The following is a 56,731-nucleotide window of genomic DNA, read 5'->3' as shown; positions in this document are numbered from 1 at the left end:
CCTCCGAGGAGCGCTTGCAGCCATTTTCATGTTGAGACAGAACTAAGGAGAGAAGCAGTATGAGTATGAACAAAGCTTTAACGATTGCCGGTTCGGATACAAGCGGGGGCGCTGGGATTCAAGCCGATTTGAAGACCTTCCAGGAAAGAGACGTGTACGGCATGACCGTACTGACGACGATCGTAACGATGGACCCGGCCAACAACTGGCACCACGGTGTTCATCCGGTAGCGCTGCCTACGATTGAAGCGCAGCTTCAAACCGTGCTCGGCGGCATCGGCGTCGACGCGCTGAAAACCGGCATGCTCGGTTCTGTAGAGATTATCGAGCTGGTTACCGACACCATCAAGAAGCAAGGCTTAAGCCGCATCGTCATCGACCCGGTTATGGTCTGCAAAGGAAATGACGAAGCGCTTCATCCTGAAACTACCGTTGCGCTGCGTGAGCTGCTGGTTCCGGTTGCGGATGTGGTCACACCGAACCTGTTCGAGGCCGCACAGCTGGCGAACCGCGCTCCTATCAAAACATTGGACGATATGAAGGAAGCCGCACAAATTATCCACGATTCCGGCGCCAAATACGTTCTCATCAAAGGCGGGGCGAAGCTCGATCACCCGACGGCTGTCGATCTGCTGTATGATGGAAAAACATTCGAGCTGTACGAGTCCGAAAAAATTGCAACGACCTATACCCATGGAGCAGGATGCACTTATTCCGCGGCAATTACCGCTGAGCTCGCCAAAGGCAGCGACGTGAAGCAAGCCGTCTCCACAGCCAAAGCATTCATTATGAGCGCGATTAAGCATGGCTTCCCGATCAACTCCTTTGTCGGCCCTACCATGCATTCCGCTTACCGGAAATATCAATAATTTTCAGGCGCGGCAATTTTAACAGCCGAAGCCGCAGTACAAAGCCCTGACCGTCGACCTCCCTCTTCTGCAAGCAGAGAGAATCGCTGTCAGGGCTTCTTCATTTTTATGTTATAGAAGACTCATTTTGCCTGAGTCATGTTACTTTGATCAATCGGAAATTGTCCCTTCCAGCTTCCCTTTGTCGTCCCGATTCGATCAATGCTCACATTCAGATACATGAAGGGAGGCAGCTTCGAGCCGCTTGTGACGAAGGCAAGCACACCTTCCGGCCGGTCCTTTTCCGCGATACCCACATCCAGTTCCTTCCCTTGAGTATCCGTTAAGTAAAAAGGCAGTCTATCCGGTTTGCTCGTGCCGATGAAGCTCAGTACGCTAAAGCCTTCGACTCCGGGCTCCTGGTAGGTTGGATTTTCAACTTGAATTCCATTTTTCTTCCCATCATTAAGGACATTCCGTCCTTTGGTATCAAATTCATAGGGAACCAGACTTCCATCCGCCTTTGTAATGCTGTAATGAACGAGAATTTTTTTATCCTTGACCACCATTTCTTTAAAATGAACCGTGATGCCTTGATCGGTTATTTTTTGGTTCATAGTAATGGATAATCCACTAGATACAGCACGTTTTACTTCATCATCGACAAGACCGTTGATATTGGCTTCACTGTTGAAAAAATATGAGGTTCCGCCCAACGAAGCAAATACGCTGGTTGGTATCAAAATGGCTGCCGCAATGCTGAATGCTATCCATTTTTTCTTCATTTTCTTTGTCTCCTTCTTACGGTGAAACTCCCTAAACGATTGTCTGACACGCTCATCGACTTCATCGGGAACCACCGTTTCTTCGATTTGTCGTTCTAACGCCTGCTCAATTTTTTTTGAAAAAGACATGTTGATATTCCTCCCCGTCCAGTTCCGTATCGAACCGTTTCCGTAATTGCTTCAAGGCCAGATGGACTCTCGATTTGGCTGTGCCTGTCGGAATCTGCAGCAGCTCTGCAATTTGCTCATAAGTATAGTCGTAGTAAAAGCGGTAAATCACCACGATCCTAAGCTTGTAAGGCAGTTGATTGATCGTCCCCTGCAGCTCTCTTTGGAATTCGCTTTCGATTAAGGCTTCACCAGGCAGTTCCACTTGCGGCTCTTCACCTAGACGGGAATGCTTCTCTATCAACCGGAATCTTCTCCAAATTTGTCTTCGCCAATGGTTCACTTGCCGGATCACTATGCCATTCAACCAGAAAAGAAATGGGCGCCTGCGATCATAGCTAGGTAACGCCCGCCACAGCTGATAGTAGATCTCATTGACAATATCGTTGACATCCTGTTTATTGCGAACAAGCATGCCGACCGTTCCATAGACCTTTTTTCGGGTCATACCATAGATCACTTCCAGAGCTTCATCATCTCCGGTCATCAATCGGTCTAACCAGTGTTCTAAGTTTTGTTCATTCATTGGAGGCCCCCTGAAATTGTATACACGATGTATTGGCTCCCTAATTAGAAATGGTTCACTAGATTTTTATTTTTTTGCTTTTTCTCTGAGAGAAAACTTCTCCGTAATATAGACAGTACAAGTTGAAACCTTGCAACGGACCGTTCTTGTCTAACGTAACCTCAAAGTGCCTATATGACTTCAAAGTGCGTACTTTTCACCCGATTCTTTATGGTGCACAATGACAAAGTAATCCAAATGGAGAGGGGAACATTAACGATGAAGCTTAATCATAATGCGCAGCATAAAACCGCACTTGTTGTAGGCGCCAATGGCGTCATAGGCAGAAATCTGATCGACCATTTGACGGAGCTCCCGGACTGGGACATCATCGGTTTATCGAGACGCGGAGGTGAATCCTCGGGAAAGGTGCGGTATGTGGCTGTCGATCTGCTTGATGAAGCAGATACTCGTGATAAACTAAGAGATCTGTCCCAAGTTACCCATATCTTTTATGCCGCTTATCAGGACCGTACGACCTGGGCAGAGCTGGTAGCGCCTAACCTGGCTATGCTCGTCAATGTCGTCAATGCAATTGAGCCGATAGCTCCTGGCCTGCAGCATATAAGTCTCATGCAGGGATACAAGGTATATGGCGCTCACCTGGGTCCTTTCAAAACGCCTGCGCGGGAGACTGATGCTTACCATATGCCTCCTGAATTTAACGTGGATCAGCAGCAATTTCTCGAGAAACGCCAGCTCGGACGCAAATGGACTTGGTCGGCAATGCGGCCGTCTGTTGTGAGCGGATTTGCGCTTGGCAATCCCATGAATTTAGCTATGGTCATAGCGGTTTATGCTTCGATGTCCAAGGAGCTGGGGCTGCCATTGCGTTTTCCCGGCAAGCCCGGAGCTTACCACAGCCTGCTCGAGATGACCGATGCCGGGCTATTAGCCCGAGCTACCGTCTGGGCAGCTACCGATGAGCGCTGCGCAAATCAAGCATTCAACATTACGAACGGGGATTTGTTCCGATGGAATGAGATGTGGCCGAAGATCGCCGCCTATTTCGGTATGGAGACCGCGCCTCCCCTGCAGATGTCACTAGAGGTTGTAATGGCGGATAAAGAACCGTTGTGGAATTCCATGATCGAGAAGCACGGCTTGGTGAACAACCTTTATCAGGATGTTTCTTCTTGGCGATTCGGCGATTTCGTGTTTTCCTGGGACTATGATTTCTTTGCTGACGGTACGAAGGCGCGCCGTTTCGGCTTCCACGAATTTATCGATACGGAGTCCATGTTCATAAATATCTTTGACGAATTGCGCCGCCGCAAAGTAATCCCATGACACAACTTCTTGCAAAAAAACCGGTACTGGATTCCAGTCACCGGTTCTGCTCATTTCATTATTCCATCTCTCCTGAGCTTGAAGCGGCTGTCAGAATCGAGCTATTGTCCCCATAGACCCGTTCCAGGTGCACATCCCCCCACCGGCACATGGAATGAAGGATATCCTTCAAGGTCCAGCCATACTCTGTCAATTTATATTCGACTTTGGGAGGCACCTGGTTATAGGAGATCCGTTCAATGACTCCATCCTTCTCCAGCTCGCGCAATTGCGCCGTCAGAACCTTTTGGGTAATAGCAGGCATTAAGCTCATGAGCTCGCCGTTACGCTTTTCTCCAAATGTCAGATGGAACAAAATCACCGGCTTCCATTTGCCCCCCATCACTTCCAGTGTCACTTCCACCGATGTATTGTATATTTTCTTAGGCTCCTGCATAGGCCGTATCCCCTCCTCTACCTTCACAATACCGATTTGCTCCCGCAGGTGCAAGCTTAAGATGATCTTGAATCTTTGCTGAAGCAGCGGGCAGCATACCCTGACTCCCCGGCCCGATTAGTCCAATGAAGCGTACCCCGGCCTCCCGCAGGAGGCTTTTGCCGACCGTACCCCAAGTCCGTTGAGAAAGCTGCACAATGAGATAATCATGCCAACGATTTGCATAATAAATGGAAGCATGAACCAAAATATAGAAAATGATCTTTACAAAGGGGCTTTATCCCATATGAGGGGCCAGCGTTTGCTCAATAGACTGTTTAAATTATTTAAATCATCCAAGAATCGGATAAACCCGGCCAGTCTTATTCCGAATGCTGCCGGTCATTCCGGGGAGCAAAAGCTGTCTTTGCATTTGCAGCAAAATGATCAGACGCTGCGCACGATTTATGCCAACTGCTCTGATGTGATTTATCGTTCTTTTTTAATCGCTGGCCGGACAAAAGCCATGTTAGTTTATATTGACGGGTTGGCCGACTCCCAGGGTTTGGAAGACTATGTGATTGCTCCTCTGATGAACGAGACAACGGGAGGCATTACAGGCATCAAACCGTTTGTCGAGAGAAAAATAAGTGTTTCTCAGGCGAACGAATTTAGTACCATTCAAGAGTGCATCGAATATCTTTCCAGCGGTAATCCTGTTCTGCTGTGTGATAACGAAGCAAATGGTTTGGCGCTGGGTCTATCCAAATGGGAAAAGCGCAGCATTGAAGAGCCTGCGGCTGAATCGCTTATCCGCGGCCCCCGTGAAGGCTTTACCGAAACGCTGCGAACAAGCACATCCCAATTACGACGAATTATTAAAAGTCCGCAGCTGAAAATGGAAGCCATGAAAATAGGGAACTACACTCAAACAAATGTTGTTATCGCTTATGTTGCCGGGCTCGTCGACATGACGCTAGTGGAGGAAATCAAAACTCGGCTGAATCGGATCCAGATCGATGGAGTCCTGGAGAGCGGATATATCGAGGAAATGATCGAGGATAACCCCTACTCCCCTTTCCCTCAGCTGTTAAGCACCGAGCGCCCTGATGTGGTGTGCGGATGCCTGCTGGAAGGACGAGCAGCCATTCTGGTGGAGGGAACTCCATTTGTTATGGTCGCTCCTATCACTCTTTTTTCATTATTACAAGCGGCTGAGGATTATTACCAGCGATTCTGGATTGGAACCGCCACCCGCTGGCTGCGTTACTCCTTTACGCTGATCTCCCTTTTGTTTCCGTCGCTTTATGTGGCAGTGCTTACATTCCATCAAGAGATGGTTCCGGGCTCCCTCCTGATCAGTATGGCCAGCTCGCGGGAAGCGGTTCCCTTTCCGGCTCTTGGCGAAGCGTTGCTGATGGAAATTACTTTTGAAGCGCTTCGCGAGGCGGGCATACGGCTGCCCAAACAAGTCGGTGCCGCTGTCAGCATCGTGGGAGCCCTGGTTATCGGGCAATCCGCGGTTCAAGCGGGGCTTGTTTCCGCACCGATGGTTATCGTCGTTGCACTTACAGGCATCTCGTCCTTCATGGTTCCTCGTTACATTATGGGGATCACGATCCGGCTGCTGCGCTTTCCGCTTATATTCCTTGCCGGGACGCTGGGCCTGCTGGGCATTATGATGGGGGTTATTGCCATCGTCATCCATCTATGCAGTCTGCGCTCTTTCGGTATTCCTTACTTATCCGGAGTTTCGAATCCTAATTTGAGCCAGCTAAAGGATGTCCTTATCCGAGCACCTCGGTGGATGCTAAATGAACGTCCTTACTTTACGGGAATGTACGATCAGTACCGTCAGGCTCCCCATCAAAAACCGGGTCCTGAGCGCGGAGACGAAAAATAATGTTGTCTAACTTAGAGCTTATTGCTCGCTGCAGTCATGCTGAGCCTGATTACTATCGGGCTCATTACCTTGTTTTGCGACATCATCAATACAAAGCGTGGTGAATCTCAAGATGGAGCAAGGGAAAATTTCAGCCCTTCAGCTAGCCCTTATCATGTACCCGGGTATACTGGCTACCGGATTTATTTCGCTGCCGGTCATAACGGCAATCTATGCACAGAATGATCTTTGGCTAGCGGTTATCCTCTCAGCGGTTACCGGCTTACTTTCGATCTATTTGTCCATACGCCTGCATGAGCTTTACCCCAAGCAAACCGTAGTTGAATACAGCGTCCGGATCGTCGGCAGCATTCCCGGGAAAATCATCGGTGTGATTTACTTTCTTGTTTTTGTACACTTCGTTGGCGTCGTCAGCAGAGAGTACGCCGAATTTGTTACCGGCAACTTTCTAATTAAAACTCCGAACTTATTGGTACTTTCCTCCATTGTGCTCCTTGCCGCTTTTGCCGCACGTGGAGGAGCGGAAATGATAGCGAGGTGTGCTGTGATTTTTACGCCGATCTTTATCATTCCTTTATTTTTTCTACTGCTTCTGATCCCGGAGCTGGACCCCAAGAATATATTTCCTGTCCTGAGCCATGGCTTCGTCCCTGTCCTCAAAGGATCTGCCACTCCGCAAGCTTGGCTGAGCGAATTTTTTATGATGACGTTTTTTCTCCCGATTCTGAGCAACCCTGACAAAGGAAAGAAAATGGCCCTGCTCACACTGATTTGTATCATCGTAAGCATGACTTATGTTAATCTGATCTCTTTATTTGTTCTCGGGATCGACATTAGCGACAAAGTATATCCCATACTGATCGTTTTCCGTTACATTCGGATTGGCGAAATTTTCGAGAATTTAGAAGTGCTGCTTCTCGCCATGTGGATAGTCGGAAATTTCGTTAAAATTAGCTTATTTTTCTATTCGGCGGCCCTTGCCTTCACATTCACTTTTAAATTGACGGATTATCGGACCGTTATTTTTCCTATTGGTATCCTTTCTGTCATTTTTGGCTTTTGGGATATTCCCAACTTTTCCGGACTCGCCTATTTCTTAAGAGTCCTTGTCCCTTTTTATCTTATAACTATGTTTGTGTTCATCCCTTCGATTTTGCTTATTGTCGCTACGATCCGCAATAAAATCGCGGCCGGTAAAGGAGGCTCAGGTCCGTGAAACCTTTCAAGAAACTCATCTGTGCTTTGCCCTTGATTTTGCTGCTTGAAGGCTGTTGGGACCGGACGGAGCTGAACGACCTGGGGCTGATTACCGCATTTGCGCTTGATAAGGGCAAGAACAACAACGTTCTAGTATCGGTACAAATCGTTATTCCTCAAAACCAGAGCGGGGGTATTGCGTCAGGAGGTGGGGGCGGAGGCGGAGGAGGCGGGGCAATGAAACGGACAACCATCCGCAGGGCTGAAGGAATCGATACTGCCGACGCGTTGTCCAAGCTTCAGCGGGTAATTCCCCGAAAACAATTTTGGGGACAATGCAAAGTATTTATTTTCGGCGAGGATTTGGCGAAATCCGGGATCCAGGAGCAAATGGATTTTCTGTTACGGCACCCGCAGCCGAGGGAAAGAGGCCTAATGTTTGTAAGCAAAGGAAAGGCCGGGGATGCGCTCGAGTTGTTCCCTCCGATAGAACGTTCGTCGGCTGAAGCGATTCGGAAGCTGAGCGACCTTAAAATAGGCATGCAGGTCACGATGGAGCAGCTAAGTATTATGCTGAAGGGGGAATCCAAGGCAGCTGCGCTGCCTCTGCTCTACATTCTTCCAACAACGAAATCGGCAGATCCATACCAAACGATTCCTTATATTTTCGGCACCGCCGTTTTCAAAAAGGATAGAATGATTGGCACTATTTCGGAGGATTTAACAAGAGGCGTGTTATGGATAAATAATGAAATTCGCGAGTACACGGTAACCTTCAAGATGAAAGGAGCTGGCCGGACAGGGAAAGAGGACAGCGGTAATGTATCCCTTAAACCGATTCGGGCCGGCATTAAGCTAATTCCGAATATTCAAGGCAAGCAATGGAGCATGACGATCAAGGTTATTACCGAAGGGGATATCATTCAGAACGGTACCGTTTTGAATCCGATGGACCCCGAGTTATTAGACCAAATGAACCTGGCATATCAAAAAGACGTTACAAAGCGCATCCAACGAGCATTGGATGAAGTACAGCATCATCTAAAAGCAGATGTATTTCATTTTGCCAGAGAATTTCACCGGAAATATCCCAAACAATGGGAGGCGTCAAAAGACCGCTGGGATGACATATTCCCTAAGGTAAAAGTTAAGGTTGAAGTGAACACCAATATAACCAGAACCGGAAATCTCAATGCGCCGGGAGGTTTACCCCTGGAAGAGGTGAAGGAAAAATGAGATGGAGTTTGTTTTGGATCGTAACGATCGCCATATTGTTCATTTTAGGGTTCGAGTGGCGCCAGGTAAAGACAAAGCCGAAAAAAGACCGGCTCATGTTCCTGTCGCTGCTCCTCATCGGATGGCTTCTCTCCATGCTGGACCTGCCCCATACGCCAGGTCCTTCTACCTTTCTTAAATTCGTCTTTTCTCCGTTTAAAGGGATATTGGAGGAGCAATAGATCACCGAACAAATTATATATAATACCAATCAATCCTTGTACGGATCGAATTCATCGGCTCCTGCCATGCAGACGCCAATCGGCTTCAGCACATGCAGTACATCAATCGTTTCTGAGTGCGCATCCAGTACATCCTGCAGCTTTCGATACACGAATGGACTTTCATCTGTCCCTGCGCCGCGCAGCTCGACACCAAAGCTCTTTACAGCTTCCTGCATCTGTGCAGCAGAAATTTGCCCCCCGGTCCGGCTTTTCGTTTTCCAATTCATTTTGCCTGCGGCTTGCGTACGGCTCATAATTCTTCCCGCTCCGTGAACTGTGCTGTAAAAAGACTCCCTGTTCTCCTGCGTGTCTTTGCCGCGAACAATGACAGAGATGTCTCCCATGCTTCCCCCGATAAACCCAAGCTGTCCTGGAGCCGATGGCGTTGCTCCTTTACGTACGACGATCGTATCTTTCCCCTCATGCTGTTCTTTCCAAGCAAAATTATGATGATTGTGGACCTCAAATTCCGCCTCGGCCCCCACAATAGATAATAGTTGATGGATCACATAATCCCGCCCGGCATATGCATACCGCCCTGCCAGCTTCATGGCACGGTAGTACATATCGCCCAGCTCGCTATTCATATCAAGCAGGATTGGTGGTTGGTCCATCGATTCTCCAGGTGCCTTGCCCAGAAATTCACGCCCTGCCGACAGATTCATAAAGCCGCTGGCTGTTTTATGTCCGAAGCCCCGGCTGCCAAAATGATTGCCGATCCACAGTTGGCCAGTCACCGTATCCTCGAACAAATCGACGTAATGATTACCGCTGCCGACCGTCCCCAGCTGTTCCCGTGCTAATGCCTTCAGCTTATCATGCACCTGACGCCCAACCGCGGAATACACGGACCAATCCGGATCATCGAACAGCTCGTGATCGACTCTTTCGTTGTTGATTCGTCCCATGCCAAAAGATATTTTCCGTGCAATCTCATCCATCAGCGATTTCAGCCGAGGACGAATATCGGCAGCCATCAGATTCGTTCTGACCGCTTTGTTACCGCAGCCGATATCATAACCGACGCCGGAAGGCGATATTTGACCGTCATACGCTATGACGCCTCCGATAGGCTGACTATAGCCTTTATGATGATCCGCCATCAATAGCGCCTGAACAACATTTCCATGTTCAGCGCATGTTTTGGCCTGTGCTAATGCTCCCGCCTCTGGAGTCCCCCATACCCTTACTCCATTTATCGTTTGATATGCCATTTTGTTACTCACTCCTTGTATAAAGTAAACATTTCCAAACAACTTACACCATGATCTTTAACTTCATTCTCGCACAGCCTCATCTTCTTGAACATGGCGAATGTATTACGAGGGAATCCATCCTTGTTTAAACGCCGACTTCATTTAAATAATGACAAAGTTGAGGATTAAGTCCTACGAATAAAAAGAACCGTCCAGATATCCGAACGGTCCATTTGACAATATTCAACTCTCAATCTTATACTACCCCTGCTGAGCGGAAGGCTTGTGATTCACCGACATATAAGCCAGAGCACCGGAGCACAATAGCAATATTCCCGTCACCCAGAAAACACTGTGAATCGAGAATACACCGCTTATGGCACCGCCGACCAGCGGTCCCAGCATGCCTCCGAGCTGATTCGCCGTCTGGTTAAGACCAAAGGCCCGACCGCGAAAATCCGCCGGTGTGGACCGGACCACCAGTCCGTTCAGAGCCGGGAACACCGCACAGAAGAAGGCTCCATATATAAACCGCACGATGGAGAAGCCCCAAACGCCGTGAAACAAGAGCTGCGCCAAATTCCCGAGTCCTCCGACAACCAAGCCGATAATCAAAATTTTATGAAAGCCGATTTTATCCGCCAGCTTGCCCCAGCGCGGAGCAAATAGGATACTTGCGATCCCTACAAGAGAGAATACGATTCCCGCAAGGAGCGATGCGTCTTTGGCCGATCCGCCGATCTGCACGATGTACAGCGGCAACACCGGTTCAATAGTCATAACCGAGAATTGCGTAAGCAGTGTCAGAAGCAGCACGGTTACGAACGGCCGGTTGCTAGCCGCGAGCTTCATGGAGGACAATATAGAGGTTCGGTCCTTGCTCGGAACGAATTTCTCCTCCGTTACCCAGAACAGAACAAGCAGCGTGCTCAGCAAAACAAAGACCCCTGCACTTGCAAAGGCGACCCTGCTGTCAAAAATTTTGGAAATGATCCCGCCAAGCAGCGGCCCCATAATGCTTCCGGTAGCGGTAGACGTCGACATCAGGGAGAGCGCATAGCCTACATGCTTCTCCGGCGTATTGGTACCGACCAGAGCGATAGAGCCGGGAATAAAACCGCTCAGCAGCCCTTGCAGCAAACGCAGAATCAGCAGCTGATAAGGGCTTGTCACCAGAGATGTCAGGATGTATATGACAAAAAGGACAAAGCCCGCGCGAATAATCATAGGCTTCCGCCCATATTTATCCCCAAGAGCACCCCAATAGGGTGCCGAAATCGCCCCTGCAAAAAAGGCGGAGCTGAATAACAGCCCCGACCATAATTCAATATGCTGGCTAACGCCGATATGCAGCAGAAACAGCGGCAAAAAAGGAACGACCATCGAAAAGCTTGCTGACGTAATAAAGCATCCTACCCACAGGAGCCATAAATTTCGTTTCCAAGTTACCATAATAGCCTCCGCAGTTGATGACCTTGTTAATCATTTCTTTACAAAGTTCATCGTAACACCCGGATATGCTTCTGTAAACCCGTAAGAGTTTTCCGTGCAGACTCCGTCTAGACTGTAGTTCCCATCTGTGAAATCGCTTCATAGTATAAAGTGATCAAGTTTCTGACGGGTGCAGTCAGACAATGAATGACAAATAATGACTCAAACTTTCATTTTACGACGGTTTCCGATAAAATTAAGATGAACAAACTATACCCACTCGTCAGCAGATAATAGAGTAATCTAGGAAAAGAGGGTGGATTTTTATGCCAAGATTGCTATACGAGTATATTTATGTCAACATGTGGATCTTATTATTTTTGACCTTATTATGGGCGAACGACGGCCATATTTCTTTTATTGAAAGCTGCTTCCTGATTCTGTTTTCCGTTACGGTTATGATGTTTGTGGCAAAAAAGCAATTGCGGACCGAAGGAAGCGCCCGTTTCCGGAAGCCCCCGCTGTAATCCAGACGTTTCCCGGCAGTCCTCGCACCGCGGGGATTTTTTTATTTATACAATTTATGAACTGGTTGCTGAGAAACCTATGGAGACTGCTATTTGCCAATACTAGGCTTCCCAACTGCCTGGACGGTTTTATTTGCACATTTGAACGTCACTGTTCCGGTTGCCCCGACGCTTTGCGTAATTCATTTGCCAGCCGGTGGAAGTCCTCCTTCCCCGCCGCATCATTGGCCGCCTCGTACCCCGCCTTCATGAAGCCAATCAGCTTATTGGCGTCCTCTGGATTCAGCATATAATCAGCCGGTATCGTACTCCACCAGCCTTCTTGTCCATAGGATTCGTTCAAGTCGATTCCAATTCCGTTCACGACGATATCGTTCAAATATTGATAAATGTTGGCGACAGATGATTTTTTGCCCCCGCTCCAGGCGTAGGTTTGCCAAAAGCGCGAACAGGCTCCTGCGGCATAAACCGCCTCGACGACAGCATAGGACCCGTAAACCCCCGTATTATACCCCGGTGTAGCCTCGCTTGCCCCTTTAATATAGGCAATCACCGATGACATCTGGGCTGGCGTTGCATCAAAATCTACGGCAAAATAAATCGTACTTCCAGGCGGCTGGCCCATCTGCGCTGCCAGATCCAATGCAATAGCGCCATCCTTCAAGCCCGCGCTTCTCCCTCCAAGTGCCCGATCCGCCGTCGTCTCAAATACGGAAACGATCTGCAGTCCGGCGTTGCAAATCGATTGAACCTCTTTTACCGATAATGCCTTCCAGCTGCTTGGAACCAGATAGCGAGCCACAAATACATAACCGTCCCTTTTAAAGGCCGCGGCTGTACTGTCCGTCAGCGGTGTAGCGCAATCGAAACCTTTGGCCATAGCGTATCTTCTCCTCTCAAGCTGCATGAGCAGCATATCTCTATAGTACAAAATATGCATAAACCGCCTTATTGTCCTCCTTCGGAAGCCCTAACGCATGGAAAAGGGCACCGCCCGCTCCTTCACACTTGCGGAATTTATGATGCAGGATTCATAATAAAGGTTAGGATCAGGATTCAAACAGAATAAGGAACGAAGAATCTGTGCCAACGGGGGACAAAGGATGTATTCCTACATAGACCAGCATTATAAGGAAGTAGACTTTAGCTACAAAGATTTGCGGGAAGGCGAGCTCCGCAGCTGTACGTTTGATCGCTGCCGATTTAGAAGCTCACAATTAGAGGAAATGTGGAGCTACGGGTGCCAATTTACGGAGTGCGATTTCACCGGCGCCCTGCTTAATGCCTCGGTGCATATAGGCTCCGCTTTTACCAACTGCCGGTTCAAAGGAGCTTCCTTGTTCGTTGCCAAGTTTGAGGAATGCAAGATGGTCGGGTCGGACTTCTCTGAATGCAATCTGGATGGCATTACAATCCTTGGAGGGGATTGGTCTTATACGAATCTGAAGCATTGCAATTTAAGCAAGCAATCCCTTCGAGGCATACGGCTGGTGGAAGCCGATTTGTATGAGAGCAATCTGGAAAAATGCGATCTTCGGGAGGCTGATCTATCTAGAGCCCAGCTGGCCAAGGTACGTCTGCAAGGGGCGGATTTAAGAGGGGCTGTACTGGACGGAGTGAATTTCAAGTCGTTCGATGTCAAGGGAGTCCGCATGGATGCGGGACAGGCCATCGCGTTTTTAAGGTCTTACGGTGCGAAGGTGGAGTAATTGGCTTCGATTAGTTATCATCATCGGCTTAGCCAGCGGCTTCAGCAGCCTTAGAAAAGTATGTTACAAGCATTGCTCCTCTAAGGCGCCTGCAGCAAGTTGGGGGGGAAATAGGCGTGTCGCAGCGGACCGGCTGCTGCATCATTTTGGAGTTGTAGAAACGAATTCAGTTTCTTTCCATGCAAAGGTTTTTCCAAAAACTGCTTATTTCAAATTCAATATCACGGTTTAATCTAGATCTGTTATGACTCTTAGATTATTTCAAACAGTTTCAATCTTCCTCAGTTTGATGGAGGACAAGATATCACCATTCAAGTGTGCATGCAAATCACTGTTAGATCCTAACCAAAGGTCACCATAGCGCTCCATGACCAGCACGTCCCCGCACCGGTAAAATGTATGGGTAGGCCCCTCTTCTTTGGGGCTAATATAGTACCCGTTAAGCCACACATCTTCAATAGGTTTATTTAACAACATTTGTATATTATCTATTTTTCCCTCTATCGTATAAAGATGTTTGCAGCCAAATACAACCTCCTGTAAACAAAAGCTTTTCAGAAAATGATATAAAGAGTCATTTACTACGATATGCCCCTCGGCATTGTCATCCCAAAGCAAGCACTCGTCACAGTAGACAGGCGAATTTTTCTGACCCGCTTCCACTTGGCAAGTCCAGTTGGCTTGATTCTCCTCAAGAAAAGTAACCTTATCCTGGTCCTTCTTTAGACGCTCCACCGAGTAAAGACAATCCTGCTGTTGAAAAATCTCCGGGGAGTTCTCGAGGTGACCGTCCGGTCCATTTTTCCAGCGTCCTGCAAATGCATATAGTTCTTGTAACGCCTTTGGCAGATATGGTGGAATTTCGTCCGCCGGTACACCGTAGGAGCTGTCGTATCTTCCGTACCAGTTGATTAAAAAATATTTTAGATCATCCAGTTGATCTGTATCCTTCAGTAACATTGCAGCCTCCTGTTTCATTGATTCCCATAGGATCAAGCTCCCATTATTAATGCTATTTATTCCATTTTACCAGAACCTTTGGCAAAAATATCCTCCCTTCAAGTATAATAGTTATATATTATTACATTCAAAAGTCGAGGTTAGGCGATTATGCACGTGAGGAAGTTAATCATTGGGATTATATGGATTGGACTAACCGCCATTTACTTTTCCGTATATGGGATTGTAAATATGGTTTTAGATATTAATGAGAATGGGTTTGGCCCGATGAACCTCACGCTCTGCCTGCTCCCTTTTGTCGTTGGCCTGCTCATCACCTATATGCTTACTTATCTACTTGAGATTAGGCCTTGGCTTAAACCGCTGTGGATCTTTCTCTCTATCATTTTGGCAGTTCCTGCCTCTTTGTCATTAATCAAACTATATGACCAGCAGATGAATATTGTCGATCCACATCAACACAAAACACTTGAGGAAAATTTCCGTGCATACTCTCTTACCGCTCAAAGCAAAGGGGAGGCCGCTCCTTTATATGTACGAGAATTGACCGATTTTGAATGGGATAAGTTGTATCTGTTCGGTCCCTATACCACGCATACCCAAATCAACGAACGCCTCGGATACGAGTGGACAAAAAATTCATTACGTTTATCTGACGAGAGCAGCAGTCTTCTTGTCTTTGTTCATGATGGAAAAGTGGTGCAATACCTGGATATATCCCTATGGATTCAAGGGGATCCTAACGCGACTTTTACCCCTGAGGGTGCAGTCCTGCGGTCTTCCAAACTGTTCACTAACGATAACCGGAGCAATCAAACAAACTTGCAATTAATTGAAACCTAGTTTGTAACGTTATAATTAAATCGAAAAAAAGAAGGGCCGCAAAGCCCTTCCTCGTTAGTCCTTTCATGGAATGATATGGACTAGGTAGATAATATCATCAAGGTCAATGTTCCCATCCTGATTGACATCCGCATGTTGGACAGCCTCCCATCCGGGACTGCTTGAGCTCCGTTCATACGCTCCTCCGACGATGCCCAGATCGCCGACATTGACGAGCCCGTTTCGTAATCATCGTTGACGATTGTCGTCGTTATAAAATCTCCGTCCGCGGCAAACGAAGGATTCATCAACGCCAAGGAGCTAAACTGCAATACGTTCAAAGCTATCGCAGCACTTAACACTACGCTTAATAATCGCTTAGCTTTCATCCTCTACCCCCATAAAGTATTAATGATTTCAGAGCGATGCTGTCTTACCTGCTGTTGCTGCAAGCATGTCCTTCCGCTTCGATGGACTTTTTTAGCGGACACCCGCTCACCTCCCTGGCGCATGATTCATGCCAACGTCACTTTCCAACTAAATGCTACTACATCCCGAATAATCATTAGGTTACATATATGGAATATTTATCATGAAATGGGGGATTTAACGGAGATGCTGAACAAATGATTATCTTTTGCCCGGATTAGGAATGAAGCACAAAAAAAGAGACCCGGCCAACGGGGCCAGGTCTTGAAGTGTTTATATTAAAAAGGGGGTCTTGGTTATTATATTACACAAGAAACATGTTAAAACGATAACAGAAATATTTCAGTTATGTAACAAATAAGAAAACGCTTACCATCATATTTTATCTCCAAATGAGAAAAGCTATCAAAACGATGAAAAAACTTCTCAAATCATTGATAATAGGTCTCAAATCAACGATAAACGCTCTCAATTAAAGTATTTGCCAAAATTCCGGACTTGACGTATAATCCGAACATAGCAAATATTCATTCGAGGCAGGTGAACATAGATGAAAGAGTACGATTATCATCATCTACATCATGTGAAAGAGCAATCCAAATCGAAGAAAACATTGTGGGTTACCCTTCTGTTGACTTTGTTTTTTACGATTGTAGAAATTATCGGGGGGATCTTGTCCAACTCGCTCGCTCTCTTATCCGATTCGGCCCATATGATTTCCGACGTTCTGGCGCTGGGGCTTAGTATGGTAGCTATTTATATGGCCACTCGCCCTCCTAACGCCCGGTTTACCTTCGGCTATTTACGCTTTGAAATTATAGCATCCTTCTTGAACGGACTGGCTCTCGCTATTATCGCTGTCGGAATTTTCGTCGAAGGGGTTCGCCGGTTCCTGCATCCCGAGCCAATCGATTTTAAGCTTATGCTCATTATCTCTTCCATCGGACTTGTGGTCAACGTGGTCCTGACCCTGGTATTAAGCCGCAGCATGAAGGAAGAAGAGAATTTGAACGTTCAAAGCGCGCTATGGCACTTTATCGGCGATTTACTCAGCTCGGTCGGCGTTATCATCTCCGCCACACTGATTTATTTTACCGGCTTGCAGTGGTTTGACCCTTTGATCAGCATGGTCATCGGCGGCATCATCTTTATCGGCGGCTGGAAAATTATCAAGGAATCGTATCTGATTCTGATGGAATCCGTTCCCGAACGGTTCAACCTTGATGAAATCCGCAGCGACATTGCAAAGGTCGAAGGCGTCGATGATGTGCATGAAATGCATTTCTGGGCTATTTCGTCCGATCATTATTCCTTGACCGCTCACGTCTTCATCAATAATAAAGTGCAGCCCTTCTGCATTATATTAGCGATTAACGAAACTTTAAAAGAAAAATACGGGATCGAGCATTCGACCATTCAAATGGAAAATGCCCATATTCACCCGCACGGAGAATACGGCAAAGAATTTTTACGGCATCAGGAAGAAGAACAATCCAAGCTTGTTACCGTATAGTGCATTCCTCCGATAAGCAAAAGCACCCTCCAACCTGCGAGAAGAGTCTTCTTACACAGGTGAGGGTGCTTTTTCTTACCTCGAGCCATGAAAGGCATTGGTGATATGGCAGCGTCTTATTTTATCTTTCGTACCAGTATCCCTTGATTCCCTTCTCCAGGCGAACCAGAGCTTCCAGATAATAATAGTCGCCCCAGATCATATAATCATCCGGCGCATTGTCGCCGCGAACATGGTACGATCCATGCTCCAGGAACCCTTCGGCGTCCGGTTGACCGATCGTAGCATACCCTTTAATTAGCCCCTTCAAGGAGCGTTCCAATCCTTCCTCCAGGAACTTGCGGTCGGCATCGTTCGCATCCAAATGAGACAAGAGCTCAATCAAGCCGGCAGCCGTAATGGCGGATGCAGAGCTGTCCCGATATGTTCCCTCTTGTACCGGAACGTTGAAGTCCCAATACACCACGTCGTCTTCCGGAAGTCTTTCCAGGAAGTAGCGCGCCATTCTTTTGGAGGTTTCAAGGTACAGAGGGTTCTTGGTGTAGTGATAGGACAAAGCAAAGCCGTAAATTCCCCATGCTTGTCCGCGCGTCCATGTCGAGCCGTCCTGGTAGCCTTGATGAGTGCCGCCGCGAATCGCTTCGCCATTTTCCGGGTTAAAGTAAAACGTATGATAAGAGGAGTCATCGCCGCGCACTAAGAACCTGCGGGATTTATCTGCATGCTTGATAGCTACGTCTTTATATTTCTCGTCCCCGGTCTGCTCATAAGCCCAATACAGCAGCGGCAAATTCATCATGCAATCGATAATGATGCGTCCGCCGTTCTCCGGATCATCTTTGGGTCCCCAGGCTTGAATATACTGCCCCTTCTCTCTCCACCGGGTCATCAGCCAGTCGGCCGCCTCGAGAGTAAGCTGCTTGGCTGCTTCATCGCGTTCAATAATCCACTGCGCTTTCGAGGATAGGGAGTACAGGAAGCCGATATCGTGATGATCGATATGGCTTTTGGCATCCATCCGTTTGCGGAAGCTGGCAACGGTTGTCTCTGCCGCTTCTTTAAATACCGGATCTCCGGAATATTCATAGCAGAGCCACAAAATGCCCGACCAGAAGCCGTCGGTCCAGTCCGTATTGTCATTGAGCAAGTAATGACCGTCCTTGCTGACATGAGGGAATTGACCGTTATACTTCTCAATATTCGCTTTTGTTTTTTGTACTGCGTCTTCAATGGCTTGCTTCCACATGCTCATCGTGATCTCTCCTCATATTCATCATCATTGGAAAAGCTGCTCTACATCCTAGTTCGGACTATTGTGTTGATTTTCGAAGCATAGGAGTTAATGGAATTCGGATTTCATTCCCTTCACGAGCCGGCAGCGGAGGCAGCTGCGATGCGCGAGCAAGCTTCTCTTCTTCCCCGAGCTCCGCAAGCATGAGGCGAATCGCCAGCTGAGCCTGCTGGCTGTAGGGAATATCCAGGGTCGTCAGCTGCGGGTAGCAGGAGGAAGAAATGACGTCGTTGTTGATCCCGTGTATTTTGTAATCCTCCGGAACCTTCATTCCCTCTTCGAGCACGGCGGACATGAAACGAAGCGCCACCAAATCATCGAACGCCAGAATACCGACGGGCCCCTTGCCTCCGCTCATTTCCTTCGTCATACGAACAAGCTCCTGTAAAGGGCGGGTATCGCCATCAAGGACAAAGGAGGGGATATCCGGTGCCCACTGCTTAACTCCGTCATGGAAGCCCAGCAGCCTCTGCTTGTTCGTCTCATGAGCTCTTGCCCTTTCCAGATAAAATAACGAACGGCAGCCCTGCTCCACCAAATGCTTGACCGCTTTCCTGCAGCCATCGGCGAAGTCGAGATTGACCGCACCGACCGCAATGTCCTCCGGCCAATTCCAGCCGTTGAACAATACGAGCGGCGTACCGTCGCTCACGATCTGCCGCGTCGTCTCCGTCGACATGGCAAGACCGTGGCAGAACAAGCCGTCTACCCTGCGCTGCAAAAGCACATCCAAGTGACGCTTCTCCATATCGGGGTCATAGCCCCCTGCGGAAAAGACCGACATATGATAGCCGAAGCGGTGCGCCGTACGTTCCATTTCCTCTGCGAAAACCCCGTAATACCCAATGAAGCCGGGAACGATTAAGCCAAGCTCATAGGACTTCTTGCGGCTTAAGCTTGCCGCCATTACATTGCGACGGTACCCAAGCTCCTCAGCGGCTTTCTCCACTTTGCGAATCGTCTCCTCCGACATGGGAACCTTCCGTCGGTTCAATACATTGGATACAGTGGCTATGGAGACACCGGCTGCCTCGGCTATGTCTACAATCGTAACGGAACGGTGTTTGCTCATACCTTACTTCCTTTAATTGTTATTTAAACGTTTCAATTAAAACGTTTAAATAAATTGTATTTCATTATCGCCTGCTCGTCAATTCTTTTTTTGACTCCCTCCTTTTCCCCAAGAAAAAAGCCCTCTTGCAAGCACAGAGCTTGCGAAGAGGACTTTGGATGAATGATTCGATAAGACTACATACCAAGCCAGTTTTTGAACAATTGCTTCGTCGTATCCAGGTTCATTGCAGCAATCGAAGTTGTCAACGGAATACCTTTAGGGCAGGAGCGGACGCAGTTTTGCGAGTTACCGCAGCCTTCGATACCGCCGTCTTCCATCAAGGCTTGAAGACGCTCAGCCGCATTCATTTCACCTGTTGGGTGAGCGTTGAACAGACGAACCTGAGAGATCGCTGCCGGACCGATAAACGTTGTTTTCTCGTTCACGTTAGGGCAAGATTCCAGACATACGCCACAGGTCATGCATTTGGACAGCTCGTATGCCCATTGACGCTTGGATTCCGCCATCCGCGGTCCCGGACCCAAATCGTACGTACCGTCGATAGGAATCCAGGCTTTCACGCGTTTCAATGCGGCGAACATGCGCTCACGGTTAATAACCAAGTCACGAACGACAGGGAAAGTACTCATTGGCGCGATACGTACCGGCTGCTCCAGCTTATCGATAAGCGCGGAACAAGCTTGGCGCGGCTTGCCATTAATGACCATGGAGCATGCTCCACATACTTCCTCCAAGCAGTTGGATTCCCAGCATACCGGCGTCGTTTTGCCGCCGTTCGCATTAACAGGGTTCCGCTGCACTTCCATCAAAGCGCTGATAACGTTCATGTTAGGGCGGTACGGAACTTCAAACTCCTCGGTATAAGGCTTGCTTTCTGGCGAATCTTGACGGGTAACGATCAATTTAACCTTTTTGTTGGTCGTATTCGTTTCTGCCATGATTAATGTCCTCCCTTCTTGTCAGTCGAGTAGTCGCGTTTACGCGGCTTGATCAACGATGTGTCTACATCCTCCCAGCTGATAGTCGGGCCGTCCGGAGTCCATGTAGCTTTCGTTGTTTTCAGGAATTCCTCGTCATTACGTTCAGGGAATTCCGGTTTGTAGTGTGCACCGCGGCTTTCGTTACGCAGCAAAGCACCCAAAGTCATCGCGTGGGACAACTCCAGCATGTTCCACAGCTGACGTGTGAACGCTAGTCCTTGGTTGTTCCAGCGAGCCGTATCCGTCATGCTGATATTGCGGTAACGCTCCTTCAATTCATTGATTTTGGCAATGGTCTCTTCCAGCTTCTTATTGTAGCGAACAACCGTCATATTGTTGGTCATCCATTCGCCAAGCTCTTTGTGAAGCACATAAGCATTTTCTTTGCCTTCCATTTTCAGCAGGCTTTCATACTTATCGGTATGCTTCTTCTTCTCACGATCAAAGATGGAAGAGGAGATATCGTCTACATGCTTGTTCAAGCCTTTGATATATTCAATTGCTTTAGGGCCTGTAACCATACCGCCGTAGATAGCGGACAACAGCGAGTTCGCACCGAGACGGTTAGCGCCGTGGTATTGATACTCGCACTCACCACAGGCGAACAAGCCAGGGATGTTGGTCATTTGATTAAAGTCAACCCACATTCCGCCCATCGAATAGTGAACGGCAGGGAAAATTTTCATAGGGATTTTACGAGGATCGTCGCCCATGAACTTCTCATAGATCTCGATAATACCGCCCAGCTTAACGTCCAGCTCATGCGGATCCTTATGCGAGAGATCCAGGTAAACCATGTTCTCGCCGTTGATACCCAGCTTCATGTCTACGCAGACTGCGAAAATTTCACGAGTCGCGATATCACGAGGCACCAGGTTTCCGTAAGCAGGATATTTTTCCTCAAGGAAGTACCAAGGCTTACCGTCTTTATAGGTCCAGATCCGTCCGCCTTCACCGCGGGCCGACTCGGACATCAAGCGAAGCTTGTCATCTCCGGGAATCGCCGTTGGGTGGATTTGGATAAACTCACCGTTAGCATAGTGAACGCCTTGCTGATAAACCGCACTTGCAGCCGTCCCCGTGTTAATGACGGAGTTCGTCGTTTTACCGAAGATGATGCCAGGGCCGCCGGTTGCCAGAATAACAGCATCGGCTCCGAACGTCAGCACTTCCATGCTGCGAAGATCCTGAGCAGCTACACCGCGGCATACGCCGTCGTCATCAAGCACTGCGCCGAGGAATTCGAAATGCTCGTACTTCGTAACAAGACCCGCCGTCTCCCAACGACGCACTTGCTCATCTAATGCGTACAGCAGCTGCTGGCCAGTGGTTGCTCCGGCAAACGCTGTACGGTGATACTGGGTTCCCCCGAAACGGCGGAAGTCAAGCAAGCCCTCCGGCGTACGGTTAAACATAACGCCCATACGGTCCATCAAGTGAATGATGCCCGGCGCAGCGTCACACATCGCTTTTACAGGCGGTTGGTTCGCGAGGAAGTCGCCGCCGTATACGGTATCGTCAAAGTGCTCCCAAGTGGAGTCGCCTTCACCTTTCGTATTCACCGCTCCGTTAATACCGCCTTGTGCACATACCGAGTGGGAACGTTTCACAGGAACCAAAGAGAACAGGCTTACGTGAACCCCGGCTTCTGCGGCTTTAATGGTAGCCATTAACCCGGCCAAACCTCCACCGACTACGATAACTTTTTGATTAGCCATTGTTGTTCACTCCTCCCTTAACCTTTAGTCATCTGCGGCACGCTTTGGAATTCCGGATTAACAAACGCGCTCAGAGACATGATAAACAAGATCGACATAATTACGAATACTACCATCCAGATAACGGAGGATACCCGTTGTGCACGCGGGCCGATTGTAATACCCCAGCTAACAAGGAAAGACCACATTCCGTTGCTGAAGTGGAATACCGCGGACACAATCCCGATACAGTACAGCACGAAAAACACGGAGTTCGATGCGATGTTATGCATTTGAATTCCGATTTCTTCTTGCGGCAAGCCTAATGTGATTTGGAAACGTGTTTGGAAAAAGTGGAACGCTACGAACAAGAAGGTAATAACACCGGTAACCCTCTGCAAGAAAAACATTTGGTTACGGAAGTAACCGTAGTTGGATACGTTGTTTTTCGCCGTGTAAGCGACGTACAAGCCGTACACCGCATGGTACAACAGCGGAAGCCATATCCCTACAATTTCCAAAAGCAGTACTAAAGGTAATTCATGCAGCCAATTCACATGTTCCATGAACTTCGCCGGACCATGGGTCGCGGAGTAGTTCGTCAGCAGGTGCTCGATCAGGAAGAAACCGACCGGGATAACACCTAGCAAGGAATGCAGCTTGCGTGAAAAATACGAATTACGAAACATTGAAATCCATTCCCCCCTCAAAAGTATGTAGTTGTTCACATCTTGACAAACCATTTTTCATTGTACTCCCGCAGGAAACAAGCGTCAACATGAATCGCTACGCCTATTTTCCATGTATCGACAAATTTTTATGCAGTCCAGCCGAAAAAATGTGAACAATACGTGACACACACCATAGTACTCCATTATCGCTTATAATGGAAGTGCCGATTTTTTATAAACTCTTATTCAGTTTTGACATATACAATGAGCTTAATCACAAAAGGGACATTTTATTTGAAAGAAGGGACTATTTTGCTGGAAAATATCGATATTTTTGCTAAGGTCGTGGAGTTGGAAAGCTTGAATAAAGCATCTCAGGTGCTCAACATTTCTCAGCCCGCACTTTCCCGTAAAATCATGAGGCTTGAAGAGGAGCTGGGCGTGGACCTCTTTATCCGCAAAGGAAAGCGGCTTGAGATTACCCGTGCAGGCCAAATTGTCTATGAGCACGCCATTGAGCAGCGTCATCTGGAAAGGAAGCTGATGCGCTCGATCGAGGAATTCAAGACGACCGTCAAGCCCGCGAGCATCATTATAGGGGCAAGCCTGACGACACTGCAGTCTACCTTGCCTGACCTTATCACCATCTATACGAAGAACTACCCGAATACCGACATTAAAGCCGTTACCGGCAAAACGCATGAGATCGTTCCCATGGTCAAGGAGAGGAAGGTCGACATCGGTCTCGTCGCTTCCAAAATCGAGCATCCGGGCCTCAAATGCGTGCCGCTGTTCGACGATCATTTATGCCTAGTCCTGCCGCTCGGGCATCCGTTCGTAGATAAAGCTTCTATTGAAATAGGCGACCTGCATGAGCTGCCTATGATCTTATTCTCCCGGGGCACCTGGTACCGCATCCTAATGGATGAAATGTTCCATCGCTACGCGATTCAGCCGGACGTCAAAATGGAGATCGACTCCTTCGAGGCCATCATCCGCCTGGTCTCCACCTGCAAAACAGCGACGCTGCTGCCGGAATCGTATCTGCGAAGCAATCTGGTCAAGGATAATGAGCTGGTCGTGCGTTTCATCCCCGCTTTGGAGCAAATGACAAGAACGACCTCCCTGTTGTTTACAGAAGAGGTCGTCCATCATCCTTCGGCGCAGCGCTTTATTGAGAAGGCCAAGGAGTTTTTCAAACAGCCGGTTTAGGATTGGATTGCAGCCGGTCCCCAGGTGTCTCCTTTTTCTCCTCGATACCGAGCCTTTTGGCGACATAGGCGGTCGTCCCTGCCTGCAGCAATATAGTCAGAAGAACCGCAAGAAAGGTCACGGAAGCAATGACGTCGGCATGCTGCACCCCAAGCCCTGCAACCATGCCTGACAACGCCGCCGGTATGACGCCCGTTTCGCGGACCCAGAACATAAAGAAGATTTCGTTCCAGCTCCATTGAGCCCTCCGGTCGGGCAGCGTACAAATCAGCACCGCAAGGGGTCTGGCAATCAGCATGAATACGGCAATGACGCCCAGGCTTGGCCACAAGTGGGCCCAGATCACCTGGAAATTGACCTGGCTGCCGAGCAGGATAAAGATCAGCATCCGCATAATGACCGTCATATTATCGCTAAAATGCCCCATTTCATGAAGCTTGTCGTTCATGTCGAGCTTGAATACGTCCGTATTCCCCCAAACAAGTCCTGCCGTAAAGGTCGCCATAAATCCGCTGACATGAAGCGTATCCCCGATCCAGTAGGAGCCTATAGCGGTTACGACCAGAGCGATAGTCGCATAATCGCGGAACCAGCCCAGCTTCAAATGAGCCGTCACGAAGGCTAACGCCATGCCAATGACACCCCCGACCAGGATGCCACCTGCAGCCGTCAACACAAATTCCTTAATGCTCGCGGCAATAGAGAATGAATGGCTTCCAGTGACGACAGCCAGCACCGTGAAGGTGAGAATGGAGCCTGTCGCATCGTTGAAGGCCGATTCACTCTCGACGGTCTCACGGACCTTCGTACGGATCGTCACCTGCTTGAACACGGGGATAAGCGTAGCCGGGTCCGTGGAAGAAATGATGGCTCCGAGCAATACGGCATACAGAAGCGGAATGCCCAGCAGCCAATGAGCCGCCATAGCAACGACTCCGCAGGTTATCAACACGCCCGGCACGCTCAATAGCGCGACGGACAGCCATACCTTCTTCAGGCCGGACAGCCGGATGTTGCGCCCTCCATCGAACAAAATGAGCACGGAGCCGATAGTCAAGATGAATTGATTGGTCAGTGAGCTGCTGGTCTCTGAGACCCAGTGCAGTCCCTGCCCTACAATCATGCCCGCGATCAGGAATAAAGCGACATCAGGCAGCTTCAATTTGCCGGCCAAGCGTCCGAAAATCATCCCCAGACCAAGAATGAGCACCAATAATAGCAAGATATGATGGACTATTTCCGAAACGTCGTTGGCCATGCTCTTTTGTCACTCCATTGTCCCAGATGTGCAGCGTCTCTATTTCTTGTGACGGCTGATTATTTGCTAACGGATTACTTCGCTCTCGAACAAATCAATCTGCTCGTTCGTTCCTATGATGACCATAATGTCCTGTTCATCCAGCGTATCTACAGCGGTCGGAGCAATAATGACTCCGTGCTTCTTATTGATAGCGACGACACTGCACCCGTATTTGGCTCGAGGGTCCAGCTCCTTGAGCGTCCGGCCGGATAAGCGCTTAGGTACCGACAGCTCTGCGATGGTATAATCTTTGGACAGTTCGATATAATCGAGCAGGTTCGGTGAAACCAGCTGATGCGCTACGCGAATCCCCATATCCCTCTCCGGGAAGATCACCCGGTCAACGCCGATCTTGTTCAGCACCTTCCCGTGAAGCTCGGAGAGCGCCTTCGTGACCACCATCTTGACACCAAGGTCCTTGAGCAGGATCGCTGTCAAAATGCTTGCCTGAATATCATCCCCGATGGAGACGACCGCACAATCAAAATTACGCATGCCTAGCGACTTCAACACATCTTCATCCGTAGAATCCGCGACGACGACATGCGTCAAGACATCGCTCATCTCCTCTACGGCTTCCTCATCCTTATCGATGCCCAAAACCTCGTATCCGAGATCCACCAGCTCCCTGGCCAAACTCGATCCGAATCTCCCCAGCCCAATCACTGCATACTGACTACGTTTCATTGTCTTAACTTTTCCCCTATCCAATGGTTATTTTCCCTTCCGGGTATCTGTATAATTCTTTTTCCGTTTTTGGCCCAAGCGCATATGCCAGCGTCAAAGGACCGAGACGGCCCGCAAACATCATCAGGCAAATCAATATTTTGCCGACATCGGTCAAATCCGTCGTCATTCCCATCGTCAAGCCAACCGTGCCGAAGGCGGAGGTCACCTCGAACAAAATCATCAGGAATGGATGGTTTTCCGTCGTGGACAAAATCATCGCAACGAAGATGACCATAAACAAGGCGATCATCGTAAGCGTAATAGCTTTCAAAATACGGTCCTTACCCAAACGGTAATGAAACAGGACAATGTCTTCCTTCCCCCGGACCATAGCTATCATCGCGCCAATCAGCGTCGTGAAGGTGGTCGTCTTGATCCCGCCCCCGGTAGAGCCCGGAGAGGCGCCTATAAACATCAGGATGATCATGAAAAACTGCGTCGCCTGGCGCAGGCTTCCCAAATCTACCGTATTGGCTCCCGCCGTGCGCGGAGTTACCGATTGGAAGAACGATGCCCAGATCTTGCCTCCCCACGTCAGTGAGCCTAAGGTTTTGGCATTCGTAAATTCAAATATAAAGATGACGAGTGCGCCAATAAGAATAAGCAAGCTTGTCGCGCTCAAGACCACCTTGGAATGCAGCGACAGCCGCCGGTGGTTCCTGTAGTCCATAACGTCCGACATGACTACAAACCCAAGACCTCCCAGAATGATAAGCCCCATTGAAACGATATTGACGACGGGGTCATTGACATATGAGGTAAGACTCGTGAACGGACCATAGACCGATCCGAACAGGTCAAAGCCGGCATTGTTGAAGAAGGAGATCGCATGCCAGAAGCCAAAATAAATCCCTTTGGCCGGGCCCAGCTCCAACGACCATCGAATCGAGAAAATCACTGCCGCAGCGAGTTCAATTGTGAGTGAGTATCGAATGACCCGGCGGATCAACCGTACGATCCCTTCCATGCTTCCCTGGTTCATCGCTTCCTGCAGGATTAACCGTTCTTTCAAGGAAATTCGCTTTTTTAGCGCAAAAGCAAACAGGGTCGCCATCGTCATAAAGCCCAGACCGCCGACCTGGATCAGCAAGATGATGACAATTTGCCCGAATTTCGAAAAAAACGTTCCCGTATCCACAACGACGAGCCCTGTCACACAGGTGGCCGATGTCGCGGTAAACAACGCATCCAGAAAGCGCAGGGGCTTGCCTGTAGCCGAGGCGACCGGGAGGGACAGGAGCATGGCGCCTGCAAGAATAATCAATGCAAAGCCGATAACTAATATTTGCGGCGGTGTGAGTTGAATTTTTTTGGTTACGGGCTTCATCGTTCACCTCAATTTCGGTTTTCAGGCAATAAAAAAGACACTGGAAACCCAATGCCCTATACAGGTTCCTGCAACAAAGCCTACGAGGTTAGCTGACGGATTCGGACGCACAGGTACCCTATCAATTCCATCTCGCGAAATGGAATCGAATTCACCCCTTATTACTCATGGTTCCCCCGTTTTCAAAAAGAAATTCGGCTTTTTATTCAATTGATATGAATTATAATGTGCTTTGCTTGTAATCACAAAGTCGCTTTTACTCGAAAACGGGTAATAATCGGATTATTAGAATACTTAGTATGAAGCTGATAGAGCCGGCGCTTCGCTTTTCAACGATTTTCCCCTTCTTGCTCTGAATTTCATTGGATTTTGGCCGGGCATGTGTGCTAAGTTTAATGAATACAATGACATATCCTCACCATTTTATAAGCATAATGTAAGCTTCTAATTCTAAGTAAGGAGACATGGCATGGTAAAACGTCAAACCGACTTCCCTCTTCTCATTTTGGCACTTTTTGGAATTATCTTGTATGTATCGATCGCCGCCATCTCTTCCTGGCTCCAGGATGAATCGGTTGAGCAAGTACAGGAGGCCTCCCTCCCAACGGTTACGAAGCAGCAGGCAGCAGAGGCGGCCGTCCGGTTCGTTCAGGAGCGCTTCGGGCTCTCGGCCGATTATCGTACCGGCACCTTGTTTCAGTCTCATTCCGATCGAAGCGGATATCTGCAAAAAGCGGAGCTGCTCGATGAATATGTCAAGCGCTTTGCCGCCTATCCTATCGATTATTTTGAGGTGGAAATTAACGACAATTCGAACCTTGCTACCTATTACGTAGAGGTTAACTTTACCAACTTAAATATAATGGGCTGGAACGCGTACTACGCTCCCTCGAGCAAAAAGCAGACTGTTGCCTCATTGGGAGACTCATTGGCGATAGCGGAGCAAACGTTGAAGGACCAGGGCTACACGCTATCCGATTTCACGAGAATCCATCCGGTAACCGAGCCGGAACCGCCTGTAACGAACGGTCGCGGTACGCCTTACCTATTTGAGAGTAAAGACAAACAAATAGGAGAAGCCAAGCTTAGGTTAAGCTTGTCGGTAGACGGCGGAAAGGTCACGGCCTTCCATACGGCGTTTTCCATACCTGAGTCCTTTGCCGAATGGAAGGAACAGCAGAATGACAATGCTTCCTTGATGACCCGGATTAGTCTCGGAGCTTCTCTCATCATGGCGGCTGCGGCTGTATTCCTTATGATTCGATACCGCAAAGAATGGACCTTTCGGCGCGGGATCTTTTTAACCTTCATTTTTGCTGCCATCTATATCTTCAACAATTTCAACATGCTTCCGGCATTCCGGACCATGCATTCCAATGGGCCTTCCGATTGGGGCGCTATGTTTAACCTTTGGTTTATTAATATCGTTACTGCTATCATGGCTGTCAGCGTCTATTTTTCGTTTCAGGCGGGACGTCAGCTATGGCAGAGGCAGGGCTGGATTACCTGGCCCGTTTGGAGGGACGATTCGTTTGGGGGGCATATCCGCAGCTCAATGATTCGGGGGTATCTGCTCTGTATTTTCATCCTGGCCGTGCAGCAAACGCTATTTTTCATAGCGGGCGAATACTTTGATGTCTGGTCCGTGAACGACCCTGCCGATTCCGTCCTGAACATGTCTTGGCCCGCGGCTTTTCCTCTAATGGCATGGGCAGCGGCGATATCCGAGGAAGCCATCTACCGGCTGTTCGGCATCGCCTTCTTCATGAAGCTCGTACGCAACCGGTTCCTTGCAGTGCTGCTGCCAAGCATGATTTGGGCGCTCAGTCATACGCAGTACCCTATCTACCCGGTCTATACGCGTTTTATTGAGGTAACGATCATCGGAATCATTTTTGGCTATGCCTTTTTGAAATACGGCTTGATGACCGTACTCTTCGCTCACGCAACGATGGACAGCATCCTGATGGGCTTGTCGCTGCTGGACTTGAAGGGCACGCCGTTTCTCATCACCGGCATCTTTTATATCCTCTTCCCAGGGCTGGTGGGCCTGGCCGTCGCTTGGCTCCATGCCAAAGCAAAGAGGAACCCTCCGACTCTCCGTACGAGTCATTAGATTCCTCCCGGTTATAATGTCAAAAAGCTGGAAGCTTCCGCCAACCTATTCGATGGCGTTGGCTTCCTGCTGATATTCTTCACCGCTCTCTTCTTCTTCTTGCAGCGGTTCCTCCGCTTCGCCGTTCAGCGAGCGCAAAATTTGCGAAGCCAGCTTTTCCCCGATTCCAAGAGGCCGGAAATCCTCAATGCCGGCTTCTTTAATTTTTTTCAGAGAGCCGAAGTGCTTCAAGAGCGCCTTGCGCCGCTTCTCCCCGATGCCTGGAATGGAATCCAGCGTCGATACGACCATCGACTTCGCGCGCGTCTCCCGATGGAAGGTGATCGCAAAGCGATGGACCTCATCTTGAATCCGCTGGAGCAAATAAAATTCCTGGCTGTCCCTGGGAAGCGGAACGACCTCGGGCGGATCTCCCGTCATCAGCTCCGCCGTTTTATGCTTGGCGTCCTTAACAAGGCCGCAGACCGGGATATATAGCCCCAGCTCATTTTCAAGCACATCGACGGCCGCTGAAATCTGCCCTTTGCCGCCATCCACGACGATAAGATCCGGCATTGGCAGGTTTTCTTTAAGTACCCGTTCGTATCTCCGGCGAATAACCTCACGCATCGTTTCGTAGTCGTCCGGCCCTTGCACCGTGCGAATCTTGTATTTGCGGTATTCCTTGCGGTCCGGCTTGCCGTCCGTAAACACGACCATGGCCGATACGGGATCGGAGCCCTGAATGTTGGAGTTATCGAAGGCCTCGATACGGTGAATCATCCCGGTACCGAGCCATTCGCCCAAATTTTCCACCGCTTTGACCGTACGCTGCTCGTCTCTCTCAATAAGCCGGAATTTCTCCTCCAGCCCGACGCGGGCGTTATCGCACGCCATATGAACCATATTTTTTTTCAAGCCGCGTCGCGGGATATGGACCTTCACCTTAAGCCAGCTCTCCAGCGCTTCCTTGACGTCGGTCTTCATTCCTTCGGCGAGCCCCGCAGGTTCCTCTTCGCTGGCGGATTCCGGAGCTTCGGCGCCCGCTGCGTTCGCTTCCTGCTCTTGCTCCGGCTCCGCAGGCAGGAAGACCTCCCTCGGCAGGGCGGGGTTATCGCTGTAATACTGCGTGACGAAGGAAATGAAATCCTCGTATTCCTCGCCGTAATACGGGAACATCGAGGCGCGCCGCTCGATCAGCTTCCCTTGGCGCATGTACAGGATTTGGACGCACATCCAGCCCTTATCCACCGCGTAGCCGAATACATCCCGGTCCACAATATCGTGGGTTGTGATCTTCTGCTTCTCCATGACCGCGTCGATATGAACAATATGATCGCGCAGCTCCTTGGCCCGTTCGAAATTAAGCTCCTCCGCCGCCTCATGCATTTTGCGGGTCAAATCCTGCTTAATTTCATCGTGCCCCCCGTTCAAGAACCGGGTAATCTCCTGCACCATCCGGTCATATTCTTCCTGAGCGACCTCATACTCGCACGGGGCAACGCATTGCCCCAGATGGTAATACAGACAGACGCGCTCCGGCAGCGTCTTGCATTTGCGGAGCGGATACAGCCGGTCTAACAGCTTCTTCGTCTGCTGTGCAGCAAAGGCATTCGGGTAAGGGCCGAAATATTTGCCCTTGTCCTTATACACCTTGCGGGTCACCTCGAGCCGCGGATGCTTCTCATTCGTTATCTTGATGTACGGGAACGACTTGTCGTCCTTAAGCAGCACGTTATAGCGGGGATAATACTGCTTGATCAGGTTACACTCAAGTATTAATGCCTCTACGTTGCTGGCCGTTACTATATATTCAAAGTCGGCGATCTCATTGACCAGAGCCTGCGTCTTGGCGCTGTGGCTTCCTGTAAAATAGGAGCGGACCCGGTTGCGCAGCACCTTGGCCTTACCGACATAAATCACCTTGTCGTCTTTATTCTTCATCAAGTAACAGCCTGGCTTCTCCGGCAGCAGAGCCAGCTTGTTACGGATCGCTTCGTTTCGCCGCTTGCGCTCCTGTTCCTCCTCGTGCATCGTCATCGCGACCTATCTCCTTTCTCACAACCATCCCATGAACATGACGTTGCTTCCTTCTTAGGCATAAGCAATCCTCCAAGGATGCGGTGGAAGCCTGCTTGGCATAGTCTTATGCAACAAAAAAGCTCTTTTCCAGCATAGCAGAAAAAGAGCTTTTTCTCATTAACAGTTTTCGTTAGAAAACATTATTGATTGCGGGTTACAACGTTTTTCAAAGCGTCCTTCGATTGGAAGCCTACCACTTTATCAACCGGTTGTCCGTCTTTGAACACGATCAATGTAGGGATGCTCATAACTCCAAAACGGGATGCGGACTCAGGATTGTCATCCACGTTCACTTTAGCGATTTTCACGCTGTCCCCCAATTCTTGATCAAGCTCTTCCAATACAGGAGCGATCATTTTGCAAGGTCCGCACCAAGGCGCCCAGAAATCAACAAGAACCGTACCGGATCCTTCAACTTCATTCTTGAAGGATTGGTCCGTAACATTAACGATAGCCATCGTATGTCTTCTCCTTCCACCGGATAAAATAAAATGTTGTCAACAAGTAAAGTATACCACAATACCCCCTATTTTCAACCGCCGCCCGACTCGTCCATCTGTTGCCATCCATGAGCGGCTTTACCCTGTACTCATTTTGAAAAACGTCGCATAATTGTCACTTTCCCCTGCTTTACAATTATCTTCGTATTTGGGTATACTATTCGTAATTAGGACTATGCACAAGACTTTCCTACGGAAATTCTTAAGGAGGAAATCAATAATGAGCGATCCAAAGCATCCTGAACTTCATGTGATGGAAGAACCAACCAACGACTTTTTGGACGTTGCAATCGGCTTCGGCGTATTCTTCGGTGTTCTTCTGCTGATTGCTGTAGTCGCAACCGTTGTTCAGGTTATGACTCGCTAATAGGTTATCAAAGGTCTGTCCAGCTGACACAAGCGGGGCAGGCTTTTTTATTTTGCAAGAACGGCTGGCGAATGCAAATCAATGACGAACCTTATATCACCAAAGTCACTAAGTAACGGATTTGCTGTCCATTACTCTGTCCTTAGCCATTTTAGCTGCACGCCCAAATTGTACATAATACAATGCAACCATCATAACGACCAGAATAGCCAGTACCAGAAAAATGTCGCTATATACGAATGTAGTGCTGTTTTGAGGTATCGGATTGAAGTGAACGGTCGAAGTGCCGAAATCCAGTACCTTGGCGATGGCAGCGGCAGATGCAGCCGAAGAAATAAAAGTGATCATGGAGAACAATCCCATTCCTACTCCTATATGCTCTTTGGGCAGCGCTCGTGAAACGGTGTTCGACATCGCAATTTGCATGAACGATTGACCAAGGACACCGAAAATGAGAAAGATCGCAATAAAGACTGGCGACATGCCTACGACGGAAGACAAACAAACGAAACCGATAATAAGAAGTGCTGCTGCTGTATACACAAGAAACGGATTTCCCTTTTCATCAGCTAACTTGCCGCCTCGCCGACCCAAAATCGCTGCCATTATGGCTGACGGTAACATAACCATTCCAATGAAAACCGGTGACAAATGGTTTACAGAAGAAAGCAGCTGAGGTGTGACGAATGGAATAGCAAAGCTAATCCCAATCATGACGAAAGTAATAATCAGACCGAATGAAAACGGTTTGTTTCGAAAAATAGCCGGGTCTATAAACGGCGCTGTGGCTAAGCGTATACGTAATAAGAAAAGAATAAAAGAAATAGCACCCGCTGCAGCAAGCCAAATATTTTCTTGAGTTAATGCCAGTAGTAGAAGGGCTACTGTGCCCGCCAAAAGTGATCCGCCAATAAAATCCATTTTGCTGGCGACTCCCTTTTCATCCTCTAAATATTTCCGATACATCGGCAGCGTAAACAGCGATAAAAGCGAAATCACAAATAAAACCCGCCAGTTCCACGTACTGCTCACCACCCCGGCAATGATTGGACCGAGTGCCAAACCTAGTGCGTATCCGATTGCGACGGTACCCAGTGCACGACCGCGCCTTTCAGGTGAAAAGTAACGGACTGGCACGATCATTGTAACCGCTGGAATGACCGCTGCACCCGCTGCCTGCACAATTCGTCCCACAATGACCATCCAATATTGAGTAGCGACGAGACCTACAACAGACCCCATAGCAAAAAATAGCAGACCAAATGTCAGCAAATTCTTCAAGCTGTATCTGTCTGTCAATTTTCCGTAAGTTACCGAGCCAATTGCATATACAATCATATAGCCCGTAATGATCCAGCTCCCTTGTGACGGCGAGAGCTGAAACTGATTATTGATAATCGGAAGTGCAACATTAAACATGGTTGCATTCATGACGGAGATAATGAGCGTAAAGACAAGAATACCAAGTAATAACTCTCCTGCATTCTTTTGAATACTATGATTGGTTTGCATTGGAATGCCTCTTTTCTATAGGACAAAACAGCGCTGCTGAAGCAGCCCTTCTGTATTCCCTTTTGATTGACAAATTTATCACGCTGTGAAACTGGAAGAATTTCTTTGCCGCAACGGCAAAGAAATTCTTCCAAAGTTCCGGCGGGTTATTCAGGGTAATTTGAAATTGATTTTGTTTTTGATTTTGCTCCCACAGCCGCAAATGATCGTATGCTTCAAAATTTTAATTGGCTGCTGGCACATGGGGCACACACTTTGATGAATCGGATCGTTCAGTTTCACTGCTTCCTCCGTACTTGACGTTGTTTCGCTTCGAGCATTGGGGATTCCCGCCCCGTTGCTGTATGTAGGCATCAACACAAGCACGCATACCACAACCAATTTTTATTCATGTCATTGTCTCCTATGACCCAATATCTTGGGTTACTTGACTTCCCCTGTTGCCACGAGAACGGCTCTTCCCAGCGTATGGCTCTGCATGGTGAATCCTAAGAGAGCCGGCGTGGAGTTAGAGTCGACGCCGACATTCTCAACATCCAGCGCATGAACGACAAAATAATACCGATGGGGACCGTGTCCCGCTGGAGGCGCCGCACCAATAAACCGTTCGAGCCGCAAATCGTTCGGCAGCTGCAAAGCGCCTTGCGGTAAGCCGCTGCCATGCTCGTCGCCTGCGCCGGTTGGCAGTTCGGTGACGCTGGCAGGGATGTTGATGACGGCCCAGTGCCAGAGGCCCGATCCGGTCGGTGCGTCCGGGTCATACGCGGTGACGGCAAAACTCTTCGTCCCTTCGGGCGCACCCGACCATTTCAAATGGGGCGAAAGATCTTGTCCGCCCTCCACTCCTGACATCGCCGAATATTGCTGAGGCGATAAAGGAAGGCCCTCCGCAATGTCGTTGCTCGTCACCTGAAAAACGGCGACTTCCGGAAATTTGGCAAATGGGTTGTTACTCACTGTAAATTACCTCCTTTTTTTGAATACAATTCGATTATATTCATAAGAATCGATTCTGTAAACACAAATCGATTAATTATTTAATTATCGAATTTCACTCTTGTTTTTTTATAGATTTCGGTGTAAATTATTTAAACGTGTATAATCTCGATGTGCATGAAGGATGGTGTCGGCTTAATGGCCAAAAGAAACGGTTCGTCCACTTTAAGCGAAAATGTCACGAAGAAGCTGCAGTCCGATATTCTGACCGGACAATATGAACCGGGCTCTCCATTAACCGTTTCAGAATTAGCCAAGGGCTTCGCTGTCTCGGTCGCAGTCGTTCGAGAAGCACTAACCCGGTTGGCGACCCAAGGCCTCGTCCTGCAAAACCCGAATCACGGATTTTCAGTGAAAACGGTGTCAGAAGAAGAACTGAAAAGCATCATAGAGGCGCGGTTGATCAATGAATCCGCAGCATTACGCCTGTCTATCGCCCATGGCGATCTCACATGGGAATCCGGTGTAATCGCCGTTCACCACAAATTATCGCAAACGCCAGAGTACAAGGAAGTGAATCAAAAGCTTGCCGTTAGCGAAGAATGGTCTGATCTCCACCGTCAATTTCATTACGAACTTATCGCGGCATGTCCAAATCCGGTTCTCCTGGATATTTGCAAACGCCTTTGGGAATTAAGCGAATTTTATCGGCATTGTTCGGTCCCGCAGCAGTCCGTTCGTGACGGCCGCGCCGAACATAAGGCGTTAACAGATGCCGTTCTTAACCGCGACAGCGATCTTGCCGTCGAGATCTTTAAAGCTCATATCCAACTCACCGCGGAAATCGTACTTGACAACCGATAAACGGTTATGTCTACAATCGCCGCCTAACCCAAACCCGTTGTAGACAAATATAAAATAACCCCACAAAGTGGGGCCTTGGCCTCGAAGCTGATTCAGGTATAAAAATTCTATACTATTAAAAAAAAGAAGCAGCTGCCCTAGGGCAACTACTTCTTTTTTTATATTAGCGCAGGATCGACAGATCTGATCCATAACTTCATTTATCTCCGGGCACCCAATCAGCAGCTTACGCCGACATGACCTGCCCGTATTTCGATATTAACTGCCCCGCTTGTTGTATCCGTTAACCAGCACGACATCGACAAAAGGACGGATACGATCCATGATTCTTCTTCCCTTGAACTCCTCATCCCCATCCTTGCTCGTGAAGCTGAAATGCTGCTCCAGTGCCTCCAAATCATGGTTAGAGGTAAAGAACGTAGGCTTCCGGTTCATCCGGTAATTCAGAATGGAGCCCATCACATGATCGCGCAGCCACGGATTCAAATTCTCCGCGCCGATATCGTCAAACACGAGCAGATCGGTTTCCTTCAGCACATCGATCGTTTCCTTCAGCTTCATCGGATCCTGGAACATGGCCTTTAAATCCTCGGCAAAATCAGGCATATAGACGATAGCGCCCGTATACCCGCTCTTAGCCAGCTCATGAAGCATGTAGCACATAAGAAACGTTTTGCCTGTGCCGAAGCTGCCTGCGAGATATAGGCCCTGCTTCTGAAGCCCCTCCTGCTTCGTTTGCAGAATATAGCTGATGATCCGGTCTACCGCTTCCTCGCGGTTCGGATCTTTATCGAAAATTTCGGTAGAGGAATATCCCTGGGACAGCGCCCGCTCATCCACATAGAAGCTGCGGATCCGGCTGCGGACCGCTTCCTGCGTCTGCTGGGCGACGAACTTTTTGCACGACACCTTGTAGTCATACAGCCGCGGACCTTTATCGGACTCCTCTACCGACAGCATCGTATAATGCCCTTGAAAATCGTTCGGACATTTATCCAATCCGGGGCAGTTGGAGCATGTCGTATGCTCGGTCACGTATTGATACAGCCGGTTCATATTGATCTTCATCGTATAATCGTCAAGCATCGGATATTTGGCTCTCAGCTTGAGCACCAGCGGATCGGCCATAATCTGCTTCATCCTCTGCTCCGCCTGCTGCCGGTATTTCTGATTAGGCAAAGACTTCAGCACTTCACCGAGTGATTCCATGGCATGCAGCTCTCCTTCCCCGTCTTATAGCTTGCCGTCGAGCATCTGCGCTCTGCGGCGCATCGCTTCCCGCTCCTCAGCCGTACGTTCTCTGGAAGCGACCGGCTTGTCTCCCACAACCGGAAGCTGCGGCTTCTGCTTGCCTCGCGTACCGCCGCGCTGACTCCCTGCGGCAGCCGGGGTACGGCTTCCCCCGCGCGAGGCCTTGGCATCCTTATACTTCGTCTGCTCCCGAATGTACTGTACGGCCTGTTCGTATGTTCTGACCTGCTTGGCCAGCATATCCGTGACGCTGAATTCTATCGAAGCCTTGGACCAGGAACGCTTGTTCACGTACAAATAATGAATAAGGACATTGATGACTTCTTCGCTCAGGCGATAGTTCAAATCGACTTTGGACAGCGTGTCCAGCAGCCCGTCCGGTACCGTGCCCTTCGAAAAAATCTTTTCCAGAAGAAACGTATAAGGCTCATTGCGCAAAATGTAGTTATATTGATGCTGGTTGCATTCCCCTTGGAAAATATCGGGTACCTCCAGATAATACTCCATTTCCACTGCCTTGTCTTGAGACTCGATAACCGCTCCCGCCGTCTCCGATGCCCCCGTAGACCTGTCCTGCTCAACTCGCGCCATATAGCGCGTCCGTTCCTCGCTGCGCTTCTTGTCCTGACGGAACACGGCATTCGCCTTGTGCTGGAGCACCTCCAGCGCAATTTCACCATCCGGTTCAAAAACGCCCTCCTCATCGAGCAAGCGGCACATATCGGTCAAGTACAAGCCGTATTTCTTGGCGACAAAATTAATTTTGGCCATTTGCTCAGGCTCATACTTAAGCCGTTCCACATAAGCGCGGTTAACGGACTCTCTTGGAAAATGCATAATAATATCCGAGTATTGGAAGCCCTTGATCACGACCTCCGGCCTCTCCGCAGGCTTGGATGCGGCCGATTCGAATAATGCCTGCTCCAGCTCGTAATCGACGACCTGGGTATTCAAGCGGAACAGCTCATAGAATGGAACCGACAAATTTTCCGAATTGGCCTGCGCAAGCTCATCGAGCTCGGGCAGCACCAGCTCATCTCTCAAGGAGAAGACCATATATTTGCCGACCTTGTCACGCAGCAGCAGCGTCAGATGCTGGTTCTTGAAAAACTCGTTCGGCGAAAGCGGAGGATACAGCGTGTACTCGTAGACATAATCGTCCGATGACTCCACAAACCTCCGGTTCGTTCTGAGCAGTCCAATCGCCTCCAGCCTTGAGGTCTGCTCGATAATAAACTTGCGTCCCCTTTCCCCGCCTTCCAGCTCCAAAGCGAGGAACAGCTTGCGCTGCTGCTCCATCAAGGAGCACCCGACCTTATCCGCAGGCAGCTGCTGAAACAGCGTATGGTACAGACTGATAGCAAAAGCGCCGATCATCGGCTGGTAAATCGTCGACAGCATTTTCAGATCCAGACTGCTTAATGAAAAATCGCGTATCACATAATAACGATGATATTCCGAAAAATGCAGCAAATTCGTAATCCGCATGTACTCAATCCCATCTTTGGTCTAACGTATTAACCTCCATTTTACCACAGAAATCGACAGCTGGTAGAGGGGCGCCCAAGAAAAAAACATGGTAAACGGAATGTCTCCGCCACCATGTTTCACTTGAACCTACTCCGCTATAATTTCCTTCACCCTGCCTACGGTCCCGTCCGTGAGGCGAACCTTAATTCCGTGAGGATGGCTTGGCGAATTCGTCAAAATATCCTTCACGATGCCTGGTGTGAGCTTACCCGTACGCTGATCCTGCTTCTGAACGATATGAACCTTGATGCCTGGAGTCACGTCTTTGCGAAGCTGACCGTTCATCAGCAGCACTTCCTTTCCAAGATGAAATGGGCTAGAACATTTTGAAGCCTTTTTGACGCAGCGACTTGATGGTCGACCCGCTCATGATAGCCCCGATCAGGCCTCCGATGGCCGGAATGTAATCTGCAAAGGAATATTCGGACAGATTGGATGCAAGCGACCCTGTCTCCCAGCCCCAATAAATGACAAGTCCGATTACGAGAGCGATATATCCGTAAATAGGGAACCAGGTTGTCTTCATCAGCATGTTCAATATGAAACCGAGTCCGAAAAACAACACGAACAACAGTACCGTTACGATGATCAACTGCAGCAAGCCGTTCAACTCCTTTTAATCGAAAACATTAGATATAGTTATGTTTATTTTATATAAATTTGCTCGTCCGGTAAAGTGAACGCTTCTTGAACGAGAGAAACGTTTTTTTCCCGCACAATCTGCTCAAAAAGGCCGCATTCATTTGCCCTTTGGGTTTGATTTCGATACAATGAAACAAGTTGTAAACGAATATTTTCCATATAAAGGAGTGTAACCCCATGAGCGATTTGGTAAACACATTGGAAGGCTGGTACGTGCTTCACGATTTCCGTGCCATTGACTGGACGGCCTGGAAAAGCTTGACGAACCAGGAGAGAAACCGTGCGGAGGACGAATTGTACAGCCTGCTGGCACAATATCAAAGCACGGAAGACCAGAAGCTCGGCAGCACCGCCTTCTATAGCATCGTCGGACAAAAGGCCGATTTCATGTTCATGCACCTTCGTGAAACGCTGGAGGAGCTGAACGAGCTGGAAACGCAGTTCAATAAATCCTTGTTTGCTCAAGTCACGGTACCGACCTATTCCTATGTATCTATCGTTGAGCTGGGCGGCTACATGGCTAAGCCGGGCGTAGACCCGATGCAGGATCCGGAAATTTTGGCCCGTCTGAAGCCTATCCTGCCTAAGGCAAAGCATGTGTGCTTCTATCCGATGGACAAACGCCGTGAAGGCAACGATAACTGGTACATGCTGTCCGCCGAGGAGCGCCGCAACTTCATGCGCGCCCACGGAATGATCGGACGCAATTACGCCGGCAAAATCAAGCAAATCATCTCCGGCTCCATCGGCTTAGACGATTGGGAATGGGGCGTTACCCTGTTCGCCGACGACGCGCTGCAATTCAAGAAAATCGTGCATGAAATGCGCTTTGACGAAACCAGCGCCCGCTTCGGCGAATTCGGCGACTTCTATGTCGGCAATTTGCTGGACCGTTCCAAAATGGAAGCTATGCTGAAGCTGTAAGAAGACCTCTCTCGAGGCCTTCAAGGAGGAGCGACCGCGCACTTCGCACCCCATTCAGTTTCGCAGCAGGGAGCCCCGAATAATGATTGTTACGAGAAAAACGGGCACAGGAGGCTAGCTCCTGGTGCCCGTTTTTCTATACTCTGCGGAGGCTCAAGCGATGGTGTATCTCACCGTTTGGCCGCCTTTACGACCCGTGTGCCTGCTATCCTATCGTGCAGCGCACGCTTCTCCCGGTCCCAGCCTGCCATCATGAACCCGATGCACAGGATCAGTCCGGAGACGAACTTGCCGATCACCTCTCTTAGGATGATCCAGCCGACGCCGTTCGGCCGGCCGTCCTCGCGGACCACCTCGATACCTACCGCCATTTTCCCCAGCGTCTGCCCCCAAGCGACTGTCATGGCCACATAATAGATGCAGGATAATAAAGATTCCAGTGCGGATACGGCACGCGGAGGCTCCATCGCGCTGTAGCCTAACATGACGTTCAGGATGCTGAATACAATTTGCAGTGCAATCCCGTCGATGATAACAGCTGCAAAGCGAATCCAAAAGCCTGCATATTGCCTCCCTTCCAAAGGCCGTGCAGCTGCGTTATCCCCTTCGTTCCAAGTCCAATCCGAATTGGTCGGCGATTCCATCCCTTTTCCCCCTTCACTTGATCAACAGCCTTCTAGCATCACATTTCCAATAAATACATCATCCTCGGTCCAACCGAGATTTCCGGCAGGATCTCCTTCAATACTTGAGCTGCCGGAGAGGAAGTCTTGAACATGGCTCCTCCGAACAGCTCCGACAAGGATGGCTCTTTCACATAGCGTACGATCTTGGGATCCGTTAGACCCGTTCGGTCGATCGCATAGGCGACGGCATCTTCCAGCGTGCCGAAATCATCAATCAATCCGAGCGCTTTAGCCTGCTGCCCGGAGTAAACCCGCCCGTCCGCGATCTCCAGCACCTTCTCACGCGGGAGCTTGCGTCCCTGCTCGATGACGGTTACGAACCGTTGATAGCTTTCATCGACCAGCTTCTCGAATATTTCCTTTTCCTTCGGCGTCATCTCGCGAAGAGGGGAACCAATATCCTTAAATTCGCCGCTCTTGACGGTATTTTCCTTATATCCGAGCCAGTTCGCTGCCTTCTCATAATTCGGTATGGAGAAAATAACGCCCAGGCTGCCCGTCAGCGTAGCCGGATTGGCAAATATATAATCAGCCGGCGCCGAGATATAATATCCTCCTGAAGCCGCCATGGAGCCCATGCTGACGATGATAGGCTTTCCGGTCTTCTTAAGCTCGACCAGCTTCGAATGAATCTCATCGGAAGCCACGACCTCGCCTCCCGGACTGTTAACCCGGATGACTACCGCCTTCACGTTATCGTCCTTGCGAATTTGCTCGAGCTGCGAGATGAAGCTGCCTGCGCTAAGACCTCCCGAGAACCCGCTGCTTTTCTCCGCAATGACCCCATCGACAGTCAGCTGGACAATCTTTTCCTTGCCCTTTCCCTGCACAGTCTCCTCATTCCATTTGTTTTTCCCTGACGATCCCGAATCCGGAAACGCGGAATCGGCTTTGATGATCATAATGACAATGAATGCGGCGAACAACACGCCTAGGATCGTCCACGCCCAACCTTTTCTCCCCATCTCTCTCTACTCCCGTCTTTGATTATGTCTCTAGTATTCTTACATGGTGCTGGACTCCAGCCCCTGAAATGCGGAATGTCTCATCCATTCTACAAGGCCGACGCCATAGTTCTGACGAATGTGCTCCACATCCTCATATCCTAGCAAGCGTCCCTCCTTAATGAGCATCGCCTTGTCAAGCAGCGGCTCCACTTCCTCCACCTCATGTGTCGTCATCACTATCGTCTGCTCCCCCATGTCGATAGAAGCAATGACACTTCGAATAATGGATTCCCGGACCAGAGGGTCAAGCCCCGACAGCGGTTCATCCATCACTACAAGCGGAACTTGGCGCGAGAGGGCCAGCACCATTTTCAGACGGGCAAGGCTGCCCTTGGACAAATGAACCAGCTTCTTGCCGAGCTCCAATTCGAATGTCTCAATCATGGAGAATGCCCTGGCAAGCCGAAAATCCGGGAAAAGCTCGTTATAAAAGCGCAGCGACTTCTCCACGGTATGCATAGGATAGAACACATCGCGATCCGGCAGGAAGGCGACTTGCCGAGCGCTTAATCTCTTAGCCTCCGACCCGTTTAGAAGCACACGCCCTGAACTGGGCCTCTGCAATCCGGTCATCAGCCGGAGAATTGTTGATTTACCGCTGCCATTGGTCCCCATGATCCCGACAATTTGTCCTCTCGGAATCGTAAAGCTGATATCCTGGATCGCCGGACTTCCATAAAAATGCTTCCGTACTTGCTCGAACACCACAATGGGGTCTTGCCGCAGCTCCATCCCGTTACTCCTCCTTATCCGCCTTTGTCGTTTGAACTGCCGATTCGGAAGCTTCCGTCTTATCAGAAGCCTTCAAAAAGCTCTTGACGCAGGATACGATTTCCTGCTCCGTACAGCCCAGCTCCTGCATCTCTTCCGCAAACCGGGTGATGAGCTCCTCCATCAGCTGATCCCGAATCAACTCAATTCTCGAGCTATCCTCCGTAACATACATTCCTTGGCCTCTTCGGCTCTCTACTATACCCATTCGCTCCAGCTCCATATTCACTCTTTGCATCGTATTCGGATTCACGCCGTACTTCACCGCGAGATCGCGAACAGAAGGCATCTTCTCTCCCGGTAATACCTCCCGGCGAACAATTTGCCTGCATATCCGGTGTACCAGCTGCAAATAAATCGGCTGCGTATTGGAAAATGATTCGACCACCGCTACACCTCCACTTTACGGTCCAGCAGCCAGACGGACACGAACAAGCCGATTCCAAAATGGATCCACATCCAGATATAGCTCCCCAGGGAAGCGTCATATTCTACCGTAATTTGCCCTGTCTGAAATATGAACCGGAATACGGAGGTTTGCTCGAATAACCCCTCTATACCGATTACAGCTCCAATCAGACCGATCGCTATTGGCCATCTCCATGGACCGAACCGGCTGGTTAAGGAGGCCGCAGTCAAATAGATCAACACCAGCAGGATGGCCAGGCCAATGGAGTTGGAGAGAAATTCCAGTAGGTCAGCAAGATGCGCCCCCTGCAAGAACCCTGTTATTCGATGGAACTCTTCAGCCAGATACGGCTGACTGACGCTAATGCTTTCCCCTCCAGCCTCCAAACGATAGGTAAAGCAGAACATCCCGACCGATACCAAGAGCCCCATGGCAAACTCCAGTACACTTGCGGCATATTTGGCGCTAAGCAGCTTCCATCCCGGAACGGGCAGCTGCAGCCACAAAGGTCTAAGCTCCCATTCCTTCTTCAAGCTCATGAGCATATATAAGGACGGGGCAAAAAAATGAAGATAGATGATCATCAGCCATAAGCTGCTCATTGCGCCCGACTGAAAACGATAAGACAAAAAAATGGACGCCCCTCCAAGGACCAGCACGATCAGCAAATAAATCCATAATGGACCGGACCATTTTGCCCCGAAGGCCAATTCCTTTTTGAACAAAACCCACCAAACCTTCAAAGAGCAGCCTCCTTTTAAAAAAGGTAAAATCATCCACAAAAGTGTACTAACGAAATAGTACACTAGTATGCCTTTGGTGTCAATCCTGTTTTTACCTGTTCTTCTGGCCCCTCGAAGGAAGCCTTTCACCTCCACCGTTCCTGTAAACACAATAAAAATACCCTATGCCACTGACAAAATCAGCGGAAACATAGGGTATTCAGCACAACTATTTATTCATCTTCGTTATCGTCTTCGAATCGGGCATCCCGGCTTGCATCAGTCTTGCTTGCCAAGTAAGCCTCCGTATCCCGGTCGCGCTGGCGGGATTTCTCCTTCAGACGCTCGATAGCGGGAAGAATTAACGTATCGATTTCTTTTTGCACGGTATAGACCAGATCGTAACGGTTCTGGGTTTCAAGAAAATGACCGACTTCCATGAGAGCATTGTAACGGTCCAGCTCTTCCCGAGTCAGCAAACCGCGTACTTGTACGCTGCAATGTCTCATGAGTTAGAATCGACCTTTCTTCAATACTAATGGAATGCCGCCAATAATATACAGGTAGCGCAAATCAACGATCTTTTTCATTACTGCTGCCGTACCGCCTTTAATTTTGCGCGAGCCTACGATACCGATAGCCTCGCCGCGTCCCAAGGATGCAACCGTTCCTTTGCTTTGGTAGACAAAGTTTTTGAGCTGCTCGCCCCGGATGGAAGCCACCAGATTATGCGCGCAAACGTCCGCTTGCTGCATGGAAATTTGCGCCGTAGGAGGATAAGGACGTCCTTCCGGATTCATCACAATCGAACAGTCGCCTAAAACATAGATATGGTCGTAGCCCGGAGCACGGAGATAGTCATCGACCTTAATACGTCCCCGCATTGTCTCAAAGCCGGCTTCCTCAAGCATGTGATTGCCGCGAACGCCTCCTGTCCATACTACGGTCGCCGATTTGATCTCTTCGCCGGTAGCAAGCAGAACTCCCTCTGGCGTACATTCTTTGATGGCTGTGGCAATTTTGAAAGTTACTCCCTTGTTCTCAAGCACATTCATCGCATATTCTACCAGCTCGGGATCAAACCCCGGAAGCGCGGTAGGCGCTGCCTCAATGTTATAAATTTTGACCAGAGCCGGGTCCACGTCGAACTCCTTGCAGAGCTTCGGAAGACGGTCTGCGAGCTCGCCTACGAATTCGATGCCGGTAAACCCTGCGCCGCCGACTACAAAGGTCAAGTAGTCCGTACGGGAAGGCTCCCGCTTGAACTTCGCAAACTGGTATTCGATATGTTCACGGATAAAACGAACGCTGTTAATGCTGCGAATGCTAAGCGCATATTCTTTCAATCCAGGGATACCGAATGTCTCCGGCTCTCCGCCCAGACCGATAACCAGGTAATCATAAGACAGCGTTCCTTCTTCCAAAATAACCTTCTTATCATGCGGTCGGATTTGTACGACGGTCGATTTGACGAAATCGATTTTGAACTCATCAATCAGCTTAAGTATATTGACCCGCGCGTTTTCCGGGTTATCCGTTCCTGCCGCCGGCATATGCAGGTGGGTCGTAATGTAATGGTAGTCATGTTTGTTCACCAGCGTAACATCCGCTTCGTTGTAGTTCAATTCCTTCTGTAAACGAATAGCCGTTACAATGCCGCCGTATCCCGCTCCCAAAATGACTATTCTTGGTATTCGACTCATGGTTTAATCCCTTCCATCACGTTATTTTCTATATTGTATGATAGTACAAAAATGTTTGTGAAAAATTACACAAAGTTATTTAAAAATCGGATTCAAGCCCATCGATTTTAATGAAATCTTTAAAAATAAAAAACATTTTTGTTCTTTATTTGCAGTCAGCTTATAATCAGTTCTCATGACATAATATAATTTATATGACTAAATAGCAAGTATTATTTTGCTTCCTCCCGCCGGAATAAATCGAGACAGTGCAAGGAGTTTGCCCCTTTGACCCGCTTGTTTTACATGCTCAAACTTACGTTTTTGCCAACCCGTATTTTTCCGATATGGATGGAACGGTTGTCTTTTTTCATCTATCATTCCATCCTTGGTGATCAAGTCCCGGAGGTGTTAACGAGCAATGCCAAATGAAGTTGTCGATATTCTCATCGTTGGCGGCGGTCCGGCCGGTATGTTTGCCGCATTCTACGGCGGCATGCGCCAGGCATCGGTCAAAATTATTGAAAGCATGCCTCAATTGGGCGGCCAGCTGGCTGCTCTGTACCCGGAAAAGCATATCTACGACGTGGCCGGATTTCCTAAAGTGACCGCCATGGAGCTGGTCCATAATCTGGAGCAGCAAATGAAGCATTTTCCCGTCGATATTTTATTGGAGGAAAAAGTGCTGAAGGTAGAGAAGAAGGACGAGCGCTTGTTTGAAGTAACCACCGACAAAGGCGTTCATCATTCCAAAACCGTCATTATTACCGGAGGCGTCGGCGCCTTCGAGCCAAGGCGTCTAGAGCTGCCTGAAGCCGGGAGGTATGAGAAGAAGAACCTCCACTACTTCGTCAACGACCTCAGCAGGTTCGCCGGCCGGAAGGTGCTCATCAGCGGAGGCGGCGATTCCGCCGTCGACTGGGCGCTCATGCTGGAGCCGATTGCAGAGAAAGTAACCTTGATTCACCGCCGGGACAGGTTCCGCGCCCATGAGCACAGCGTGGAGAATTTGATGAGCTCCAGGGTTGAGGTGCTCACGCCCAAAGAAATTTCAGCTCTTCACGGCGAAGATTCCATTACGAAGGCTACGCTTAAGGATTGCAAATCTGGGGAAACGTTCGACGTGGATGTGGATGCGGTGATCGTGAGCTTCGGCTTTATTTCCTCTCTCGGGCCGATTGCCGACTGGGGCTTCGACATCGATAACGGCTCTATCGTCGTTGATTCCCGTATGGAGACGAGCATTCCGGGGATTTTCGCAGCCGGCGACATTACGACCTACCCCGGGAAGCTCAAGCTCATTGCCGTAGGCTTTGGCGAGGCCCCGACGGCTATTAACAATGCGAAGGTATACATTGATCCGAAAGCCAAATTGTCCCCTGGCCACAGCAGCAGCATGAAAATGTAACCCGCGGCATCATTAAGCATGCAAGACGCTTCTTTGTTGATACTTCAACATATAGAAGCGTCTTTTTTTCTGCTGGAACCGTTTCGGCTGGCTGGAGCAGTAACTTTGTCGAGCCCAGGGATCCCCCCTTACCTTCCGTATACTAATCCACGTTCATGTAACCCCTTACATTACGAAAGCGGTTTCCTTATAATTTGGGTAGATATTATCTTCCTATACATAACCATTCCCATTTGGAGGCTCAATCCCTATGAAGACTAGACAGATACCCGGAACGGCATTGTTTCCTTCCGTCATTTGCTTGGGAACGTCCGGCTTTGGAGAATCGATTACGCTTGAGGAATCCTTTGCCCTGATGGACCGCTTCCTTTCCCATGGCGGCAGCTTTCTGGATACGGCTAAGGTATACAGCGACTGGGTTCCCGGGGAAAGAAGCCGGAGCGAGAAGGCGATAGGTCAATGGATGAAGCTGCGCGGCAGCCGCAGTCAGGTGATTCTGGCGACCAAAGGCGCTCATCCTGACCTGGACACTATGCATATCCCTCGTTTGACCGAGGAGGATATCCGTCATGATCTGGAGCAAAGCCTGCTGAATTTGCAGACCGATTATATCGATCTGTACTGGCTTCACCGGGATGATCCGAGCCGGCCGGTCGAAGAAATAATAGACGTGCTGAATGAGTATGTCAGCCAAGGGAAGATCCGGTATTTCGGCTGCTCTAACTGGAGGTCGGAGCGCATTGAGGCCGCTCGTCAGTATGCCGAAGCCAAAGGCTTGCAGAGCTTCGCAGCCAGCCAAATCAAATGGAGCCTGGCGTCCTACCCGCAGGGCAACAATCCCACCATGGTCTCGATGGATGAGAAAGAGCTTGCCTATTATGAACGCACAGGCCTGCCCGTTATTCCTTATAACGCGCAGGCGAACGGCTTTTTCAGCGGCCGCTATACGGTGGATCAGCTGCAGGAGCCAACCCCGGATAACCGAAAAGTATGGAAGCTGTGTAACGAGGACAATCTCCGTAAGCTTAAAGCGGTCGAGACCCTAGCGGAACGGCTGCACCTGTCTATGAGCCAAGTGGCTCTAGGGTATCTCCTTGCCCACCCTTTTCCCGTGTTCCCGATATCCGGCTGCAGAACCCTCGACCAGTTGAATGATACTTGCGCCGCAGGGGATGTGTTGTTGAACCAGGATGCCTTTCAAGAGTTGAAAAGCATCGGCAGCTTTCGCCAATAGATGCTTTGCCCAGCTTCGGAATTTATCAAAAAAAGAGCCAAGGTCAATTGACCTTGGCTTCGCTATAATAGTATTCCAAATTAAGCTGACGACGTCTGATCTCTTCTAACAACAATTCGACAAATTCCTGCTCCAACTTGAGGTTCAAAGCCTTGAAGTACGAATCGATTAAAATCTCATTGCTCATCAATCTCATTTAGATCACCTAACTTCGCTTAAAGTAAAATTATAGTAACATGCCCAGAAAAATAGAACAAGCGTTCTGTTATCCACAGCTTTTTGTGCATAACCTGTGCGTACGCTGTTAATAAGTGTAATTTTTTGTATGTTTATGGGGTGAATAATGTGGACAAGGTTATACACAGGTTATCCGCCCTCGGCCTGATAAAAAAAATTAATTAAAAAACAAAAAAAACAGTCTTTCCTTATCAGAAAGACTGCCCTCTTCTATGCTGCATCATTCATTATGCTAGCGCATTTCCGGCATGACCCCAAGGAAGCTCTATCATTAGCTTTCTATTTTGCATACTAATAAACTCCAATTGAGGGTCAACCACAATATAAGGATCGGTCACATCCCGTACGTCATTCCAGTAGCATTGAACGCTCTTCCCAGACTCCGCCCCTCTATTCATCTTGCAGCCGCTGCAATAATCCGCAATCTGAGATTCATTCAATCTCACAATTTTATTGCGCAGGCAGCAATACACGTTTCCCGTCGTATTGGCTAGATTAATATGATTGATATGGGTCATTCGCATCTCCCTATTCCTGATGGATTTCAATAGTATTTATATCTGTTACGTTGGATTATAAAGGATCTTTTCTAAAAAGGTGCTCGAAATTTGAAGTCAAAAACTAAAAATTTTGTATTGTTTTCTGCATCGCTCCAAAGCTTGACCGGAACTTCGTTCATAAGGGAAAAAGCGACTCCTTCCGCATGCCAGTAACCCGATTCGTATCGGGAAATGCCGGTGCCAGATCATCGGTGATAATCACCATATCAAGCACATCCTCCAACGGAATCCAGGAGTATTCCTCGTTATTCTCGATACGGATCGTTCTATGTACTTTGTCGAGCTCGGTTATAATGCCGCGAAACGACTGCTCTTCATACTTGCTCCATACTGTAATGATCGTTTCCCTCTCCGTAAAAATAGCAACCGCGAGCGTGCGTATGAGCGCTTCCATAGCTTGTTCGTCTTTCTCTGGCCGCGGTCTTGTATCTGTTTTCTTTATGTATGTAGTCTCAACGGGCTTGAGGGATAGATGCTTGGCTTCCATGACTTCACCTCTAAATAAGAACATTTGTTCCTATATTATAGAGAAGTTTAGCTCTAAATGCAAATCCAAACTCATTTATAGAAAAAAAGCACCCTTAACGAACAAAACCGTTAGGAGCGCCTAGGTCCTGCTATTAAAAATTCCCACCATCAATAAAAGAAGCAGAATGGTTTAAACTAATATAAGGTGTTGCCAGCATTATTTAGGAGGATGCATGAATAAAGCAGCATTCCAGTTTCAATACCATTCTCCTTTAGCAATTAAGAAAACTTTACCGCCTACTTTGATTTGGATGGAATCTAAAAGCTGTTTTGCTTGAACAGTTAATATGGATGGGCGCCCCATTTGAAACCCCTGCTCAACTCGATAATTAATATTATTGCTTCCAAATAAATGATGTGAAATTATGTAGCCCGCCAAATTCCCATTAGCACTACCAGTAGCAGGGTCTTCTAAAAACCCCGTATCATTCATAAATACCCTTACATTCAAATCATTTTCTTTATGAATGGCTTCATGTGCAAAAACAAGAAGATTAGCCTTTATCACGTCATTTATGAAATTTTGAAAATGAGTATGGTTAATTTTACAACGGTTTACAGCATCCAACGAACGAAGAGGAACGATTACAGCTGGTAATCCAGTTGAAACAATTTGAATGGGGAAGCGCGAATCAATATCCTCTTTCGAAATCTGTAAAATGTCAGCGACTTTATCAACCTCGGAGATAATCCTGCCTAAAGAGGGTTGATTTTGCTTCATTATAAGTTGTTCACCTTCGAAATTTACTGGTATTTGTCCAACTTGAAGGTTTAAGATTACTTGATTACTTTCGTTATTTTCTAATTGCTTTTGAATAACAAAAGCTGTTCCTAATGTTGGATGACCAGCAAAAGGGATTTCTATATCAGGAGTAAATATCCGTACATCGTACCCTCCATTGCTGTGCCTATCCGATAAAATAAATGTTGTTTCGCTAAAATTCATCTCTCTTGCGATCTTTTGCATTTCTTCTGTTGATAAAGGTTTATCAGGAATAAAGACAGCCAATTGATTGCCTTCGTATTTTTGTTCTGCGAATACATCAACTATATAAAAATCCATAAAGAAATCCTCCTAAAAGTATTTTGATAATGAAAAATAGTATACCCCTATTACAAGCTTAATGGTCTTAATTAAGTGTCCACTATAATTTTAGTGTACCTTCGATACAAATTACGGCATGACCTCCGATTACAATTTTTCCGTTATCCAGAAATTGAATTTGCATCGTCTATTCTCCTAAAAATCGATTGGTATTATCTTATCACCCATCAAAAAACCACACAATAAAATAATTGTGTGGCGAACAATTTATTGAAGTGATCTTAAAAGTTGCTGTAATATCATTAAGCCTTTCTCTAATTCTTCAACCGTTTTTGGAGCACAAATGGATAGACGAACTGCTTTTTCAGGAATGCTGTTCCCAACCGTAAATCGCTCGGCAGCATATACCTGGACACCATGCTCTAAGGCAAGAGCTTCAAAATCTGCTCCGGTCATATTGCTTGGCAGCTGTAACCAGCGAAAAATACCTGTTCCACCTCCATGACAAACATAGTCTGATAAGAATTTACTTACTAATTGGTTTCGATACATTGTGTTTTTTCGGTTGTTTTCAATTATCGCATCGAGATTATTGGAAACAATGAGTCGGGCAGCAAGTTCTGCTAACAACGGCGAAACGGAAATATTCAAGTTGTAAAGTGCGTTGGAAAGCGACTTTCTATATTGTTCAGGAGCGGAAACATAAGCAATTCTAAGTCCCGGTGCAACGGTTTTCGACAAGCTGGCTATATATATTGTTTGTTCTGGGGCAAATGTGGCAATTGCCTGTACAGACTCCTTGCACAATAGATGATAAGTAGCATCCTCAATGATGAAAATATTATGTTCTTTTGCTGCTTGTGCGATAGCTTTCCTGCGAGCAAGCGACATTCTGTCGGTAGTTGGATTATGGTAATCCGGTATAAGATATATACCTTTTAAATTCTCATTTTTACAAGCATAAGTAAGAGCTTCTTCACTCATTTCCCCGTCTTTGTTTTTGATTGGTACTAATTGAATGCCTAACATAGCGGCTGTCGTTTTTATACCAGGGTAAGTATGTGGATTCGTACCAATTTTATCACCATGTTTGCAAAGGCTGGCTAGAACTGCTGTTATAGCGTTTTGCCCACCATTAGCAAACAAGATGCTGTCGGCATCCGCATGATAACCGCCCCTACTCATAAATCTTAATGCTGCGTCCTTCTGCCACAGCACGTCATCCGATCTACTATAACTGAACCATTTTGCAAAATCCGATTCATTCACCATGTTTTTAAGTTGTAACATCAGCGGCTCATAAGAATTAGACTCAGGAAGGGTTGCCCCCATTTCAATGACATTATTTTGCTTGTCGGTGCTAAGCAAATAAGAATTGGATAATGCATCAAAGGAAACGAACGTGCCACTGCCTACTGTTGCACTTAATAAACCTTTCAATTCACATACTTTGATAGCCTTCGATACAGTGCTCACATTGATATCCAAAAAATCCGCTAGTTCTCTTTGCGGCGGTAATTTTGTTCCTGGAAGTAAAGAACCAGTTATAATGTCTTCTTCAAGTTGATTAGCTAACGTTAGATATAGCGGTTTCAATGTTCTATCTATGGTAGGCTCCCAGCTCATCGGATAATTTTCAAATGAATTTACAGGCATCTTACTCACATCCTTTTTTCACACAATTATATTATTGTGTGGTTATCTCAACAAGTAAATTAACTTTGATAAAATGTGATTCACTTCCTAAGCTAAAACGCTACCCGCTTGGTACTCTTCGCTCCCTCTTTCTAAGCATAATAAAAAACCTCCCAGCTTGTGTATTTGCACCATACACAGGCTTGGAAGGTTGTAATTCGCAACCCTAAAAAGTCATATCTAGGGTTGTGTACATTCAATTTAATGATTGTGGATTGACGTGTTTATTATTAAGCCTCGACCTTATCGTCGCATTTCTCCGGAGCGCCCTCTTCGTCCTTCACTTTGAAGGAAGAGCCGCAGCCGCAGCTTGCAACCGCGTTAGGATTGTCGATGGTGAAGCCGCCGCCCATGCCGGAATCCTTAAAGTCGATCTCAATACCGTACAAATACTTGGAGCTGTCGGCGTCTACAACGACTTTCAGTCCGTTGATTTCAAAGCTCTTATCGCCTTCCTGCTCCTTATCGTCAAATCCCATGCCGTAAGAAAAACCGCTGCAGCCGCCCGCTTTTACACCCAGACGCAAAAACAAATCCGGCGTTCCCTCGTTCTCCAATAGCTCTTTAATTTTATCGCATGCTGTATCGCTAATTTTAATCATGATGATTTCCTCCTTGCTGATTTAGGTTAACCCAAGCAAAGCTCAGCTTCCTTGGCTTTATTTCTTTCATAAAGCTTCTTCTATTACAGTATACTCCTTATAAGGATTCTCCTCAAGGACTTCCGTCCCTTCGCCCTTTATAAATTCATCCGGACGCTTGGAAGGCCTTTTGTCGAACTATGTATTGCTCGTCCACAATCTGAGGTTTATAATAGGGAGTATTGTTTACTGGTTTTGGACTCAGCATTCTTTATTATGGAAAAGTTTGTGCAAGGTTTCACAGCTTCAGACGCAGTCCTAATTGTAGCCGCTAGATGTTGATCCGAGGGTCGAGCGGTTTTCTGGCATGCTAAGCTGCATTACCGGTTCTATGCGTGCTGGACACGTATTCTTTTATATTTTATACCCTATTATTACGGAGGTGGCTTTATGAGCATTATAATTAGCAATCCCGATCAAAGGATGGCGGAAATCGCCGAGAAGGTAAAGCATGGGGAGCGCCTTTCCCTGGAGGACGGTGTGTTTCTGTACCAATCCGACGATTTGCTGACGATTGGCCAATTAGCCAACGAAGTGAACTTGAGAAAAAACGGCAAAAAAGTCTATTTCATAGACAATATGAGCCTGTACTTCACCAATGTCTGTGAGGCGCACTGTGCGTTCTGTCATTTCCGCCGCGATGAGGGCGAAGAAGGAGCCTACACGCTGACCCCTGAGGAAATGTTCGAATACATCGACCAGCACATTCATCCGGGAATGCGCGAATTCCATATTGCGCAAGGACATAACCCTCACCTTCCTTTCGAGTATTACGTCAATTGTATCCGCGCATTGAAGGAACGTTATCCGGACGTTACTATCAAGGCTCATACGGCAGCGGAAATTGAGTTTTTTTCCCGCATCAGTGGGTTAACCTATAAAGAGGTTCTTCAAACGCTGATGGATGCTGGTCTCGCGACTCTTACCGGCGGCGGCGCAGAAATCTTGTCCGAACGTTACCGTAAAAAAATGGGCGTAGGAAAAGCAACTACCGATCAATGGCTGCAGGTACAGCGGGACGCTCATTCCCTCGGCCTGAAAACCCATGCAACGATGCTGTACGGCTCGATCGAAACGTTGGAAGAGCGGATTCAGCATATGATATTGCTGCGTGAATTGCAGGATGATACGAACGGATTTATGGTCTTCATTCCGAATTCCGTTCAGCCCGCCAATGTCAACGCAGGGATCAAGCGCCGCGTAGCCGCTTTTGACGATTTGAAGACGATCGCCATCAGCCGGCTGATGGTTGATAATATTCCTCATATTAAAGCTTACTTTATCAATTTGGGCACCCAGCTGGCGCAAATCGCACTTTCATTCGGGGCTTCCGATGTTCACGGCACGATTGTAAAGGAAAGAATCAGCCATGCTGCAGGAGCATTGTCTCCGGAAGGTCTGACACGCGACGAGCTGGTTTGGCTTGTTAAAGGGGCCGGACGTATTCCAGTCGAACGCGATACCTTTTATAACGAAATCAAAGTATACGAATAATCAGCTGTTCATCAAGTTCATGTAATGATGTGTCTATATTGTAAAAATTGGATTTCGCCTCATGTGGTGAAATAGCAGCAAGGATGTTCCTCATAGAAAGGGTTAACTCAATGAAGAAAATGGTTATATTAGGCGGCGGATACGGCGGAATGACCGTAGCTAGCGAGCTGCTGGAAAAAGATTTGCCTACGGATACGGTGTTGGTAATGGTTGACCGCATGCCTTACCAAGGCCTGAAAACCGAATATTACGCTCTTGCAGCCGGAACGGTGTCCGACGTCGATATTCGTGTTCAATTCCCTATAGATCCGCGTCTTATACTGAAGTTCGGTGAAGTGACCGGCGTGGATTTGGAAAGAAAGCTGATTCTGTTCGAAAATGACGAACCGCTTTCGTACGACTGGCTTGTCATCGGACTAGGCTGTGTTGACAAGTACCATAACCTTGAAGGCGCAGAGCAGTATTCACACAGCATTCAAACGTTATCCTCCACCCGCAAAACGTTCCAAACCGTCAATGATATCGCACCTTATGGTCAGGTGACTATCGTCGGCGGAGGACTCAGCGGCGTAGAGATGGCAGCCGAGCTGCGCGAGAGCCGGGCGGATCTGAATATCCGCGTATTGGATAGAGGCGCGAGCGTATTGTCCGCCTTCCCGGGCAAGCTTCAAACCTTCGTTCGCGAATGGATGCTTGAGCATGATATCGAGATGAGATCCCACATCTGCCTTACCCGTCTGGAGGGTGGCATTCTGCATAACCAGCAGGAGCTCATCTATACCGATGCTACGATCTGGACAGCAGGCATTCAGCCGAGCCCAATCGTTCGCCAGCTTCAGCTTCCTAAGGACAGCCAGGGCAGACTGGTTATTAACCAATACCATCAGCTCCCGGATTATCCTGAAGTCTACGTGATCGGCGACTGTGCGTCCCTGCCGTTTAGTCCTAGCGCGCAAGCCGCTCAAGGACAAGGCCGTCAAGTTGCGGAAGTGATGCGGGCCGTATGGAAAAACGAAACCCCTCGGCTTGGTAAAATCAAGCTCAAAGGGGTTTTGGGATCGCTCGGCAAAAAATCCGGCTTTGCGTTATTGGGCAAACGCCCTGTGACGGGCATGGTGCCGCGGGCTATCAAGAGCGGGGTGCTCTGGATGTCCAAACGGCATTTCGGTTAAGCTTCATCACCAAAGAGATCGAGCATGGCTTCGATCTCTTTTATTTTATTCATGATCAGCGCTTCGAGCTCGTCCACATCCGGCGCCGCTACAATCTCCCCGTTGACGAGCGCATAGGGAAACAAATAGCATTCTCCGCAATTGCCGAGGCAGCCATATTCAATGACATCGTATTCGGGATTGGCTTCAAGCTTTTTCATCAGCTCTTCGGTTCCGTGGTGCATGTTATTGGTACAAAATTCTATGATAGGTCTCATTCCTATGTCAGCCACCTTGTTAACCATTTTATTTTTGATACTATTGTAATATAATATGTTTAGAAAGGAGTGAATCAAATGAGTGAAAATGCACAAAGCACCATGTACGATGAAGTACTGGAGGTTTTAGATAAGCTTCGTCCGTTCCTGCAGCGCGACGGCGGTGACGTTGAGCTTGTTGATGTCGAGGACGGCATCGTGAAATTGAAGTTGATGGGTGCTTGCGGCAGCTGCCCAAGCTCGACCATTACACTGAAAGCCGGTATTGAACGCGCCCTTCTTGAAGAAGTGGAAGGCGTCCAAGAAGTCGTTCAAGTGTTCTAATTCCATCTTCTTGCAGTAACAGCAAAAGACCCTATGCGACCATCCTGTATCAGGATCGTTCGACGCGTAGGGTCTTTCCCTTTTTTCTCCCGGTTCGCAAGATTCCTGTCTATGACATTCTCTGAGAGCCGATCATCGCCCGAATAGGATCCAATCCGCCTGACACATCCATGATATTCCCTGTAATAAAATCAGAGCGCTCCTCGCATAAAAAGCCGATAACTCTCGCCACATCCTCGCCTGCTCCAGGACGCCCCCGCGGAGATTCCTCATCCTGCTCGTGCTCTACTTCCTGAATCCTCTTCTCTTTATTCGCACCGCGAATATCGCCCGGACAAATCATATTCACCGTGATTCCATGCGGAGCCTCTTCTACGGCCAAGGTTTTGGTAAAGGAGACGAGCCCGACCTTGGCAGCGGCGTACACTGCCCGATGAGGCCAGCCTCTGGCTTCAGCGGCATGTCCAAAGCCGAAATGAATGATTCTCCCCCAACGCCTTCGCCTCATATATGGAAGCACCAGATGATCCAATTGCATGACGCCTAGCAGATTGCCCTGCATCAAATATTCGATTTCCTCCGGCTCATAATCGGCGAACAGACGCCGTTCCCGGACA

Annotated in this window: 59 protein-coding genes and 1 riboswitch (1 of these 60 only partly in view); of the genes, 20 read left to right on the top strand and 39 right to left on the bottom strand. The window is 48.4% G+C overall.

What is annotated here, in order from left to right; translation table 11 throughout:
• Positions 1-59 precede the first annotated feature (59 nt).
• Entirely contained in the window at positions 60-869 is an 810-nt protein-coding gene (pdxK, locus tag GGC63_RS19765) for a pyridoxine/pyridoxal/pyridoxamine kinase (protein ID WP_192703746.1), read from the top strand.
• A 122-nt stretch (positions 870-991) separates the two neighbouring features.
• Here pdxK and GGC63_RS19760 read toward each other — a convergent pair whose 3' ends face one another.
• Positions 992-1,762, bottom strand: coding sequence for a DUF4179 domain-containing protein (locus tag GGC63_RS19760; RefSeq protein WP_192703745.1), 771 nt, complete (start codon positions 1,760-1,762; stop codon positions 992-994).
• The gene (locus GGC63_RS19755; RefSeq protein ID WP_192703744.1) at positions 1,740-2,327 is read right to left on the bottom strand and encodes a sigma-70 family RNA polymerase sigma factor; all 588 of its coding nucleotides are present in this window, start codon (positions 2,325-2,327) and stop codon (positions 1,740-1,742) included. Before GGC63_RS19755 ends, GGC63_RS19760 begins: the two co-directional genes overlap by 23 nt.
• A 258-nt stretch (positions 2,328-2,585) precedes the next feature.
• Between GGC63_RS19755 and GGC63_RS19750 the strand changes: the two genes are divergently transcribed.
• Positions 2,586-3,656: an SDR family oxidoreductase gene (locus GGC63_RS19750; protein WP_192703743.1), complete on the top strand. Its 1,071-nt coding sequence runs from the start codon at positions 2,586-2,588 to the stop codon at positions 3,654-3,656.
• 58 nt (positions 3,657-3,714) lie between these two features.
• On the opposite strand, the gene GGC63_RS19745 is transcribed toward GGC63_RS19750, so the two are convergent.
• On the bottom strand, positions 3,715-4,092 hold the full coding sequence (locus tag GGC63_RS19745) for a winged helix-turn-helix transcriptional regulator (protein WP_192703742.1): 378 nt from the start codon (positions 4,090-4,092) through the stop codon (positions 3,715-3,717).
• Between the two features lie 286 nt (positions 4,093-4,378).
• On the opposite strand from GGC63_RS19745, the gene GGC63_RS19740 reads away from it, so the two are divergent.
• The 4 genes from GGC63_RS19740 to GGC63_RS19725 all read left to right on the top strand — a co-directional run bounded on the left by GGC63_RS19740 (position 4,379) and on the right by GGC63_RS19725 (position 8,628).
• Positions 4,379-5,974, top strand: coding sequence for a spore germination protein (locus GGC63_RS19740; protein ID WP_192703741.1), 1,596 nt, complete (start codon positions 4,379-4,381; stop codon positions 5,972-5,974).
• A gap of 112 nt (positions 5,975-6,086) precedes the next feature.
• Complete coding sequence (locus GGC63_RS19735; RefSeq protein WP_192703740.1) at positions 6,087-7,190, top strand: GerAB/ArcD/ProY family transporter; 1,104 nt, start codon at positions 6,087-6,089, stop codon at positions 7,188-7,190.
• Positions 7,187-8,407, top strand: a complete 1,221-nt coding sequence (locus GGC63_RS19730) for a Ger(x)C family spore germination protein (protein ID WP_192703739.1) — start codon at positions 7,187-7,189, stop codon at positions 8,405-8,407. The genes GGC63_RS19735 and GGC63_RS19730 overlap by 4 nt, the downstream gene beginning before the upstream one ends.
• Positions 8,404-8,628, top strand: coding sequence for a hypothetical protein (locus GGC63_RS19725; RefSeq protein ID WP_192703738.1), 225 nt, complete (start codon positions 8,404-8,406; stop codon positions 8,626-8,628). Before GGC63_RS19730 ends, GGC63_RS19725 begins: the two co-directional genes overlap by 4 nt.
• A gap of 29 nt (positions 8,629-8,657) precedes the next feature.
• Here the strand turns inward: GGC63_RS19725 and GGC63_RS19720 are convergent, their stop codons facing one another.
• The gene (locus GGC63_RS19720) at positions 8,658-9,884 is read right to left on the bottom strand and encodes an RtcB family protein (RefSeq protein ID WP_192703737.1); all 1,227 of its coding nucleotides are present in this window, start codon (positions 9,882-9,884) and stop codon (positions 8,658-8,660) included.
• 243 nt (positions 9,885-10,127) lie between these two features.
• The gene (locus tag GGC63_RS19715) at positions 10,128-11,318 is read right to left on the bottom strand and encodes an MFS transporter (protein ID WP_079909726.1); all 1,191 of its coding nucleotides are present in this window, start codon (positions 11,316-11,318) and stop codon (positions 10,128-10,130) included.
• Between the two features lie 305 nt (positions 11,319-11,623).
• On the opposite strand from GGC63_RS19715, the gene GGC63_RS19710 reads away from it, so the two are divergent.
• Entirely contained in the window at positions 11,624-11,824 is a 201-nt protein-coding gene (locus GGC63_RS19710; protein WP_079909725.1) for a hypothetical protein, read from the top strand.
• A gap of 148 nt (positions 11,825-11,972) precedes the next feature.
• Here GGC63_RS19710 and GGC63_RS19705 read toward each other — a convergent pair whose 3' ends face one another.
• Positions 11,973-12,704: a DUF1906 domain-containing protein gene (locus GGC63_RS19705; protein WP_192703736.1), complete on the bottom strand. Its 732-nt coding sequence runs from the start codon at positions 12,702-12,704 to the stop codon at positions 11,973-11,975.
• Between the two features lie 223 nt (positions 12,705-12,927).
• On the opposite strand from GGC63_RS19705, the gene GGC63_RS19700 reads away from it, so the two are divergent.
• Complete coding sequence (locus GGC63_RS19700) at positions 12,928-13,533, top strand: pentapeptide repeat-containing protein (protein WP_192703735.1); 606 nt, start codon at positions 12,928-12,930, stop codon at positions 13,531-13,533.
• A 261-nt stretch (positions 13,534-13,794) separates the two neighbouring features.
• Here the strand turns inward: GGC63_RS19700 and GGC63_RS19695 are convergent, their stop codons facing one another.
• Complete coding sequence (locus GGC63_RS19695; RefSeq protein ID WP_192703734.1) at positions 13,795-14,493, bottom strand: hypothetical protein; 699 nt, start codon at positions 14,491-14,493, stop codon at positions 13,795-13,797.
• Between the two features lie 156 nt (positions 14,494-14,649).
• On the opposite strand from GGC63_RS19695, the gene GGC63_RS19690 reads away from it, so the two are divergent.
• A complete protein-coding gene (locus GGC63_RS19690) occupies positions 14,650-15,336 on the top strand; it encodes a hypothetical protein (protein WP_192703733.1) in 687 nt (228 codons plus the stop codon).
• A gap of 80 nt (positions 15,337-15,416) precedes the next feature.
• Here the strand turns inward: GGC63_RS19690 and GGC63_RS19685 are convergent, their stop codons facing one another.
• The gene (locus tag GGC63_RS19685; RefSeq protein ID WP_192703732.1) at positions 15,417-15,704 is read right to left on the bottom strand and encodes a hypothetical protein; all 288 of its coding nucleotides are present in this window, start codon (positions 15,702-15,704) and stop codon (positions 15,417-15,419) included.
• 590 nt (positions 15,705-16,294) lie between these two features.
• On the opposite strand from GGC63_RS19685, the gene GGC63_RS19680 reads away from it, so the two are divergent.
• Positions 16,295-17,257, top strand: coding sequence for a cation diffusion facilitator family transporter (locus GGC63_RS19680; RefSeq protein WP_192703731.1), 963 nt, complete (start codon positions 16,295-16,297; stop codon positions 17,255-17,257).
• 121 nt (positions 17,258-17,378) lie between these two features.
• Here GGC63_RS19680 and GGC63_RS19675 read toward each other — a convergent pair whose 3' ends face one another.
• From GGC63_RS19675 to GGC63_RS19655, 5 genes are all read right to left on the bottom strand, one after another.
• A complete protein-coding gene (locus tag GGC63_RS19675) occupies positions 17,379-18,509 on the bottom strand; it encodes a glycoside hydrolase family 88 protein (protein WP_192703730.1) in 1,131 nt (376 codons plus the stop codon).
• A gap of 58 nt (positions 18,510-18,567) precedes the next feature.
• Positions 18,568-19,620 (bottom strand): LacI family DNA-binding transcriptional regulator, encoded by a 1,053-nt coding sequence (locus tag GGC63_RS19670; protein WP_192703729.1) that lies wholly within the window; start codon positions 19,618-19,620, stop codon positions 18,568-18,570.
• A 176-nt stretch (positions 19,621-19,796) separates the two neighbouring features.
• Positions 19,797-20,561, bottom strand: coding sequence for a succinate dehydrogenase iron-sulfur subunit (gene sdhB / locus GGC63_RS19665; RefSeq protein WP_192703728.1), 765 nt, complete (start codon positions 20,559-20,561; stop codon positions 19,797-19,799).
• Positions 20,562-20,563: 2 nt separating this feature from the next.
• Positions 20,564-22,321, bottom strand: coding sequence for a succinate dehydrogenase flavoprotein subunit (gene sdhA, locus GGC63_RS19660; RefSeq protein WP_079909714.1), 1,758 nt, complete (start codon positions 22,319-22,321; stop codon positions 20,564-20,566).
• Between the two features lie 17 nt (positions 22,322-22,338).
• Positions 22,339-22,989: a succinate dehydrogenase cytochrome b558 subunit gene (locus GGC63_RS19655; RefSeq protein ID WP_079909713.1), complete on the bottom strand. Its 651-nt coding sequence runs from the start codon at positions 22,987-22,989 to the stop codon at positions 22,339-22,341.
• 297 nt (positions 22,990-23,286) lie between these two features.
• Between GGC63_RS19655 and GGC63_RS19650 the strand changes: the two genes are divergently transcribed.
• Entirely contained in the window at positions 23,287-24,183 is an 897-nt protein-coding gene (locus GGC63_RS19650; RefSeq protein WP_079910143.1) for a LysR family transcriptional regulator, read from the top strand.
• Here GGC63_RS19650 and GGC63_RS19645 read toward each other — a convergent pair.
• The 3 genes from GGC63_RS19645 to GGC63_RS19635 all read right to left on the bottom strand — a co-directional run bounded on the left by GGC63_RS19645 (position 24,167) and on the right by GGC63_RS19635 (position 27,539).
• Positions 24,167-25,441 (bottom strand): cation:proton antiporter, encoded by a 1,275-nt coding sequence (locus GGC63_RS19645; protein WP_192703727.1) that lies wholly within the window; start codon positions 25,439-25,441, stop codon positions 24,167-24,169. The genes GGC63_RS19650 and GGC63_RS19645 overlap by 17 nt on opposite strands.
• A gap of 66 nt (positions 25,442-25,507) precedes the next feature.
• Positions 25,508-26,170, bottom strand: a complete 663-nt coding sequence (locus tag GGC63_RS19640) for a potassium channel family protein (protein ID WP_079909711.1) — start codon at positions 26,168-26,170, stop codon at positions 25,508-25,510.
• 16 nt (positions 26,171-26,186) lie between these two features.
• Positions 26,187-27,539: a TrkH family potassium uptake protein gene (locus tag GGC63_RS19635; protein WP_192703726.1), complete on the bottom strand. Its 1,353-nt coding sequence runs from the start codon at positions 27,537-27,539 to the stop codon at positions 26,187-26,189.
• A gap of 62 nt (positions 27,540-27,601) precedes the next feature.
• A riboswitch (cyclic di-AMP (ydaO/yuaA leader) is annotated at positions 27,602-27,749 on the bottom strand.
• A 259-nt stretch (positions 27,750-28,008) separates the two neighbouring features.
• On the opposite strand from GGC63_RS19635, the gene GGC63_RS19630 reads away from it, so the two are divergent.
• Complete coding sequence (locus GGC63_RS19630; RefSeq protein ID WP_192703725.1) at positions 28,009-29,655, top strand: CPBP family intramembrane glutamic endopeptidase; 1,647 nt, start codon at positions 28,009-28,011, stop codon at positions 29,653-29,655.
• 45 nt (positions 29,656-29,700) lie between these two features.
• On the opposite strand, the gene uvrC is transcribed toward GGC63_RS19630, so the two are convergent.
• Positions 29,701-31,674: an excinuclease ABC subunit UvrC gene (gene uvrC, locus GGC63_RS19625; protein WP_318781088.1), complete on the bottom strand. Its 1,974-nt coding sequence runs from the start codon at positions 31,672-31,674 to the stop codon at positions 29,701-29,703.
• Between the two features lie 182 nt (positions 31,675-31,856).
• On the bottom strand, positions 31,857-32,174 hold the full coding sequence (trxA, locus tag GGC63_RS19620) for a thioredoxin (RefSeq protein WP_079909707.1): 318 nt from the start codon (positions 32,172-32,174) through the stop codon (positions 31,857-31,859).
• Positions 32,175-32,436: 262 nt separating this feature from the next.
• On the opposite strand from trxA, the gene GGC63_RS19615 reads away from it, so the two are divergent.
• The gene (locus GGC63_RS19615; protein WP_144027805.1) at positions 32,437-32,583 is read left to right on the top strand and encodes a YqzM family protein; all 147 of its coding nucleotides are present in this window, start codon (positions 32,437-32,439) and stop codon (positions 32,581-32,583) included.
• 108 nt (positions 32,584-32,691) lie between these two features.
• Here the strand turns inward: GGC63_RS19615 and GGC63_RS19610 are convergent, their stop codons facing one another.
• Positions 32,692-34,095 carry an MFS transporter gene (locus GGC63_RS19610; RefSeq protein ID WP_192703724.1) on the bottom strand — a complete coding sequence of 468 codons (1,404 nt, stop codon included), beginning with the start codon at positions 34,093-34,095 and terminating at the stop codon, positions 32,692-32,694.
• 423 nt (positions 34,096-34,518) lie between these two features.
• The gene (locus GGC63_RS19605) at positions 34,519-35,052 is read right to left on the bottom strand and encodes a YbhB/YbcL family Raf kinase inhibitor-like protein (RefSeq protein WP_318781087.1); all 534 of its coding nucleotides are present in this window, start codon (positions 35,050-35,052) and stop codon (positions 34,519-34,521) included.
• A gap of 150 nt (positions 35,053-35,202) precedes the next feature.
• Here GGC63_RS19605 and GGC63_RS19600 point away from each other — a divergent pair, with 150 nt between their 5' ends.
• Positions 35,203-35,895, top strand: coding sequence for a GntR family transcriptional regulator (locus GGC63_RS19600; protein ID WP_225948329.1), 693 nt, complete (start codon positions 35,203-35,205; stop codon positions 35,893-35,895).
• Positions 35,896-36,153: 258 nt separating this feature from the next.
• On the opposite strand, the gene dnaI is transcribed toward GGC63_RS19600, so the two are convergent.
• The 4 genes from dnaI to GGC63_RS19580 form a co-directional block, all read right to left on the bottom strand.
• Positions 36,154-37,104, bottom strand: a complete 951-nt coding sequence (dnaI, locus tag GGC63_RS19595) for a primosomal protein DnaI (RefSeq protein ID WP_192703723.1) — start codon at positions 37,102-37,104, stop codon at positions 36,154-36,156.
• Positions 37,105-37,128: 24 nt separating this feature from the next.
• On the bottom strand, positions 37,129-38,634 hold the full coding sequence (locus GGC63_RS19590; RefSeq protein WP_192703722.1) for a helicase DnaB: 1,506 nt from the start codon (positions 38,632-38,634) through the stop codon (positions 37,129-37,131).
• Between the two features lie 129 nt (positions 38,635-38,763).
• Positions 38,764-38,961, bottom strand: a complete 198-nt coding sequence (locus tag GGC63_RS19585) for a YwbE family protein (RefSeq protein ID WP_192703721.1) — start codon at positions 38,959-38,961, stop codon at positions 38,764-38,766.
• A 31-nt stretch (positions 38,962-38,992) separates the two neighbouring features.
• Entirely contained in the window at positions 38,993-39,277 is a 285-nt protein-coding gene (locus GGC63_RS19580) for a YuiB family protein (RefSeq protein ID WP_079909699.1), read from the bottom strand.
• A gap of 218 nt (positions 39,278-39,495) precedes the next feature.
• Between GGC63_RS19580 and hemQ the strand changes: the two genes are divergently transcribed.
• Positions 39,496-40,242 (top strand): hydrogen peroxide-dependent heme synthase, encoded by a 747-nt coding sequence (hemQ, locus tag GGC63_RS19575; protein WP_079909698.1) that lies wholly within the window; start codon positions 39,496-39,498, stop codon positions 40,240-40,242.
• A gap of 170 nt (positions 40,243-40,412) precedes the next feature.
• Here hemQ and GGC63_RS19570 read toward each other — a convergent pair whose 3' ends face one another.
• The 7 genes from GGC63_RS19570 to GGC63_RS19540 form a co-directional block, all read right to left on the bottom strand.
• The gene (locus GGC63_RS19570; RefSeq protein WP_192703720.1) at positions 40,413-40,886 is read right to left on the bottom strand and encodes an RDD family protein; all 474 of its coding nucleotides are present in this window, start codon (positions 40,884-40,886) and stop codon (positions 40,413-40,415) included.
• Between the two features lie 38 nt (positions 40,887-40,924).
• The gene (gene sppA, locus GGC63_RS19565; protein WP_192703719.1) at positions 40,925-41,893 is read right to left on the bottom strand and encodes a signal peptide peptidase SppA; all 969 of its coding nucleotides are present in this window, start codon (positions 41,891-41,893) and stop codon (positions 40,925-40,927) included.
• A gap of 39 nt (positions 41,894-41,932) precedes the next feature.
• Complete coding sequence (locus tag GGC63_RS19560; protein WP_192703718.1) at positions 41,933-42,667, bottom strand: ATP-binding cassette domain-containing protein; 735 nt, start codon at positions 42,665-42,667, stop codon at positions 41,933-41,935.
• Positions 42,668-42,671: 4 nt separating this feature from the next.
• Positions 42,672-43,094, bottom strand: coding sequence for a GntR family transcriptional regulator (locus tag GGC63_RS19555; RefSeq protein WP_192703717.1), 423 nt, complete (start codon positions 43,092-43,094; stop codon positions 42,672-42,674).
• 2 nt (positions 43,095-43,096) lie between these two features.
• On the bottom strand, positions 43,097-43,858 hold the full coding sequence (locus GGC63_RS19550) for a hypothetical protein (RefSeq protein WP_192703716.1): 762 nt from the start codon (positions 43,856-43,858) through the stop codon (positions 43,097-43,099).
• A 212-nt stretch (positions 43,859-44,070) separates the two neighbouring features.
• Positions 44,071-44,346: a hypothetical protein gene (locus GGC63_RS19545; RefSeq protein ID WP_192703715.1), complete on the bottom strand. Its 276-nt coding sequence runs from the start codon at positions 44,344-44,346 to the stop codon at positions 44,071-44,073.
• Between the two features lie 3 nt (positions 44,347-44,349).
• On the bottom strand, positions 44,350-45,540 hold the full coding sequence (locus tag GGC63_RS19540) for an NAD(P)/FAD-dependent oxidoreductase (protein ID WP_079909691.1): 1,191 nt from the start codon (positions 45,538-45,540) through the stop codon (positions 44,350-44,352).
• A gap of 400 nt (positions 45,541-45,940) precedes the next feature.
• Here GGC63_RS19540 and GGC63_RS19535 point away from each other — a divergent pair, with 400 nt between their 5' ends.
• Positions 45,941-46,927: an NAD(P)/FAD-dependent oxidoreductase gene (locus tag GGC63_RS19535; protein WP_192703714.1), complete on the top strand. Its 987-nt coding sequence runs from the start codon at positions 45,941-45,943 to the stop codon at positions 46,925-46,927.
• Positions 46,928-47,177: 250 nt separating this feature from the next.
• Positions 47,178-48,161, top strand: coding sequence for an aldo/keto reductase (locus tag GGC63_RS19530; protein WP_192703713.1), 984 nt, complete (start codon positions 47,178-47,180; stop codon positions 48,159-48,161).
• 43 nt (positions 48,162-48,204) lie between these two features.
• Here the strand turns inward: GGC63_RS19530 and sda are convergent, their stop codons facing one another.
• The 6 genes from sda to GGC63_RS19500 all read right to left on the bottom strand — a co-directional run bounded on the left by sda (position 48,205) and on the right by GGC63_RS19500 (position 52,828).
• On the bottom strand, positions 48,205-48,348 hold the full coding sequence (sda, locus tag GGC63_RS19525) for a sporulation histidine kinase inhibitor Sda (protein ID WP_318781090.1): 144 nt from the start codon (positions 48,346-48,348) through the stop codon (positions 48,205-48,207).
• A 277-nt stretch (positions 48,349-48,625) separates the two neighbouring features.
• Entirely contained in the window at positions 48,626-48,916 is a 291-nt protein-coding gene (locus GGC63_RS19520; protein WP_192703712.1) for a hypothetical protein, read from the bottom strand.
• A 157-nt stretch (positions 48,917-49,073) separates the two neighbouring features.
• Positions 49,074-49,445, bottom strand: a complete 372-nt coding sequence (locus GGC63_RS19515) for a YolD-like family protein (RefSeq protein WP_192703711.1) — start codon at positions 49,443-49,445, stop codon at positions 49,074-49,076.
• 237 nt (positions 49,446-49,682) lie between these two features.
• Complete coding sequence (locus tag GGC63_RS19510; protein WP_192703710.1) at positions 49,683-50,549, bottom strand: PhzF family phenazine biosynthesis protein; 867 nt, start codon at positions 50,547-50,549, stop codon at positions 49,683-49,685.
• Positions 50,550-50,798: 249 nt separating this feature from the next.
• Positions 50,799-52,187: a PLP-dependent aminotransferase family protein gene (locus GGC63_RS19505; RefSeq protein ID WP_192703709.1), complete on the bottom strand. Its 1,389-nt coding sequence runs from the start codon at positions 52,185-52,187 to the stop codon at positions 50,799-50,801.
• 269 nt (positions 52,188-52,456) lie between these two features.
• Positions 52,457-52,828 (bottom strand): HesB/IscA family protein, encoded by a 372-nt coding sequence (locus GGC63_RS19500; protein ID WP_079909683.1) that lies wholly within the window; start codon positions 52,826-52,828, stop codon positions 52,457-52,459.
• Between the two features lie 429 nt (positions 52,829-53,257).
• Between GGC63_RS19500 and mqnE the strand changes: the two genes are divergently transcribed.
• Both mqnE and GGC63_RS19490 read left to right on the top strand, forming a co-directional pair.
• Positions 53,258-54,361 (top strand): aminofutalosine synthase MqnE, encoded by a 1,104-nt coding sequence (gene mqnE, locus GGC63_RS19495; RefSeq protein ID WP_079909682.1) that lies wholly within the window; start codon positions 53,258-53,260, stop codon positions 54,359-54,361.
• A gap of 110 nt (positions 54,362-54,471) precedes the next feature.
• Positions 54,472-55,533, top strand: coding sequence for an NAD(P)/FAD-dependent oxidoreductase (locus tag GGC63_RS19490; RefSeq protein WP_192703708.1), 1,062 nt, complete (start codon positions 54,472-54,474; stop codon positions 55,531-55,533).
• Here the strand turns inward: GGC63_RS19490 and GGC63_RS19485 are convergent.
• Entirely contained in the window at positions 55,530-55,790 is a 261-nt protein-coding gene (locus GGC63_RS19485) for a YuzB family protein (RefSeq protein ID WP_079909680.1), read from the bottom strand. The genes GGC63_RS19490 and GGC63_RS19485 overlap by 4 nt on opposite strands.
• 78 nt (positions 55,791-55,868) lie before the next feature.
• Between GGC63_RS19485 and GGC63_RS19480 the strand changes: the two genes are divergently transcribed.
• Positions 55,869-56,114: a NifU family protein gene (locus GGC63_RS19480; protein ID WP_028547362.1), complete on the top strand. Its 246-nt coding sequence runs from the start codon at positions 55,869-55,871 to the stop codon at positions 56,112-56,114.
• A 109-nt stretch (positions 56,115-56,223) separates the two neighbouring features.
• On the opposite strand, the gene GGC63_RS19475 is transcribed toward GGC63_RS19480, so the two are convergent.
• A protein-coding gene (locus tag GGC63_RS19475) for an SDR family oxidoreductase (protein ID WP_192703707.1) crosses the window boundary here: on the bottom strand, positions 56,224-56,731 show its 3' portion. Its footprint extends 281 nt past the window's final position; 508 of the gene's 789 nt are visible here — the last part of the coding sequence; the start codon falls outside the window, past its right edge — the gene reads right to left on this strand; its stop codon occupies positions 56,224-56,226.

Source organism: Paenibacillus sp. OAS669 (assembly GCF_014873645.1).
Lineage (GTDB): Bacteria > Bacillota > Bacilli > Paenibacillales > NBRC-103111 > Paenibacillus_S > Paenibacillus_S vulneris.
Note: the sequence above shows the minus strand (reverse complement) of the source record. Positions and strands in the feature narration are given on the sequence as shown.

Excerpts from the sequence above, each read along its gene's own strand:
- GGC63_RS19695 (WP_192703734.1), bottom strand. The coding sequence starts at position 14,493 with ATGTTACTGAAGGATACAGATCAACTGGATGATCTAAAATATTTTTTA.
- GGC63_RS19490 (WP_192703708.1), top strand. The coding sequence starts at position 54,472 with ATGAAGAAAATGGTTATATTAGGCGGCGGATACGGCGGAATGACCGTA.
- dnaI (WP_192703723.1), bottom strand. The coding sequence starts at position 37,104 with ATGGAATCACTCGGTGAAGTGCTGAAGTCTTTGCCTAATCAGAAATAC.
- GGC63_RS19750 (WP_192703743.1), top strand. The coding sequence starts at position 2,586 with ATGAAGCTTAATCATAATGCGCAGCATAAAACCGCACTTGTTGTAGGC.
- trxA (WP_079909707.1), bottom strand. The coding sequence starts at position 32,174 with ATGGCTATCGTTAATGTTACGGACCAATCCTTCAAGAATGAAGTTGAA.
- GGC63_RS19635 (WP_192703726.1), bottom strand. The coding sequence starts at position 27,539 with ATGAAGCCCGTAACCAAAAAAATTCAACTCACACCGCCGCAAATATTA.
- GGC63_RS19685 (WP_192703732.1), bottom strand. The coding sequence starts at position 15,704 with ATGAAAGCTAAGCGATTATTAAGCGTAGTGTTAAGTGCTGCGATAGCT.
- GGC63_RS19530 (WP_192703713.1), top strand. The coding sequence starts at position 47,178 with ATGAAGACTAGACAGATACCCGGAACGGCATTGTTTCCTTCCGTCATT.
- GGC63_RS19520 (WP_192703712.1), bottom strand. The coding sequence starts at position 48,916 with ATGACCCATATCAATCATATTAATCTAGCCAATACGACGGGAAACGTG.
- GGC63_RS19600 (WP_225948329.1), top strand. The coding sequence starts at position 35,203 with ATGTGCATGAAGGATGGTGTCGGCTTAATGGCCAAAAGAAACGGTTCG.
- GGC63_RS19590 (WP_192703722.1), bottom strand. The coding sequence starts at position 38,634 with ATGCGGATTACGAATTTGCTGCATTTTTCGGAATATCATCGTTATTAT.
- GGC63_RS19505 (WP_192703709.1), bottom strand. The coding sequence starts at position 52,187 with ATGCCTGTAAATTCATTTGAAAATTATCCGATGAGCTGGGAGCCTACC.
- GGC63_RS19500 (WP_079909683.1), bottom strand. The coding sequence starts at position 52,828 with ATGATTAAAATTAGCGATACAGCATGCGATAAAATTAAAGAGCTATTG.
- sdhB (WP_192703728.1), bottom strand. The coding sequence starts at position 20,561 with ATGGCAGAAACGAATACGACCAACAAAAAGGTTAAATTGATCGTTACC.
- GGC63_RS19585 (WP_192703721.1), bottom strand. The coding sequence starts at position 38,961 with ATGAACGGTCAGCTTCGCAAAGACGTGACTCCAGGCATCAAGGTTCAT.
- GGC63_RS19485 (WP_079909680.1), bottom strand. The coding sequence starts at position 55,790 with ATGAGACCTATCATAGAATTTTGTACCAATAACATGCACCACGGAACC.
- sppA (WP_192703719.1), bottom strand. The coding sequence starts at position 41,893 with ATGGGGAGAAAAGGTTGGGCGTGGACGATCCTAGGCGTGTTGTTCGCC.
- GGC63_RS19700 (WP_192703735.1), top strand. The coding sequence starts at position 12,928 with ATGTATTCCTACATAGACCAGCATTATAAGGAAGTAGACTTTAGCTAC.
- GGC63_RS19675 (WP_192703730.1), bottom strand. The coding sequence starts at position 18,509 with ATGAGCATGTGGAAGCAAGCCATTGAAGACGCAGTACAAAAAACAAAA.
- GGC63_RS19610 (WP_192703724.1), bottom strand. The coding sequence starts at position 34,095 with ATGCAAACCAATCATAGTATTCAAAAGAATGCAGGAGAGTTATTACTT.
- GGC63_RS19535 (WP_192703714.1), top strand. The coding sequence starts at position 45,941 with ATGCCAAATGAAGTTGTCGATATTCTCATCGTTGGCGGCGGTCCGGCC.
- hemQ (WP_079909698.1), top strand. The coding sequence starts at position 39,496 with ATGAGCGATTTGGTAAACACATTGGAAGGCTGGTACGTGCTTCACGAT.
- GGC63_RS19615 (WP_144027805.1), top strand. The coding sequence starts at position 32,437 with ATGAGCGATCCAAAGCATCCTGAACTTCATGTGATGGAAGAACCAACC.
- GGC63_RS19710 (WP_079909725.1), top strand. The coding sequence starts at position 11,624 with ATGCCAAGATTGCTATACGAGTATATTTATGTCAACATGTGGATCTTA.
- GGC63_RS19680 (WP_192703731.1), top strand. The coding sequence starts at position 16,295 with ATGAAAGAGTACGATTATCATCATCTACATCATGTGAAAGAGCAATCC.
- GGC63_RS19545 (WP_192703715.1), bottom strand. The coding sequence starts at position 44,346 with ATGAGACATTGCAGCGTACAAGTACGCGGTTTGCTGACTCGGGAAGAG.
- GGC63_RS19645 (WP_192703727.1), bottom strand. The coding sequence starts at position 25,441 with ATGGCCAACGACGTTTCGGAAATAGTCCATCATATCTTGCTATTATTG.
- GGC63_RS19640 (WP_079909711.1), bottom strand. The coding sequence starts at position 26,170 with ATGAAACGTAGTCAGTATGCAGTGATTGGGCTGGGGAGATTCGGATCG.
- GGC63_RS19630 (WP_192703725.1), top strand. The coding sequence starts at position 28,009 with ATGGTAAAACGTCAAACCGACTTCCCTCTTCTCATTTTGGCACTTTTT.
- GGC63_RS19715 (WP_079909726.1), bottom strand. The coding sequence starts at position 11,318 with ATGGTAACTTGGAAACGAAATTTATGGCTCCTGTGGGTAGGATGCTTT.
- GGC63_RS19480 (WP_028547362.1), top strand. The coding sequence starts at position 55,869 with ATGAGTGAAAATGCACAAAGCACCATGTACGATGAAGTACTGGAGGTT.
- uvrC (WP_318781088.1), bottom strand. The coding sequence starts at position 31,674 with ATGACGATGCACGAGGAGGAACAGGAGCGCAAGCGGCGAAACGAAGCG.
- GGC63_RS19720 (WP_192703737.1), bottom strand. The coding sequence starts at position 9,884 with ATGGCATATCAAACGATAAATGGAGTAAGGGTATGGGGGACTCCAGAG.
- GGC63_RS19760 (WP_192703745.1), bottom strand. The coding sequence starts at position 1,762 with ATGTCTTTTTCAAAAAAAATTGAGCAGGCGTTAGAACGACAAATCGAA.
- GGC63_RS19725 (WP_192703738.1), top strand. The coding sequence starts at position 8,404 with ATGAGATGGAGTTTGTTTTGGATCGTAACGATCGCCATATTGTTCATT.
- GGC63_RS19735 (WP_192703740.1), top strand. The coding sequence starts at position 6,087 with ATGGAGCAAGGGAAAATTTCAGCCCTTCAGCTAGCCCTTATCATGTAC.
- GGC63_RS19540 (WP_079909691.1), bottom strand. The coding sequence starts at position 45,540 with ATGAGTCGAATACCAAGAATAGTCATTTTGGGAGCGGGATACGGCGGC.
- GGC63_RS19510 (WP_192703710.1), bottom strand. The coding sequence starts at position 50,549 with ATGGATTTTTATATAGTTGATGTATTCGCAGAACAAAAATACGAAGGC.
- sda (WP_318781090.1), bottom strand. The coding sequence starts at position 48,348 with ATGAGCAATGAGATTTTAATCGATTCGTACTTCAAGGCTTTGAACCTC.
- sdhA (WP_079909714.1), bottom strand. The coding sequence starts at position 22,321 with ATGGCTAATCAAAAAGTTATCGTAGTCGGTGGAGGTTTGGCCGGGTTA.
- GGC63_RS19515 (WP_192703711.1), bottom strand. The coding sequence starts at position 49,445 with ATGGAAGCCAAGCATCTATCCCTCAAGCCCGTTGAGACTACATACATA.
- GGC63_RS19745 (WP_192703742.1), bottom strand. The coding sequence starts at position 4,092 with ATGCAGGAGCCTAAGAAAATATACAATACATCGGTGGAAGTGACACTG.
- mqnE (WP_079909682.1), top strand. The coding sequence starts at position 53,258 with ATGAGCATTATAATTAGCAATCCCGATCAAAGGATGGCGGAAATCGCC.
- GGC63_RS19560 (WP_192703718.1), bottom strand. The coding sequence starts at position 42,667 with ATGGAGCTGCGGCAAGACCCCATTGTGGTGTTCGAGCAAGTACGGAAG.
- GGC63_RS19670 (WP_192703729.1), bottom strand. The coding sequence starts at position 19,620 with ATGAGCAAACACCGTTCCGTTACGATTGTAGACATAGCCGAGGCAGCC.
- pdxK (WP_192703746.1), top strand. The coding sequence starts at position 60 with ATGAGTATGAACAAAGCTTTAACGATTGCCGGTTCGGATACAAGCGGG.
- GGC63_RS19755 (WP_192703744.1), bottom strand. The coding sequence starts at position 2,327 with ATGAATGAACAAAACTTAGAACACTGGTTAGACCGATTGATGACCGGA.
- GGC63_RS19655 (WP_079909713.1), bottom strand. The coding sequence starts at position 22,989 with ATGTTTCGTAATTCGTATTTTTCACGCAAGCTGCATTCCTTGCTAGGT.
- GGC63_RS19570 (WP_192703720.1), bottom strand. The coding sequence starts at position 40,886 with ATGGAATCGCCGACCAATTCGGATTGGACTTGGAACGAAGGGGATAAC.
- GGC63_RS19705 (WP_192703736.1), bottom strand. The coding sequence starts at position 12,704 with ATGGCCAAAGGTTTCGATTGCGCTACACCGCTGACGGACAGTACAGCC.
- GGC63_RS19740 (WP_192703741.1), top strand. The coding sequence starts at position 4,379 with ATGAGGGGCCAGCGTTTGCTCAATAGACTGTTTAAATTATTTAAATCA.